Annotated in this window: 53 protein-coding genes and 1 pseudogene (2 of these 54 only partly in view); 36 read left to right on the plus strand and 18 right to left on the minus strand. The window is 38.5% G+C overall.

Annotation, left to right across the window (positions count from 1 at the left end; translation table 11 throughout):
• From QNI15_RS14255 to QNI15_RS14270, 4 genes are all read left to right on the plus strand, one after another.
• Positions 1-753 carry the 3' end of a glycoside hydrolase family 97 protein gene (locus QNI15_RS14255; protein WP_313992800.1) on the plus strand. It extends 1,302 nt beyond the left edge of the window, so 753 of the gene's 2,055 nt are visible here — the last part of the coding sequence; its start codon lies off the left edge, out of view; the stop codon is at positions 751-753.
• 223 nt (positions 754-976) lie between these two features.
• A complete protein-coding gene (locus QNI15_RS14260; protein ID WP_313992801.1) occupies positions 977-1,837 on the plus strand; it encodes a helix-turn-helix domain-containing protein in 861 nt (286 codons plus the stop codon).
• 84 nt (positions 1,838-1,921) lie between these two features.
• Positions 1,922-2,746: an MBL fold metallo-hydrolase gene (locus QNI15_RS14265; protein WP_314032250.1), complete on the plus strand. Its 825-nt coding sequence runs from the start codon at positions 1,922-1,924 to the stop codon at positions 2,744-2,746.
• A gap of 149 nt (positions 2,747-2,895) precedes the next feature.
• On the plus strand, positions 2,896-3,780 hold the full coding sequence (locus QNI15_RS14270) for a hypothetical protein (protein WP_314032252.1): 885 nt from the start codon (positions 2,896-2,898) through the stop codon (positions 3,778-3,780).
• 82 nt (positions 3,781-3,862) lie between these two features.
• On the opposite strand, the gene QNI15_RS14275 is transcribed toward QNI15_RS14270, so the two are convergent.
• Positions 3,863-4,837: a ThuA domain-containing protein gene (locus tag QNI15_RS14275; RefSeq protein WP_314032253.1), complete on the minus strand. Its 975-nt coding sequence runs from the start codon at positions 4,835-4,837 to the stop codon at positions 3,863-3,865.
• A 239-nt stretch (positions 4,838-5,076) separates the two neighbouring features.
• On the opposite strand from QNI15_RS14275, the gene QNI15_RS14280 reads away from it, so the two are divergent.
• Positions 5,077-5,445, plus strand: a complete 369-nt coding sequence (locus tag QNI15_RS14280) for a hypothetical protein (protein ID WP_314032254.1) — start codon at positions 5,077-5,079, stop codon at positions 5,443-5,445.
• Positions 5,446-5,507: 62 nt separating this feature from the next.
• On the opposite strand, the gene QNI15_RS14285 is transcribed toward QNI15_RS14280, so the two are convergent.
• Together QNI15_RS14285 and QNI15_RS14290 are read right to left on the minus strand one after the other, a co-directional pair.
• Entirely contained in the window at positions 5,508-6,515 is a 1,008-nt protein-coding gene (locus QNI15_RS14285; RefSeq protein ID WP_314032255.1) for a carboxypeptidase-like regulatory domain-containing protein, read from the minus strand.
• Positions 6,516-6,648: 133 nt separating this feature from the next.
• Positions 6,649-8,751, minus strand: coding sequence for an IPT/TIG domain-containing protein (locus tag QNI15_RS14290; RefSeq protein WP_314032256.1), 2,103 nt, complete (start codon positions 8,749-8,751; stop codon positions 6,649-6,651).
• A gap of 357 nt (positions 8,752-9,108) precedes the next feature.
• On the opposite strand from QNI15_RS14290, the gene QNI15_RS14295 reads away from it, so the two are divergent.
• Together QNI15_RS14295 and QNI15_RS14300 are read left to right on the plus strand one after the other, a co-directional pair.
• A complete protein-coding gene (locus QNI15_RS14295; protein WP_313992814.1) occupies positions 9,109-10,212 on the plus strand; it encodes a sensor histidine kinase in 1,104 nt (367 codons plus the stop codon).
• A gap of 51 nt (positions 10,213-10,263) precedes the next feature.
• Positions 10,264-11,031, plus strand: a complete 768-nt coding sequence (locus tag QNI15_RS14300; RefSeq protein ID WP_313992816.1) for a LytR/AlgR family response regulator transcription factor — start codon at positions 10,264-10,266, stop codon at positions 11,029-11,031.
• A 258-nt stretch (positions 11,032-11,289) separates the two neighbouring features.
• Here the strand turns inward: QNI15_RS14300 and QNI15_RS14305 are convergent, their stop codons facing one another.
• Positions 11,290-11,787 (minus strand): GyrI-like domain-containing protein, encoded by a 498-nt coding sequence (locus QNI15_RS14305; protein WP_313992817.1) that lies wholly within the window; start codon positions 11,785-11,787, stop codon positions 11,290-11,292.
• 362 nt (positions 11,788-12,149) lie between these two features.
• Here QNI15_RS14305 and QNI15_RS14310 point away from each other — a divergent pair, with 362 nt between their 5' ends.
• From QNI15_RS14310 to QNI15_RS14335, 6 genes are all read left to right on the plus strand, one after another.
• Positions 12,150-12,377, plus strand: a complete 228-nt coding sequence (locus QNI15_RS14310) for a hypothetical protein (protein ID WP_314032257.1) — start codon at positions 12,150-12,152, stop codon at positions 12,375-12,377.
• A gap of 439 nt (positions 12,378-12,816) precedes the next feature.
• Positions 12,817-13,431, plus strand: a complete 615-nt coding sequence (locus QNI15_RS14315) for a hypothetical protein (protein ID WP_314032258.1) — start codon at positions 12,817-12,819, stop codon at positions 13,429-13,431.
• Between the two features lie 165 nt (positions 13,432-13,596).
• Positions 13,597-14,448 (plus strand): AraC family transcriptional regulator, encoded by an 852-nt coding sequence (locus tag QNI15_RS14320; protein ID WP_313980414.1) that lies wholly within the window; start codon positions 13,597-13,599, stop codon positions 14,446-14,448.
• A gap of 682 nt (positions 14,449-15,130) precedes the next feature.
• Positions 15,131-18,337: a SusC/RagA family TonB-linked outer membrane protein gene (locus QNI15_RS14325; RefSeq protein WP_314032259.1), complete on the plus strand. Its 3,207-nt coding sequence runs from the start codon at positions 15,131-15,133 to the stop codon at positions 18,335-18,337.
• 33 nt (positions 18,338-18,370) lie between these two features.
• Positions 18,371-19,924 carry a SusD/RagB family nutrient-binding outer membrane lipoprotein gene (locus tag QNI15_RS14330; protein WP_390902191.1) on the plus strand — a complete coding sequence of 518 codons (1,554 nt, stop codon included), beginning with the start codon at positions 18,371-18,373 and terminating at the stop codon, positions 19,922-19,924.
• Between the two features lie 188 nt (positions 19,925-20,112).
• Positions 20,113-20,823 carry a hypothetical protein gene (locus QNI15_RS14335; RefSeq protein ID WP_314032260.1) on the plus strand — a complete coding sequence of 237 codons (711 nt, stop codon included), beginning with the start codon at positions 20,113-20,115 and terminating at the stop codon, positions 20,821-20,823.
• Positions 20,824-21,043: 220 nt separating this feature from the next.
• Here QNI15_RS14335 and QNI15_RS14340 read toward each other — a convergent pair whose 3' ends face one another.
• Entirely contained in the window at positions 21,044-21,508 is a 465-nt protein-coding gene (locus QNI15_RS14340; protein WP_314032261.1) for a VOC family protein, read from the minus strand.
• Positions 21,509-21,621: 113 nt separating this feature from the next.
• Between QNI15_RS14340 and QNI15_RS14345 the strand changes: the two genes are divergently transcribed.
• On the plus strand, positions 21,622-21,762 hold the full coding sequence (locus QNI15_RS14345) for a hypothetical protein (RefSeq protein ID WP_314032262.1): 141 nt from the start codon (positions 21,622-21,624) through the stop codon (positions 21,760-21,762).
• Between the two features lie 141 nt (positions 21,763-21,903).
• Here the strand turns inward: QNI15_RS14345 and QNI15_RS14350 are convergent, their stop codons facing one another.
• A complete protein-coding gene (locus QNI15_RS14350; protein WP_314032263.1) occupies positions 21,904-22,869 on the minus strand; it encodes a helix-turn-helix transcriptional regulator in 966 nt (321 codons plus the stop codon).
• A gap of 96 nt (positions 22,870-22,965) precedes the next feature.
• Here QNI15_RS14350 and QNI15_RS14355 point away from each other — a divergent pair, with 96 nt between their 5' ends.
• Both QNI15_RS14355 and QNI15_RS14360 read left to right on the plus strand, forming a co-directional pair.
• Positions 22,966-23,157: an FAD-dependent oxidoreductase gene (locus tag QNI15_RS14355; protein ID WP_314032264.1), complete on the plus strand. Its 192-nt coding sequence runs from the start codon at positions 22,966-22,968 to the stop codon at positions 23,155-23,157.
• A 54-nt stretch (positions 23,158-23,211) separates the two neighbouring features.
• A complete protein-coding gene (locus QNI15_RS14360) occupies positions 23,212-24,129 on the plus strand; it encodes an FAD-dependent oxidoreductase (protein ID WP_314032265.1) in 918 nt (305 codons plus the stop codon).
• A gap of 704 nt (positions 24,130-24,833) precedes the next feature.
• Here QNI15_RS14360 and QNI15_RS14365 read toward each other — a convergent pair.
• Both QNI15_RS14365 and QNI15_RS14370 read right to left on the minus strand, forming a co-directional pair.
• On the minus strand, positions 24,834-25,985 hold the full coding sequence (locus QNI15_RS14365) for a hypothetical protein (protein ID WP_314032266.1): 1,152 nt from the start codon (positions 25,983-25,985) through the stop codon (positions 24,834-24,836).
• A 112-nt stretch (positions 25,986-26,097) separates the two neighbouring features.
• Entirely contained in the window at positions 26,098-26,964 is an 867-nt protein-coding gene (locus tag QNI15_RS14370; protein WP_313992832.1) for a LysR family transcriptional regulator, read from the minus strand.
• Between the two features lie 123 nt (positions 26,965-27,087).
• Here QNI15_RS14370 and QNI15_RS14375 point away from each other — a divergent pair, with 123 nt between their 5' ends.
• The 4 genes from QNI15_RS14375 to QNI15_RS14390 all read left to right on the plus strand — a co-directional run bounded on the left by QNI15_RS14375 (position 27,088) and on the right by QNI15_RS14390 (position 29,740).
• A complete protein-coding gene (locus tag QNI15_RS14375) occupies positions 27,088-27,495 on the plus strand; it encodes an EthD family reductase (protein WP_314032267.1) in 408 nt (135 codons plus the stop codon).
• Between the two features lie 584 nt (positions 27,496-28,079).
• Positions 28,080-28,418: a YciI family protein gene (locus tag QNI15_RS14380; protein ID WP_313992834.1), complete on the plus strand. Its 339-nt coding sequence runs from the start codon at positions 28,080-28,082 to the stop codon at positions 28,416-28,418.
• 108 nt (positions 28,419-28,526) lie between these two features.
• On the plus strand, positions 28,527-29,015 hold the full coding sequence (locus tag QNI15_RS14385; RefSeq protein ID WP_314032269.1) for a hypothetical protein: 489 nt from the start codon (positions 28,527-28,529) through the stop codon (positions 29,013-29,015).
• Positions 29,016-29,521: 506 nt separating this feature from the next.
• Positions 29,522-29,740, plus strand: coding sequence for a hypothetical protein (locus tag QNI15_RS14390; protein ID WP_313992838.1), 219 nt, complete (start codon positions 29,522-29,524; stop codon positions 29,738-29,740).
• 664 nt (positions 29,741-30,404) lie between these two features.
• Here the strand turns inward: QNI15_RS14390 and QNI15_RS14395 are convergent.
• The 3 genes from QNI15_RS14395 to QNI15_RS14405 all read right to left on the minus strand — a co-directional run bounded on the left by QNI15_RS14395 (position 30,405) and on the right by QNI15_RS14405 (position 33,728).
• Positions 30,405-30,938, minus strand: a complete 534-nt coding sequence (locus tag QNI15_RS14395; protein WP_313992840.1) for a DinB family protein — start codon at positions 30,936-30,938, stop codon at positions 30,405-30,407.
• A 76-nt stretch (positions 30,939-31,014) separates the two neighbouring features.
• A complete protein-coding gene (locus tag QNI15_RS14400) occupies positions 31,015-31,686 on the minus strand; it encodes a response regulator transcription factor (RefSeq protein ID WP_313992842.1) in 672 nt (223 codons plus the stop codon).
• An 89-nt stretch (positions 31,687-31,775) separates the two neighbouring features.
• Entirely contained in the window at positions 31,776-33,728 is a 1,953-nt protein-coding gene (locus QNI15_RS14405; RefSeq protein WP_314032270.1) for a sensor histidine kinase, read from the minus strand.
• Between the two features lie 168 nt (positions 33,729-33,896).
• Between QNI15_RS14405 and QNI15_RS14410 the strand changes: the two genes are divergently transcribed.
• The 3 genes and pseudogenes from QNI15_RS14410 (at position 33,897) to QNI15_RS14420 (ending at position 37,238) form a co-directional block, all read left to right on the plus strand.
• On the plus strand, positions 33,897-35,591 hold the full coding sequence (locus QNI15_RS14410) for a hypothetical protein (protein WP_314032271.1): 1,695 nt from the start codon (positions 33,897-33,899) through the stop codon (positions 35,589-35,591).
• Between the two features lie 226 nt (positions 35,592-35,817).
• Positions 35,818-36,756 (plus strand): polyketide cyclase, encoded by a 939-nt coding sequence (locus tag QNI15_RS14415; RefSeq protein WP_314032272.1) that lies wholly within the window; start codon positions 35,818-35,820, stop codon positions 36,754-36,756.
• A gap of 156 nt (positions 36,757-36,912) precedes the next feature.
• Positions 36,913-37,238: pseudogene (locus tag QNI15_RS14420) on the plus strand (DUF6157 family protein).
• Positions 37,239-37,246: 8 nt separating this feature from the next.
• Here QNI15_RS14420 and QNI15_RS14425 read toward each other — a convergent pair.
• Complete coding sequence (locus QNI15_RS14425) at positions 37,247-37,888, minus strand: DsbA family protein (protein WP_314032273.1); 642 nt, start codon at positions 37,886-37,888, stop codon at positions 37,247-37,249.
• 122 nt (positions 37,889-38,010) lie between these two features.
• On the opposite strand from QNI15_RS14425, the gene QNI15_RS14430 reads away from it, so the two are divergent.
• Positions 38,011-38,541: a hypothetical protein gene (locus QNI15_RS14430; RefSeq protein WP_313992853.1), complete on the plus strand. Its 531-nt coding sequence runs from the start codon at positions 38,011-38,013 to the stop codon at positions 38,539-38,541.
• A gap of 16 nt (positions 38,542-38,557) precedes the next feature.
• Here the strand turns inward: QNI15_RS14430 and QNI15_RS14435 are convergent, their stop codons facing one another.
• The 3 genes from QNI15_RS14435 to QNI15_RS14445 form a co-directional block, all read right to left on the minus strand.
• On the minus strand, positions 38,558-39,529 hold the full coding sequence (locus tag QNI15_RS14435; protein WP_313992854.1) for a leucine-rich repeat domain-containing protein: 972 nt from the start codon (positions 39,527-39,529) through the stop codon (positions 38,558-38,560).
• A gap of 234 nt (positions 39,530-39,763) precedes the next feature.
• Positions 39,764-41,371, minus strand: coding sequence for a peptide chain release factor 3 (locus tag QNI15_RS14440; RefSeq protein WP_313992856.1), 1,608 nt, complete (start codon positions 41,369-41,371; stop codon positions 39,764-39,766).
• A gap of 61 nt (positions 41,372-41,432) precedes the next feature.
• Entirely contained in the window at positions 41,433-41,909 is a 477-nt protein-coding gene (locus tag QNI15_RS14445; RefSeq protein ID WP_313992858.1) for a hypothetical protein, read from the minus strand.
• A gap of 246 nt (positions 41,910-42,155) precedes the next feature.
• Here QNI15_RS14445 and QNI15_RS14450 point away from each other — a divergent pair, with 246 nt between their 5' ends.
• The 12 genes from QNI15_RS14450 (at position 42,156) to QNI15_RS14505 (ending at position 54,850) form a co-directional block, all read left to right on the plus strand.
• Complete coding sequence (locus QNI15_RS14450) at positions 42,156-43,157, plus strand: AAA family ATPase (protein ID WP_313992860.1); 1,002 nt, start codon at positions 42,156-42,158, stop codon at positions 43,155-43,157.
• Positions 43,158-43,222: 65 nt separating this feature from the next.
• Positions 43,223-43,825, plus strand: a complete 603-nt coding sequence (locus QNI15_RS14455) for a hypothetical protein (RefSeq protein ID WP_313992862.1) — start codon at positions 43,223-43,225, stop codon at positions 43,823-43,825.
• Between the two features lie 37 nt (positions 43,826-43,862).
• A complete protein-coding gene (locus QNI15_RS14460; RefSeq protein WP_313992864.1) occupies positions 43,863-44,726 on the plus strand; it encodes a DUF58 domain-containing protein in 864 nt (287 codons plus the stop codon).
• Positions 44,723-45,652: a BatD family protein gene (locus QNI15_RS14465; protein WP_314032274.1), complete on the plus strand. Its 930-nt coding sequence runs from the start codon at positions 44,723-44,725 to the stop codon at positions 45,650-45,652. Before QNI15_RS14460 ends, QNI15_RS14465 begins: the two co-directional genes overlap by 4 nt.
• Positions 45,649-46,665 (plus strand): vWA domain-containing protein, encoded by a 1,017-nt coding sequence (locus QNI15_RS14470; protein WP_313992868.1) that lies wholly within the window; start codon positions 45,649-45,651, stop codon positions 46,663-46,665. Before QNI15_RS14465 ends, QNI15_RS14470 begins: the two co-directional genes overlap by 4 nt.
• A gap of 265 nt (positions 46,666-46,930) precedes the next feature.
• Positions 46,931-48,157 carry an OmpP1/FadL family transporter gene (locus QNI15_RS14475; RefSeq protein WP_313992870.1) on the plus strand — a complete coding sequence of 409 codons (1,227 nt, stop codon included), beginning with the start codon at positions 46,931-46,933 and terminating at the stop codon, positions 48,155-48,157.
• A gap of 61 nt (positions 48,158-48,218) precedes the next feature.
• A complete protein-coding gene (locus QNI15_RS14480) occupies positions 48,219-49,691 on the plus strand; it encodes a hypothetical protein (RefSeq protein WP_313992872.1) in 1,473 nt (490 codons plus the stop codon).
• A gap of 76 nt (positions 49,692-49,767) precedes the next feature.
• Positions 49,768-50,799, plus strand: a complete 1,032-nt coding sequence (locus QNI15_RS14485; protein ID WP_314032275.1) for a vWA domain-containing protein — start codon at positions 49,768-49,770, stop codon at positions 50,797-50,799.
• Positions 50,796-51,545: a tetratricopeptide repeat protein gene (locus tag QNI15_RS14490; protein WP_314032276.1), complete on the plus strand. Its 750-nt coding sequence runs from the start codon at positions 50,796-50,798 to the stop codon at positions 51,543-51,545. Before QNI15_RS14485 ends, QNI15_RS14490 begins: the two co-directional genes overlap by 4 nt.
• Positions 51,546-51,560: 15 nt before the next feature.
• Positions 51,561-53,726, plus strand: coding sequence for a BatD family protein (locus tag QNI15_RS14495; RefSeq protein WP_314032277.1), 2,166 nt, complete (start codon positions 51,561-51,563; stop codon positions 53,724-53,726).
• 17 nt (positions 53,727-53,743) lie between these two features.
• Positions 53,744-54,301 carry a Crp/Fnr family transcriptional regulator gene (locus QNI15_RS14500; protein ID WP_313992879.1) on the plus strand — a complete coding sequence of 186 codons (558 nt, stop codon included), beginning with the start codon at positions 53,744-53,746 and terminating at the stop codon, positions 54,299-54,301.
• 99 nt (positions 54,302-54,400) lie between these two features.
• Positions 54,401-54,850 (plus strand): DoxX family protein, encoded by a 450-nt coding sequence (locus tag QNI15_RS14505; RefSeq protein WP_314032278.1) that lies wholly within the window; start codon positions 54,401-54,403, stop codon positions 54,848-54,850.
• Between the two features lie 5 nt (positions 54,851-54,855).
• On the opposite strand, the gene QNI15_RS14510 is transcribed toward QNI15_RS14505, so the two are convergent.
• From QNI15_RS14510 to QNI15_RS14520, 3 genes are all read right to left on the minus strand, one after another.
• A complete protein-coding gene (locus QNI15_RS14510; protein ID WP_313992883.1) occupies positions 54,856-55,644 on the minus strand; it encodes a hypothetical protein in 789 nt (262 codons plus the stop codon).
• Entirely contained in the window at positions 55,613-56,980 is a 1,368-nt protein-coding gene (locus QNI15_RS14515; RefSeq protein ID WP_314032280.1) for a GH1 family beta-glucosidase, read from the minus strand. The genes QNI15_RS14510 and QNI15_RS14515 overlap by 32 nt, the downstream gene beginning before the upstream one ends.
• A 102-nt stretch (positions 56,981-57,082) precedes the next feature.
• Positions 57,083-57,671: the 3' portion of a glycosyltransferase family protein gene (locus QNI15_RS14520; RefSeq protein ID WP_314032281.1), read on the minus strand. 401 nt of this gene lie beyond the right edge of the window; the window shows 589 of its 990 coding nt (coding positions 402-990); its start codon lies off the right edge, out of view; its stop codon occupies positions 57,083-57,085.

Here is a 57,671-nt window from a genome sequence, read left to right on the forward strand (position 1 = left end):
AAAAGCCTAGGTGTAAAAGGCCTGAAAGTGGACTTTTTCGGTGGTGACAAGCAGGAAACCATACAACTGTATGAAGACATTTTGAGTGATGCCAATGACTATGGATTAATGGTTATCTTTCATGGTTGTACACTTCCCAGAGGATGGGAACGTATGTATCCCAATTATGTAAGTAGTGAAGCAGTCCTTGCTTCTGAAAACCTGATCTTTAATCAGCATTTTGATGATAACGAGGCTTTCAATGCCTGTCTGCATCCCTTTATTCGGAATACAGTGGGAAGTATGGATTTTGGAGGAACTTTACTGAATAAACGCCTCAACCGTACTAATAATGGCGGAACGACCCGAAAAACAACTGATATTTTCCAGTTAGCAACGGCAGTACTATTTCAAAGTCCAATCCAGAATTTTGCGTTAGCGCCAAATAACCTTACAGATGTACCAGGATTTGAGATAGACTTCATGAGGCAAGTACCCACATCCTGGGATGAAACCCTTTATATTGATGGCTATCCTGGTAAATATTGTGTACTGGCGCGTCGTTACGGAGCAAAATGGTATGTGGTAGGTGTAAATGCAGGAAAGGACGCCTTGAAATTAAAACTAAATCTACCCATGTTAAAGAATTTAGAAGTATCCTGTTACTCTGATAAGAAAGATGGAAAGTCCGGTATGGAAAAGATTCAGATAAAGCAAGCTGGAACTGTATCAGTCGAAATTCAGCCTCAAGGTGGTATCATTCTGACTAACTAAGATAGCTAGGTTAATAACGAAAGTAGGAAAACCTGAAAATGCTTTTTGTTAAAAGTCAGGGTTTTTACCTAAGAAATGGAAAAATCAGTTGGCTGCTGGTCTACTACTATTTCAGCAGCTAATTGATTTTTTTAGAAGACATAGAATGGTAGCAACTTCCTGTACTAAACATAATCATAGTTCTTTTATTTTATCTCAAGTTAAATTCCGGTACTCTATTCTTATGTTCCATTTCAATTTTCATAAATATAAATATGGAAAGGAGTTGTTGGTAGATTGTTTTATGCTTTCTGAAGTAGCAGGGCTCAGTATGTCAATGAGGGAAGTGCATGCTACCTCCTTTTATGAGATTTTCTTTTTTATAGAAGGGGAAGGATCTGTGATAGTAGAAGGAAATAAACTTGATTTTAGCAGTCCAGTCGTATTACTTTTACCTCCTGCACAACCCAGGCAATGGGAAATAAAAATACGACCAGAGTGTATAATGGTAATCTTCGAAGGCGAATTTATGGAGATATTCCTGAAAGATTACCTGTTTTTGCATCGACTCTATTATTTTGGTAATTCGGATTGTCCTCCTTTGCTTCCAATAGAAAAACAAGATATTCAACGCTTTCAGGATTTGTTGTTGCAGATAAAAGAGGAAACACAAAACCTGTCTGCAGATAGTCAGCACTTACTACGTGCCTATCTGTATCAATTGCTGATCCTTCTTAATCGTAGTTATACTGCCTATTATGGACTGGAAGGAAATCTATATAAAAATACAGAACTGCTGAAATTTAAAGGCCTGTTGAAACAATACATTCGAGAAAAGCAGACTGTCAAAGAGTATGCAGAACTGTTGCAGATAAACCGCAACAGACTGAATCAACTTTGTCATGAGGTGTTTGGTAAGGATGCCAATATCATCATTCGAAATGAACTGCTTCAGTCATGTAAAAACGAATTACTGGCAAGTACCAAAACCATTGCGGAGATAAGCCATGAACACAATTTTTCGGCACCATCCAACTTTATTCGTTTCTTTAAATCAATGACTGCTATTTCTCCTTCTGCTTACCGGGCTCAATATGCAAATTGATACTATCTAATGCATATTGATAGCATTGAGCAGTAGAGCTAGCAGTAGCTTTGCATCATACAATTTCATTAACTGAAACTAACTATGATGTTAAAACAACTGCCCCCCGCTGTAACCTATCTTGTCAAAGACAATGGGAAAGTGAGAGTACATACCCTGGTATCTTCAGCACCTTTTTTCGCCAATGCTACTCATATTATAGAGCTACCTACCCAACTTATTCTTATTGACGGTCATTTCTTTGCCCAATATGGATATGAGTTTCGCCAACTGGCAGATAGCCTCAACAAGCCAATAACTCGTTTCTATGTAACACATGCCCACCCAGACCACTACCTGGGTATGGGAGATGCTTTTGCAGATGTAATAGTCTATGCGCTAGAAGAAATTACAAAATTAATTTTGCAGGCCGGTCCACATGAGTTAAAAGAAAAACAGCAACACTTTGGTAACCTGATTGCTACCCACCTTACCTATCCTTCCCAGATAGTAGAGCCAGGCGAGGAAGAGATCGATGGCGTCCGTTTCATTTTTGAAAAGGCGATTGATACAGAATCACCAGAGACACTTGTAATTAAACTACCAGACCTGAGAATTGCCATTGTGCAGGATATTCTGTATCACAATTCACATGCATTTATTACTCGGCCTGTTGCTGGATGGAAAGCTGCCTTACAAGAACTTAGGGATGATACTGCCTATGATACAATATTGGCTGGTCATGGCACGCCTGCAGATAAAGCAGATATAGATAATGCGATTCTGTATCTGGACAAAGTTGGCGAAATTCTCAGTCATGTGAACGATGCTATTGAGTATAAGCAACAGTTGTTAGCTGCATATCCCAATTATGCGGCAGCCAAACTAATAGATATTTATTTACCCATCTTGTTTGCCAATAAAGTTTAACCCTAGTCATATATACAGACCCCAGCTACCTTCTATAACAGAAATGTCCATATAGGTATTTGTCTTCAATATGTTGATAATAGTCTTGATACAAAGCCAAAATAGTAACAGATAAACTCAATTATTTATTAAACAACCTCAATAAACCAATGAAAAAGTTAGTAATAGCTGTGATTCTTGTTCTTGCTGTATTTACCCATGCCATGTCACAGGATTTGCCTAAAGCCTCTATTGTGATGGCAGCCAAAACCAGAAATGTAACCATTTATTCAGTAGTTGCTCCTCCTGAAATGTTTTCCAATACCACTCATATTATAGAACTACCACATCAGCTAATCCTTGTTGACGGACAATTTTTTGCCCCCTATGCATGGCAGGCTAAGGCATTGGCAGATAGCTTGAAAAAACCAATAACCCATTTTTATATATCCCACGATCATCCGGATCATTACATAGGTTTTGGTGATGCATTTCCAGATGCACCGGTCTATGCATTGGAAGAAACTAAAAAAGGAATTGAAAAAGAGGGGTTGGCGACTTTAAAAAAGAGGCAGGAACAGTTTAAGGGTGTTATTGCTAAATCGTTGAATGTGCCAACTCATGTACAGAAAGCAGGAAAAGAAGTGATAGATGGGGTGACTTTCATTTTTGAAAAGTCATTGAACAATGAAGCTGCTGTATCTTTGGTTATTAAAATTCCGGAGGCAAAGGCATATATCGCACAGGATATTGTGTATAACAAAACTCATTTATTTATTTCAGGCAATATGGATGGATGGCGTAACGCCTTGAAAAAAGTTGAGAGTGAAAGTAACTATACACTAATACTTTCAGGGCATGGAATTCCTTGCGATCGTTCTGTGCTAAAAGAAGATTTAAAGTACCTTGATTTTGTAGATAAGACATTAGCAGAATCTACCTCCAAAGAAGAATATAAGTCTAAGTTGTTAGCCACTTATCCCACTTATGGGGGAGATCATCTGATAGATATTTATCTGGCGTATTATTTGAAAAAGGACTGGGCGATCAAATGATAGAAAAACGAGTGTGTTATGAGACACGCTCGTTTTTCTTGTTTGTGAAAATTCTATGCTGCCTCTTATAAGTGTGCTTTGTTTATTTATCAAACTTCCGCTGGCGTTTTTCCGTTTCTGTGGGGAAGTCATCTGGAATAGGAATGTCTACTTTTCCAGTAGCAGCCCATTGACTACCCCGTTGAAGGCAGGAGATAAAACCTACACATTCTACAGAATAGTCAGCATGCCCCAGTGTCATATGGAAGATGCGTCCTTTTCCATAGTGAATGGTTATCAACGTGGGTTCGTTACAATCCGTACCATTGTTGCTTTTGGGTGAAAATGCCGTAGCCAGTATCTGCATGTTTTTAGCCGGGCCCCGTAACCGGTCATAGAGTTCATCCTTGTTGTGTAACCATTTTTTGGGCATTCCTTTGGTAATGGGATGGGTTGTATCACGAAGTGTAATCAGAAAGTCAAACTGAGAACCATGTGAACCGGCTTTGCCTGGTTGTGTATCCTTAACCAGCTTATTATTCTGATCATAATAAACATACGGACCATCTTTTTCAGTACGATCTCCCCAGCCTCCCAGACCAATCATCTGGTTATAGGCAGGCCATTCCGGAAAGGAGTTATCAGCTGCATGAATGACTACCAAACCACCTCCGTTTTTCATGTACTTTTCAAAGTCGGCCTGAGTTTTGGCTGTCCATGGAGCTGCATTCCAACCGAAATTACAGATGACAAGGTCATACTTTGAAAATTCTGGATGAAACGTTGAATCTACTTTTGACTGAGCCAGTGCCTGTGTTTGTCGCAGACCTTTGATGGGATAGGCTTCAATATATTTATCTCCCTGCCAGGTAAACTGTGTGCGTTGTAAATCTACAGAAAACTTTCCGGTTTGTTCCAGATACTGTTTCATCATGGCTGTAATCTTGGGCCATTGTTCATGGTTATTTTGACCATCCACAATAAGAGCACGTATTCGGGAAGATTGTGCAAATGCTGGCACGAAACAAATAGCCAGACACAATATGATCAGAAATGAAAAATCTTTTTTGGTAAGCATGATGATTTCAATATAGATTCAGGTGTTTTTGACCTTAGTGGTAGTCTGGATTATTTTTAAAGAATAAAAAGATAGGGGTATTTACTCTGAAATACCAATTTTCGGAATAGTTTGACTAACATAAAGCTACCTATCTTAAAAGAGACTGATATGATTTTACATCCAGATTCTTTTTCGGATATGCATTGTTCGTTGGCACGTTCTTTTTTCAATTAAACTTTCACTAATGTATGAAAATTATGAGACGCTCAGAAGAATATTTAACACCACAGCAAGTAGAACGTATCTTTCATAAAGAAGATATAAAGTTAGCATTGCGTAACTATCTGACTTATCTGATAGAATATAAGCAGCTTCCGAGACAGGAAAATTCACTTGAGGTGATACGTAAACAGTTTTTTCTCGAAAATAGGGTGGACGTAGCCAAAACTCTGTTTTCCACAACTCTGATGACGCATCACTCGCTGCATTTACAAAATGTACATGGGGAAGACTCGCAGGAACAGCATGCAGACCAAAAACTTATCTCGACTTTGGAAAACCTATCCATCTCAAATCTGGAGCGTTTACTATTTATGGTTGATAATACAGAAGAAGTTAATCGTTAAGGCTGAATAGAATCCAGACTATTAACGATTAACTTCTGTCTTGTAAAACTGTAATAATAGCTCTAGGGCAACTCGAGCTGAATTTGTGTACTCTCCCAATTGCCACCATGAGCTGGCACCATTTGTGGAGTTCTACCAACAACTGGTGTAAAAAGGATACCGGCAGAGCCTTTGGCTTCGGCAGGCTTCAAACCAAATGCAGGATAGTAGCCTGCATAGGTACCCACTTCACGCATTTTTAGCTCTCTACCATCAGTGAGTTTAGCCTTGATGATATACTTTCCTACTGGTATGTTGACAATGATTAACTTAGTATAGCCAATCTTTTTATAGATCTTGAATGACTTGGTTTCTCCATATAATCCTGGTTCTTGAGGGATAAGCTGTAATTCAATTTCTCCATCCGCAGGTAAGTAGTTAGGAACATTGTGATCCCAGTCTACCTGATAATCCAGACTAATAGAGCCTCCATAATAGTTGTTGGAATTGCTAGGTTGCTGGAGAACCTCCTCTTTATCACCTACACCATAAGACTCAAGAACAAAATTTTCTACACTCCCTGTTTCTGAGGAAAACCCTGATATATTGTCATCTGCCGGATGTAAGCCTACTACTGCTCTTCCATCTCCATAATCGATGGTATAGCCTGTTGCATAATAGTGAACAGCTCCAATAGGAAGGTTTATTTCATAATATCCTTTTTCATTAGTTTCGGCAGAAGCCCCACTGTAAGAGCCACCAATTACAGTCACCCGCACTCCTATATAGGCTCCCTTTATCGGTTTTCCACTCAAATCTGCTACATACCCCCGGAGTACCCCTTTTTTAACAGATAGTGAAGGGAAATTTGGAGTTCGGGGCTGAACATTGCCCATTACATTTACATAAAATTCGTTCCCACTCAGACGAAAAGTAGCTTCTCCATTGACGACAGGAAGTGGAGGCTGGCTACTCCAGTCAGGATTTGCAGAATCACCAGGACTTGTCGTGTCAGAGTCTTTTTTGCAGCTACATGCAAATAAGGTGAAGACTAAGGAAGTTGCAAGTAATACTTTGGTTGTCATAGTCATAGTATTTAATATAAGTTGATAATAGATGTTTGCGACAATGCAGATTCGTCTGGTAGGTAACCAGTATTGAAAAGATCTATATATCTAATACAAGTGCTTACTTTAAGCGAATACACTATCCCTGTCAGACCATTTACAAGGCATATTCAGGTTTAGGTGGAAAATTAGGTTTGATAGCCTTCCACTCAAGCGTGACTCCAAACTCAGGAATGTTGCCATCCGTATATTCTATTCCAGATCGGTCCAATCCTTTCCCTTCTACTTTTCCGGCTTTAATTGTAAAGTCCTGGTCAAACTGAAAATTGAATAGCAGAAAACTCTTTCCGGGGTTTTCCAGTGTCATATTATCGTAGGCTTGATCAGAGGTGCCACTGGATGAACTACAGGCCCAATCATTGTATACTGAATTCTGGGAGGACTTTACAGCAATAAAGTTCAATCCACTTAGTTCGAATCCGTTTGTTTTTTCTGTACTAATGAGTAAAACCCCTTCCTGATTAGGTTTATTTATATCATAAAGTCCAATCTCTCCCTGTTGGGATATCCAGTTGGCATAATAAGTATAGGTACAATTTTCATCCTTGTTTACATACTTTGCAGACCCACCAAACTTATAGATTGCTTTACTATCTCTGGCAGGACCCGTAAAAGGGGAGGCGTCTATTTTCACAGGTGTAAGTCCTGCCGCTTTTCTGTATTGTGCAATGTCTCTTCTCAAATGAACCTTCAGCGTTATTTCTTCCATATAGGACCCTGCAGAAGGTCGTTTGTATATCAATTCTCCTCTCCACTCAGTGAGTATTCTTGGTCGACTTTCATTGCCTTTAACTTTCACGATTACATCTCCTGCAGACCCTTTACGTGAAGATTTGATCTTACATTTGATCATCTGGGGTGTCCACTCCAGTATTTCTGTTGTTTCCCCATCAATGGTTATAGATCGTTCGCCAGCTCCAGGATCTTCACCAAAAAGGCCATAAATAAACAGCCAGTCGAAATACTCATATACCTGCATATAGGAAATGGAAGGTCTGAGTACAATATCTTTATTGGGACCTTCCTGGTATTTTAGAAAGGCTACCTGATAAGGCCTTGATGAATAGGGTGTTGATTCGACAAGGTTTCTCTTGACCATATCCTTATATACAGAAGGAAAGTCGAAAGACCTTTGTTTGGGTGTTTCATGAGGGATCACAGGATATCCTTGTAAATTCACTCCCAGTAATCGGTCAAATACAAAGGAAGTTGCTTTGTGTGCATCATCATCTCCCACGTTATCAGACCATCCGATCACAGTACCTGTTCCCTGTGACTTGCTATGAAATGCCCACCAGTAATCTTTTACTCTAAAGCTCTGACACAAATCAAGGTAGATCAGGCTGTTTTTAGGGAAAGACATGTATTTATCAATGAACTTAGCTGTAATCGCAAAATGGGTTTCAGCTACTTTTTTCCCATTTTCATGTCTGTCATAGGCATCCATATACACCAGTTCCCCTGCTTTGATTTCCTTCCTGTACTTTTTCTCTAAGTCTACTGTCACCTTTTCTGTGGTCCATGATCCATAAATAGAATCGTTTGGATTGTCTTTAAATCTTCCCATTCCCCCATGTGAACAGTAATAAAATACCCCTGCATCTTTGATTTCTTTCAGATTTTTGATGGTTGCATCAACAATAGTGGCTTTGTACCCTGTCTTTTGTTTTTCAAAGTCGAAAAGGAATTTATAAAAAGGAGTTCCGATATACGAACTCTTAAAATAGTTGCCAACTCCTTTGAAAATGTAGACATTATTACTTTCAGGAATAGCCGGATATTCATAGGCTGTAGTTCTTTGGCTAGAGGAGGTTTGTTTCAGCTTTCCATAATCAGGTATAGGAATATCTTTATCTGTGTTGCGGTTATTGACCATCATATAGATAGCTCCATCAGTGAATTGAGCTATTATGTTATCGGACGTTTCATCATACTCTACCTTTTTGAATTCGGGAATCTTTTTCAGTTGAGCAACAATAGCATTTTGTGCCTTGGCTCTATCATTCCAGGAGAGGTCATTAAGAAAGATATTGATAGATTCAAAGATTTCTACCCTTCGTTCTGCCACAATGGTATCTCCATGGGTAGTATCTGGTTCTTCATCAGAAGGTGGATTATTTTTTAGTACATCATCCTTTTTGCAGTTCATCAGGCAGAACAACAAAAGGAGTAAGCTTAATAGGGATACATAGTTTTTCATAGTAGTCATAGAAATCCAGTAAGTGGATTGTAAAATGTGGATGGATTGTATAAGAGGAATGAGTTTCTGCAAAATCCTCTTCTGTTTTTACATAATAATGCTGCAATGTAGAGTAGAAATGTATATGATTATTGGTGCAAAGCCTTCTGTAGACAGATAACCGGATTAATCGTTGAACTACAGAAAGTGAGGTTGAATGACCAGAAAAGAATGATGCATTTGGTAGAATAAGTAGTAATTTGTTGTCTGTCGACTGAAACTGTTTTATGTCTGTTTAGATTGTCTGGAAAGATTGTACACTGTAAATTTGGAAAAGGCGTATTGTCCCCAGTTATCTTTTCGCGTTATTGACGTGCTATGCGTTCTCTTCTTCATCATTTCAAATGGAGGCAAGTACTTCCGGATATTATATTCTGGTTGGCGGCAACTTTAATCCTAACCCTGTTTTACAGGCCTACTTTGCCCAGCTACGGATTTGCTTTTAGACTTGTATTGCTGGTTATGCCTATCAATATCCTGTATTATTATGTAGTAGTGAAATGGTTACTTCCTCAATTTCTGTATAAGAAGAGGTATGTGTGGCTTAATGTAAGTATACTAGGCATGGGGCTGATAGCTGCGTTATTCTTTCGTCTCAATGAGATTTTGTTATTATATCCACTGATCAGTGATGCCTATATAAAAGCTGGATGGACCTTATCCTACAAAATTCATGAACCCTTTCTGAAACAGTTAACAGATCCGGTATATATAGTTAATGCCATTGAACAAAGCAATATCATAGTCTGGATTGCCCTCGGTATTACATTTTTCCGGATGTGGTTTGAGAGGCGACAGGCTGCTATGGAGGCAGAACTCAATTTGCTAAAAGCACAGGTGCATCCTCATTTTTTGTTCAATACACTCAATAACTTGTATTCACTCACACTACAAAATTCACCGCAGTCGCCTGCTATTGTATTAGGGCTATCGGCCATTTTGCGCTATATGTTGTATGAGTGCAATGCCGAGTTCATATCGCTTGCCAAAGAAGTACGGATTCTGGAAAGTTATATGGAGCTTGAGAACATTCGTTATAAAGAGAGATTAGATCTGAACTTTACCCGTAAAGGAGATTTATCCAACCAGGAAATTGCCCCTCTGCTGTTGATGCCATTAGTTGAAAACGCCTTTAAACACGGTGCCAGTCAGGAAATGACACAAGCCTGGATTAATATCGATCTTCAGGTAAAAAGTAACAAGCTAAAGTTTAAGGTGTCTAACAGTATACCTGACAAAGACCTGATGAGAAGTGTTGAATCAAACGATATACTTGTTGAGAAGGATGGAATAGGCTTAGCCAATATCCAAAAAAGACTAGAGATAATTTATCCATCTGCACATAGACTTCGCGTATTTGAGGAGGAAGATATGTTTCTGGCTATTCTGGAAGTGGACCTGGATAAACGAGTGGGTATATAATGGCAGACGATGCCTGTTGAATAAGAGTAATTTGTGTAAATTTACTATTTTGTGAATTCACTACTACAAGAAGAGTTAATGAATGAGGCAACTATAAAATTAAAGGTGCTATTGGTAGATGATGAACCTTATGCCCTGGACATTCTTGAAACCTATCTTCAAGGACTTACAGAAATGGAAATAATAGGGAAATGTTCCAATGCTCTTGAGGCCTTTCAGATTTTACAAAAAACTTCTGTGGACTTGTTATTTTTGGATATACGGATGCCAGGATTACAAGGGACTGAGTTAATCAGAAGCCTTAAAAATCCTCCTAAAGTTATTTTTACTACTGCTTTTGAAAACTATGCACTGGAAGGGTTTGAATTAAATGCAGTAGATTATCTGTTAAAACCTATTTCCTTTTCGCGTTTTTTAAAAGCAATAGACAAAGTATTTGCTTTGTTGCATACTAGAAACACCCATACTATCAACCAGATAACAGAGCCTTCCCTTTCTGTTCAGGAAGTTTTTATTTACCTGAAAGTAGAAAGAAAAACGATGAAAATTAATGTGGTTGATATTTTATGGATAGAGAGTGAGGGTGATTATGTAAAAGTAAAGCTGAAAGAGAAGGTAGTAGTTTCAAAACATAAGATCAGTTTACTGGAAGAACTTTTGCCAGAAGATCAGTTTATACGAATACACAGATCCTATATGGTCTCTATTGTAAAGATTAATAGCTTTCATGCAAATTTTGTAGAAATTGGAGGAGCAAAATTGCCGATTGGAAGAAGCTATAAGGAAGAATGTAGGAAGCGGTTTAAGACCAGTTTCTAATAAAAAACAGGGGCCACTCCTGTATTGGTGCAAAGAAAAAATGTAATCTGTTGTGGGGATTAATTGTAGTTTGTGCCTTTGAACATGTGAGCGCTAGTACTCGATATTTAGTTCCCATAAAGATTAATAATGAAATTATTTTGCATTTTTTTTCTGATCAGAAGTTTATGCCTTACTAAAAATTTAATAGTAAGAGAGAATATTAAATTTGATGTATGGTAATAATAAAGGAGCTTCTTAACTCCTTTTGGCTGTAAACTATTCCTCAAGCTGAAACATGATTTTTGTTTGCCATTTAGCAGGATTAGGTTCAAATTCTGGGTCAATCAGATAAAATTCAGTGCGGCCACCCCATCGGGTAACGCCTTGAGATGACTGTATTTTTTCTTTCAACCCTTTTTGCCTAATCCAATTTTCCAAGGCCATATGCCCTTCCATCATGTCTTTGAAATCACCCGAGTAAATGAGGCTTGCATATTTCCCTTCAGGAAAGCTACCTAAGTGGATATGGGAATTACCTTCAATGGGTACATCAATAGTAAAACCGGCCTCACATTCAAGCTCATTATTCTCATTGATTGACTTGTATAAGAAAAAGTCAGGACCATTGGGTTCAATCTTATTTGTGTGCATCCATTGTCTGACTTCTGAAATCAATGGGGGTAGGACTTGGGAAATCTTGTTCATATACACAGTCTTTGCAATGGCTAGATAATAGCGAAGTGTCTGATATTCGATCTTAGGTTCTGAAAGCATATAATGGTTTGTTGTTTGGCAAGTTTACGTAATCGGAAAGTAACTTAAAGGGTGTAGCTCCGGCAAAATAAGTGGTGGATTACGACATAGCTTCTGTACGGTTGAGTTCTATAGATTGAGTAAGTTGTTTATGATCAGTTAGATAGGCGTGAAATAGTGGGATTGTGAACCCTGCTCCATTCTTCCAATGTATCTGTGATAGTATTAAAATTTTACATTGCCTTACTTTACCAGCATAGAAAATTTATAAGGCATTCATAAATTTCTGCTCTATTGCATGTTTAAATTATATAAACGAATATTGTATAAAACTCACTGTATTCTATCACCGCACAAAAATGGCAAATAAAAAACCAAACGAAATGAGTGACGAAGAATTGCTCAAAACTGAGAAGACTCTGAAACTATTCATCACGATGGGGATTAGTGCGGCTGTGTTGATGTTGGCAGTTGGCATATGGCTCTCCATAGTAAAACACAAATTTAGTGCTTTGACTGCCATTCCGATGTCAATGGGAGTGATTGTGATAGTGAATGCAAATAGCTTAAAAACAATACAAAAGGAGAAAAAGTCCAGAGGCTTATTGTAAAGGCTTAGAAAATCAGTCATTTATATTGATTTAACTATTGCATTAGTGAATAGATTGACTGGTATTCGAATATTTTTTCAACCTGACCAGAATTCCAGTCAAAGTTGAAAGCGACCGGAAGTATGGTCAAAAACAAAAGTGAACAGAGTTCCAGTCATTTTGTAAAGTGATTCTAAGTATGGTCAATTACTTTGCTAAACAATTGCTTGATCACTCAGCCTTCAATTGTCATTTTGACCATACTTTAAATATTTTTACTGAGTGACCACAATTACTGTCATTCTTCAGCGACCATAAGCATGGTTTTGGAGGGAAAAGATAGGTGGGTGTTGCTAATTTACAGAATCTAAAACTTCTTCATCTAAAGCGAGTATATTTGTATTTTAAGTACCATAACTACCTTATCTGTCTATAATACATATAAAATACGATTGAGTGTGTGAAGTCATCTGTAAAGTTCATCTATTATTTCTTTGCCTTTTTATGGTTAGTAAGTCTACTCGCTGGCCCTTTTTTTACTTTTTTTCCCTCTGCTATAAGCTGTGAACTTCCCTGGTTTGATATCTCTAATGTCATAGTAGATCAGAAGGGAAATACATATATAGGTCTTCCTTTTTATGGAAGAGTACAATTGTATGACAAAGAAGGAAATTTTCGGAAGCAGTGGCACATTGGTCATGGTAATGGAGGATCTTTTAGATTAATTCTGAGTCCTAACCAATATATTGAAGTTGCTACTGCACAGGGAAGATCTTTGAATACATTTGACTCAAAAGGAAAGCTAATCAAAGTCAAACACAATACAGATCTATTTCATAGATTAGATGATAAAAGAACTCATCCCTTTGTTGATAGGAATAAAAACGAATATGGTATCAAGGATAAGGTTCTGTTTCCTGAAATTATTCGGAAGTCTCCTTCTGGAAAAGAAGACCTGGTAGCTAAAATGCCATGGTATTTGTTTTTTATACATCCATTCTATACAGTTTGCTGCCTGGTCGTGAGTGGTTTGATGCAATGGGTAACTAATAAGAGAAAAAATATTAATTATTGACAAAGCCATATAAAAGGAAACATACGTTCACTTTATTGAGTGTTAGTCTGTTATCGGAACAAGTAAATATCCAATTCTCTGCTATTATTTTCATTTTTCTTGCCATTAGTTGAACTATTCTAGCAAAATAGATCAGAGTATGACATATTCTGTTAAATTGAAGACATGAATTTGTCGTTTCGGCTAATCACCCCACAAGCTAACCGTTCCTATAGCTTTCGTAGAGAGCTACTGGGTTTTACTACACTCTGGCATTACCATCCGGAGCTGGAGCTGGTGTATTTTATGAAAGGGAAAGTGAATGCCCTTGTTGGTGATACATTTCGAGACTTCGCAGAAGGAGATTTGGTTTTACTAGGTTCCAACTTTCCGCACATATTCAAAGAACAACCAGAATATCAGGCAGCTAACCCTACGGTAAATCCGTATGGCCTAATGCTTCAGTTTCAGGAAAATTTTCTCGGAAAAGAGTTTCTCGAAAAGCCTGAAACTATCAGATTGCGCCATCTGTTTGAGCGTGCCCGTCGTGGACTGTTATTTAAACCCAATGTGGTAGAGTCGTTACAACCTGTATTGGAAACGCTGCATACCCAGGGAGAAACGCGCCAGTTGTTGATGTTGCTGGATATTCTCTTCACCATGGCTGAAACTCAGGACTATGATTACCTAACCAATCAGGATTACTTTTTTCATATCAACGACGATGATGAGCATAGGCTGGCTCGTGTACGGCAGTATGTATATGAAAACTTTAAGTCCAAGATTACGGTAGCTAAAGTAGCTTCTATTGCCAATATGAGTGAAACAGCCTTTTGTCGTTACTTTAAAAGTCGTACCTCCAAAAACTTTACCCGTTTTCTGAATGAAGTCCGGGTGGCATATGCCTGTAAGGTTCTGCACAAACCAGATACTACAGTTTCAGATGCCTGCTTTCGGTCGGGCTTTAATAGCCTTTCCTACTTCAACCGGCAATTTAAAGCTATTATGCAAGTTTCACCTCAGCGATATCTACGCTAAGTCAACCAGATAGTTAATTAAGTTAGTAATTGAATGGTAATCCTTAGCTGCAAGTAATGAGTATACATAATTGAAAATATAAATATTAAAAGAAAAAGTAATATTAAGTAATGGGAGAGTATATGGTAGGTTCTGATTGTCAATGAGTTAAAAATAAATAGGTGTGTGTATAAACAGGCACTACTAAATCAGCAGCAGATTGTTATTTTCTTTGATTCGTCTTTATTTCTGGTCCATCTTCACTTTGAAAATGTATATGGTTATTGTCTTAACAGTAGTAATTCGTCTTGAAAGCATGTTTAAATTCTATTCCCTGAGGTAAAAAAATAGGTAAGGAGTCTATTAGTAAAACCTGTTCGCTTGACTCTTCCAACAAGGCTTTCTTTTGTTTAATGAAAATTGTGTTGTAAAGACACCTCTCGTGCATTTCTATTTTTTGGGAAGAAGCTACTGAATTGAAGCATCCCGTTGACAGCCATACAAGCAAAAGTTTTACACTTTTCAAATCATACTATTTACTTATCAGCAATTTACATCTGTAATCCAACATCTGACAAGTAGCCTAAGATCCTATAAAAGATTTACCTGGATCTGCTACCTGTGATTAGTGGGTTCGCTATGCTTTTGCCTGAAAGTATCTAGATAATAATTCACTTTCACACCTTTTAAAGCAAAATCTTTTATGAAAAAACAATTACCAGATGGCTTGCCATCCATTTTGCTACCAACTAATGCCAGGTTGCTGGTGTTAAACATACTTATCTTCTTTGTATGCTCTACAAGAATACTCGCTCAAAATACCTCCATCAGGGGAAAAGTACTGGAAGGTACCAGTAAGGAACCACTGATAGGAGCCAGCGTAACTGTTAAAGGCGAAAGAATAGGAACAATTACAGATGCTAAAGGGGAATTTAGTTTGTCTGTACCTCCCAATGCTGTACTTGAAATTTCCTCAATTGGCTATGTAACTCAAAGCGTGACTGTGGGTAACCAGACAATGCTTACAATTACACTGGCTGAAGATTTAACCAATCTGGGTGAGGTGGTAGTTACAGCATTAGGTATCAAGAAAGAACAGAAAAAACTGGGCTATGCAACTTCCACAGTTTCAGCCGAACAAATCAGCGAGAATCGGTCTCCTAACTTTATCAATACACTTTCTGGCAAAATTGCCGGAGTAAATATTTCATCGCTGGGTACAGGGCCTGGGGGGACGGCCAAAGTCCGGATTCGTGGCCAATCCTCCATTGGTGGTCAGAACGGACCTCTCATTGTTATAAATGGCGTTCCCATCAACAATACCAACTTCGGCTCTAATCAGGGGAATAGTGGTGCTGATAACTCCATTGCCAGTCGCATTGCCACCAACACATCAGACGGTGGAGACGGCCTGTCCAGCATTAACCCAGATGATATCGAAAGTATGACTGTGTTGAAAGGAGCAACTGCGGCTGCGCTGTATGGATCACGAGCCAAAGATGGGGTGATAATGATTACCACTAAGTCCAAAGGGGAGAAAAAGGGGATTGGTCTTTCGTATAATCTCAACTATACCAATGATACTCCGTTAGATTTTACTGACTATCAATACGAGTATGGACAAGGGGAAAATGGTGTTCGACCCACAACAGCTAACCCTACATCCGGACAATGGTCGTTCGGTGAAAAGTTTGCCCCAGGCATGACTCAGGTTTTATTTAACAACATTACTGTACCATATGTCCCTGTACGCAACCGCATTCGCGATTTTTATCGAAACGGACAAAATGTCTCGCATACAGTTTCCCTATCAACCAATGGTGAGAAAGGCGGACTGAATTTATCCATTGCCAATATTGATAACAAGGGCATTGTACCTAACAATTCGTTTAACCGGAAGATTATAAATCTTGGCTTTTCCTATAATCTGAGTCCAAAGCTGAGCTTTGCAGGTAATATCAACTACTCAAATGAGAAAACCAGAAACGCACCCAATATTTCACAGCAAGACCTGACGATTCCTACTTCTCTAATGAATCTGGCTAATTCCATGCCACTAGATTTGTTAGAGGCTAATAAGTTTAATGCAGATGGAAATGAAACCGTATACTCACGGTTTACCAATCGGACTAATCCGTATTTTACTTTGTCTGAACGATTTCAGAATGTAACACGAGACCGTGTGTTTGGCAATGTCTCAGTCAAATATAACATTCTGTCCTGGTTGTCTGTACAGGCTCGTGTAGGTCAAGATTACTGGTCACGGGATCAGGATTACAACACGCCCACAGGTACCGCGTTCCTATCTCCTGCACCAGCAGGATTTGTCAATGGTAACTATGTACAGGAAACCCGCCGGTTCCGTGAAATCAACAAAGACATCCTGATTTCTGCTTCTAAAACATTTGGAAAATTTGGTATAGATCTTAATGTTGGTGGAAATCAGCTGTATGTACGTCAGGATTACAACTCTGTATATGTACAGGATTTTGTTGTGCGGGGACTGTATACTGTCATGAACAGCCGTCAGAAAGAACCCCTTTACGTTCTGACAGAACGAGCTGTTAATTCTCTTTACGGATCAGGTGAGTTTTCGTTTAAGAATTTTTTGTTTTTAAACGTGACTGCACGTAATGACTGGTTCTCTACTCTTTCCCCAGCCAATCGAAGCATTCTCTATCCATCCGTTTCACTGAGTTATGTATTGTCTGACTCGTTTGATGGTTTACCACAATGGGTCAATTTTGTCAAACTCAGAGCCGCTTATGCTCAGGTAGGTAGCGACACCGATGTCCCTGCTTACTCAAACAACTTATTTTATAACATCAACCCTGCCTTGTTTGCCAATCCTTCAGGCTCTATGCAGCCAGTGGGGACCATATCTGGTAACACAGTTCCTAATCCCAATCTGAAACCCATGCGTGTAGACGAAAAAGAAGCGGGTTTTGAAGTAAAGTTGTTTAATAACCGTGTCAATATTGACTTTGCTATATATAAAAAGGTAACTAACGACCAGATAGTAACAGCTCAGGTTTCAGATGCTTCGGGTTACATAAATACCTTAGTAAACAGTGGTAAAAGCCAAAATATAGGCCAGGAGATGTTACTAAATCTGGTTCCTGTTCAGTCATCGGCGTTCAAATGGGATATTACTTTCAATGCCTCTCACAACAAAACCAAAGTGTTGAGTTTACTTACTGACAATCCCGGTGAAAAAATTACTGTGGGGACTGGTTTCTTTGGAGGAGAATTGCGTCAGGTTGTAGGTCAGGAAATGGGCCAAATCTATGCCTTCGGTTTCAGACGAGATGACCAGGGACGACAGGTATTTGGTTCCAGTGGACTTCCTCTTCGCACTGCCAACCTGATTAGTTTTGGGAGTGCATTACCTGAATGGGTAGGGGGTATTACCAATAGTTTTAATTACAAGGGTATTGCACTTTCGTTTCTGATTGACTTTAAGTTGGGTAATACCATGATTTCCAACACCAATATGAATGCCTATCGTCATGGACTGCACAAGGCAACATTGGTAGGCAGAGAGGGTGGTGTAGTAGGAGTAGGAGTAAATGAACAAGGAGAAACCAATACGGCAAAAGCCAATGCACAGGATTATTATTCCATTCTTCGTACACAATCCATTCTTGAATGGGTAGTATACAATGGAGGCTTCTGGAAACTTCGCCAGATCAGTGTAGGATACGATTTTTCAAAATTCTTACCCAAAAATTCACCCATTTCTGGAGTTAAGCTAAGTTTTGTTGCTAATAATGTACTTATGCTGAAAAAATGGATAGACAATATTGATCCTGAATCGTTTGGCAATTCATCTGATAACCTTTCCGGTATTGAAATGACAGGTTTGCCTACTACCCGTAGTCTGGGTTTTAACCTCAATGTTAAATTCTAACGTGTGTTTTTAACCTGCTTAAAAATCAAAACAATGAATACTCTATTACTAAAAATATCCAGCATATTTGGTGCAATGCGCTTGTTGTTGGTTCTGATAGTGTCAATCAGTACACTTGTTTCGTGTGAGAATGGTTTTGACCAGCTCAATATAAACAAAACCAATCCAACAGCTATCAATCCAGTATTTAGTCTCAACAACGCACTAATTAATTCGTCCTTCAATCAATCCTCTATACTTTACGAAATGGGTATTGTACAGCAGTTGGTTACACCTAATTCGGGGTTTGTAACAGGGGCTAACTTTAATCAGGACAACCGGGACCAGACGAATGGAAACTGGGTTAAGTTTTTCCAATCGGCGATTAGACACACTCAAGATGTTTTGAACCAAAAGGCAACCTTGGAAAACCGTCCAAACCTGATTCAGATGGCCCGCATCCTGCAAGCCTACAATTTTATGGTACTTACAGATACCTATGGGGATATTCCTTATTCTGAGGCAGGCAAAGGTTATTCAGAACTGATACTTTATCCCAAGTATGACACACAACAATCTATTTATACAGATATCATCAAAGAGTTAAATGAAGCCTCAACAGCACTGGATGCTAGCCAACCCATCGAAACGGCAGATGTATTGTATGGGGGAAATGTGACTCAGTGGAAAAAGTTCGCTAACTCCCTACTTTTACGGGCTGGTATGCGATTAGTGAAGGCCGATGTAGCACTGGCAATGCAAACTGCCGTAAAGGCGATTGAGGGAGGTCTCATTGATGCAAATGCAGATAATGCAATCATCCGGCATGATGCTAACTATACAAATCCTATTGGTGTTACACTTAACAGTACTGAGGCTGCAAACCTGTATCTGACTGCTCCGTTTGTCAATCAGTTGAAAAGCACCAATGACCCCCGCCTGAGAGCCATTGCCGTCCGGTATGTGGGAGCTAAATCCGGACCCGAACAGAAAGCGGCCATTGCCTCTACAGATCCTGCTGTTCAGGTAGGTATGCCAATAGGTTACGATAATGCTACCATTGGTACTAAAGTAACAGAACTGAATTTAGCTAGTTTTTATGATTTTAGTCAGGTTGACAGAACACGTATGGCTAAGATATTAGCTCCTACTTTTTTGGTAACAGCGTCACAAACCCAACTTCTACTGGCTGAAGCTGTACAAAGAGGTTGGACTACAGGTGATGTAGCAGAACTATACAACAAAGGGGTAAGATTGCATATGGAACAGATGGCTTTGTTTGATGCGAATTCCACAGTTACTACTCAGCAGGCAGATGCATACCTGAATGCTAACCCTTTTGATGAAAGCAAAGCTCTCGAACAGATCAATACACAATACTGGATCAGTTCGTTTTTGAATGGGCCAGAGACGTGGGCAAATTTTCGCCGAAGTGGCTTTCCTGCGTTGACTCCTAATCCGTATCCTGGAAAAACAATCAAAGGGAATTTCATCAATCGGCTGACTTATCCAAATTCTGAAATTTCTGTCAATAAAACCAATGTTGATGCAGCCATTTCACGACAGGGAGCCGATGATCTGGATTCTAAAGTGTGGTGGGATAAGTAATTTTGTTTTTACAGACCAGACATTAGTTATAACCAGAAATAGAAAACTGACAATCAGTCAATTGTTTCTGAGTTATAGCTGGTGTTTTTTTTGACTATTAATATGCCGTTAGTAAAGTTGCTGTAACATCTGAAAATGCGTAAATTCGTAGGAAAATCATCTACTATCTTTTGCTGAAGTAACACTCAATGAAAACATTCTCTACCCGGAATTTACTATCAACAACACTACGTTATTGTCACATTTTGGTTATTGTTCTATTAATTTGGTCTTGTAAGAAAGACAACGAACCTATCTTTCCTTATCCCTCTATATATCATGCTACACGTTCAGAGATTACTTCCGATGTACGTCTTTTTACCAAACAAGGAGAAATAAAGGATCAGATGGTTATTACAGATTTCATGAAGCGTTACAATACCGCTTGGACTACTATTATAGCGCCAAAGTCAGAAACTGTAACATATCAGGATACTGTGAAGATTCTGACAAAAGATAATGTTCAGGGTCCATTTTATCTAAAAGATGCCTATCTCCAATTTAATGAAAATATAATTTATATTATTTCTCGGGATACAGGATACTCTGATTTAAACGAATTCTATGAATCAAATGTCGTTTTTGGTAAATACAAGCCCATATATGAAAAGAAAGTATATTATTCACCCTCAACAGGAGTTAATCCTCGAGTCTTTACTATACCAATCAATTATGCTGAATATACTTCCGAGCAATTAAAGTTCTTGACTCTCTCTTATATGGTCAAACGAGGCACTGGTGCATATTATTCAACATATGGATCTAGGTATAATAATTCATTTGACCCTACGAGTTATAAAGCATTGCTCGCAGATGATACACTTGTCGTTCAGGAATCTAATATAGTCTATGAAAAGTAAAGTAGTGCCTAACGATGTTTTAGGATGTTAATGTATACTAAGAAAGTAGAAATTTCTATGCTACTAGTAAATTTTGAAGTCGCTTTTTCGTGTAAGTAGAAGAATTCATGTATGTGCAATTAGTCAACGCATATCTGATCAGACTTTAGATACAAACCCACTTTCATGCAGGAAAGTGGGTTTGTATGTTATCTTCTCTTACATAATATGTAACCTCTTATTATAATCTGGATGCCAGCTCAATAAGGTTACCGTAAGGATCAGCAAAAAAAGCCATTCGTTTACTAATGGTAGGAAAATCGAACGGTTCACCGAGCACATTTACCCCTCTTCGACGCAAATCAGCAACTGTTTGGTCAATGTTGAGTACTTCAAGACAAAAGTGATGGTAACCAGCAGGTTGTAAGCTTTCATTCAAGTCAGTATAGTCGGGTTGTGGTAAGGGTTGCCCTCCGCCAAGTATTTCTACACAAAAGTTATCGTCGTTTGGCGGTGCGAGAAACGCTAGTTGCAAGTCACCCAAAAGCCATTCCTGTATGATACGAAAGTCTAACTTTTCCTGATACCATTTAACTATACCTGCATAATCTGCTGCACGTAGAGCGACATGTCCTCCTCTCATTGTACTAAATTCACTAGCTTCATTCCTTAAAGGATGCTGGATTGTGATGGTTGTCTCTTCCATGATGTTGTTTTTTGTATGATTAAAGTTATATTGTCCGTTCCATGCACCTTGATCAATAGAAAAGCATCTACAGTGATTTTGAAGGATTTGTGATGATTCTGGAAAAATATCCTATGAGTAGCCGCAATGTTGATCTCAATGGCATTGGAAATGGACTCGATGATACAAAATTGACGTATCTCAAAAAGAGAACCTATCTGCTTGTGTGTGAACTGTTGAAAATCCAAGCTCTGACTACACAAATTATTCCTTAACAATGCATTAGAAAGGGTCTGTAAAATAGGGAAACTTAAATTAAAATTTGATTGATGTGCTTTATACTATTATACTGATATAAAGCGGCTTGCGACAAAATCCAGTTTTTTCGCTGCTTTATAACTAATTTTGGCAAATTCTTATTGTTCGCTGGAATACCTTTTGGGTTTGACGCCTATATATTCTTCGAAAACTCTTGAAAAATGACTAAGATTGGTAAATCCTAACAGGTAACCTACCTCAGAAACACTTAGCCGCTTTTCTCTAAGCAATCTGGCAGCTTCCTGCATTCGTACTGATTGGTAATAGTCGAAGACCCCTTTTCCAAAAGTTTGTTTGAAAAGCTTTCTCAGTTTGGGCTGACTCATACCTGCTTCCCTTGCTAGAGTTGCAATGTGTGGAGGTTCATTCAGATGGGATTGTAAATGAGTTTTAACAGCATAAATAGCTTTGATATCTTCAATATGCATAACACTTGTAGATACAGCCTCACGTTGCATCAGTATCGCAAAGATATAGCATAACAATTCTTCACATTTCAACTTGTAGTAACGACTTTCAAGAGCTTCCGGAACGGATTGGTGCAACATATCACTGGTGGTATGTATGATCTGGGAGGATAGGGTGGTTTCATAAACGAAGTTGTCTTTGGCTTCCAAAACACTGGCTACTACCGGATGATCTAGTTGTTCAAAAAGCTGATTCAGGTATTGTCGGGAAACCCGGATTGTCACACTTCCAAATAGGGTGTTCGAAGGCATAGTCATAACGGCAGCAACACCCTGCCTGCAGATTAGGATGTTTGCTTGTTCAGTTGATAATTGTTCGTCAGACTGTATGAGTGAGGGAAAAACACCACTCAGCAAAAAAATAACATTTTCTTGCCCTTCAGCGAATTCATTTGTCCGTTCAATCAAAATATCCTCTTTCAGGTGATAATTGCGAATCATTACACTCATATCATTTCCCCACGAAAAGCCGGTGATATAACCTGACCCTTTACTTTCCGGAATGTATATAAAACGTCCGCTGATAGTTGCCCCAATAGCTTTGGCAAGTTGCAGTGCGATGCCTGAACCTTGCTTATCAATAACTGATATTTTCATTTACGACTATTTTAGTAGCAAACACGGTTATTTTAATCCTAAAGATATATAGAATTTTGTGAGCAGTTAAAAATTACTTATTCAGAAAACAAAGAAATGCTGTTAGAAAATAAACAAGTAGCCATCATCGGCGGTGGTCCTGGTGGCTTGACGCTCGCAAAAGTTTTACAGTTGAAAGGAGTAAATGTAAAAGTGTATGAAAGAGATCTTACCAAAGATGTACGTGTACAAGGTGCTACTCTGGATTTGCATTATGATTCAGGCTTAAAAGCGATTGAAAACGCATGATTATCTGAAGCATTCAAAAAAGCTTACCGACCTGGTGCCGAAAAAGGGCGTGTAGTGGATCAATGTGGCAATATAGTTTATGACGAACATATCAATGCGTCAGATAAAAGCTTTGACAATGAATTGTTTAGGCCAGAAATTGACAGAGGAGATCTACGGGATATTTTACTGGAGTCTCTCAAACCTGATACGGTTGTCTGGAACTGTCATTTAGTGACTCTATCACAAACTGGTAACCGTTGGAAACTGGAATTCAAAAACGGATCAATGGCTGTTGCTGATATTGTAATTGGAGCAGATGGGGCTAATTCTAAAGTTCGTTCCGTTATTACATCTGTTAAGCCTTTTTACGCAGGTATTACAATTTTTCAGGGAAATGTGGAAGATGCAGAGGCAAAAGCCCCAACTATACACAGATTACTGAAGGGTGGAAAAATCTATGTGCACAGTGGCGGAAAGTATTTACATGTATCTTCAAAAGGGGATGGAAGCATTGATTTTTATATGAGCAGTCAACTAGACGAAAACTGGGTGAAAAACAGTGGAATCGATTTTACAGACAGATCCCAACTGATGGAACGGTGCCAGAAAGCGCTTGCCGGATGGGCAGATATATGGTTCGAACTGTTCGAAAATGTAAGCTTACCACTATTGATCCGTCCGCAATATTGTGTGCCATTGGATCAGACGTGGGAAGCACACTCAACTATAACTCTGCTGGGAGATGCAGCCCACATTATGCCACCTTCTGGTGAAGGAGTAAACTTAGCCATGCTGGATGCGTTGGAATTAAGCGAATGTCTTACCTCTGGGGACTTTAAAAATGTACAAGTTGCTATCGCTGCCTATGAAAAACAGATGCAGGTAAGAGGACTGGCAGAGGCTCAAGCATCACTAGAGATGGTACAATGGATGCATGGTGAAGGTGCAATGGAGAAAATGATCCAGCTATTCAGCGAAATGCCAAGTTGATAAATTTTGTTTGTATGTGAGGAAAAAGGTAAACATTTCCCTGAATCCTCCTGGTGTTACTGTACTCACCAACTTATACGTTGATCCGAGGGCATTATTTGTGATAATTATACTACTCACTAATAAAAATAGTTTTGGTATGTAATTCTAGCCCAAAGCAGTCTAAGTTCTTCGGTCAGGTTGTTTTAGGCTAGTACAATTTATGACATTTTGCCCCTAAAAATAAGTCCTATAAAAGACGAGTTCCTATGAAGGGATGATCCAGATAAAAACGAGCTAGTCACATTACTAACGGCAAGTTTGATATAAACTCTATTAACTAAAAGATTCGGCAAACGCATTTTATTATGCCTTTGTGAGGTCTATAACGTATATTTCTGCTCGCAGGATAGCCATACCTTATCCAATCTATTCTTTCAACTACAACAATGCGACTTTTGGCTAATTCAGTTATATGGCCTCTGTTTACCTTTGCTTAAACAAAATAATTAAAGCTTGAATAGGAGGGATCATTTCTTTATAAAACTTCTAAAAATAAAGAGTTTTCTTAAACCATGGATGTACAAAATGTAGAAGTGATCTGAATAGCACAACTACAGGTTGAAAAACCTCAGGTATAGGTAATATAGGCCACTTCAATTTCTTACTAATTTAACGATACAGGAGATTTTAATTTGGTAAAGCTTATGTGTCCGATCCTTGCCTTATATCCCAAGCAATTGTTTCCATACATCTTTTTTATCTTCCAGGCCAATGCAGTTCTGCAAAGCCAGGCTAACTCTGACGATAGGAGTACCTAGGATAGCAGAATTGGCATAGATAGTTCGTAAAATCGTTCTTTCTGATGCGCTAAGCCCGGCGAGTCCCTTAGATAGATCTACTTTCCGACCCTGAAATACATACCTTAGAATAGGAATGATCTCTAGTTCAGTAGTGTTGGCACTGGCCGCTTTAATTGATTGGAGGAATGCTGGTAAAATCTGATCCAGATACACAAACGGAAAACTGCTCAGCGAATAGACAAGTTGGAAACGTAACCAGCCTGAAAACCAGGGAAGTTCGTTGAAGAAAAGTCTATCTGTTACAGCACAATTTTTCAAGGCAGTAGTGAGTGGCTCCAATGCGTCTTCATACTGTTGATGCATGGCCAGATTGAGCGCTGTGCAAATTCGAACCCTTTCATCGCGGGTCTGTTGCAATAGCTGTCGTAAAATTTTCAGACTATCAGGGTAATTGAAGGCTGTGTGGCCTAATGAATACACAAAACTGCACCTGACAAAAGAATCAGGTTCTGTCGGCAACAATTCCTGACTGATCCTGAGGGCGAATGCCATATCCAGACTTCTGTTCCGGTACGCAACTGGTCTGAAGTCTTCTGACTTGCCTAGAAGATTGGTAACCAGATACGGAGCCTGAATCCTGACTTCATTTATAGGATCTGTTAGTAGAAATGTCAGCGAATCAAATCCTTTCCACAATGCTTCAATGCCTTCATTCACCCACGCCAGTTGTGCGTCAAAGTGTGTGTAGACATCCTCATGCTGAGCCAGATAAGCCATACCTTGTGAAATACTTCCCAACAGTCTGACCAGAGTTGGTTTGCAAGACGAGGGGCAGTGATCCAGAGCTGCTATCAGAAAAGGAATTGCCGCAGTGGTAGAGTCGTAGATAATGCCCTGATGGGAGATGCTGTTGTAAAGCTCCGAAAGAGCCTGCTCGAATACTTCTTCCCCAGATGAGAGAGTTAGCAGAATTTCCAGATTGTATGCAACATCTTCGGCAGAGGCGTCATACGCTTGACTAAGTGTAGACCAATCAATTTGTTTTAAATCTTGTAAGGAAACGTGCTTACCCATATATCAATAGTTTATTCGAAAACGCCGTTTTATAGCTACTTATTTAATAGGGCTATCTATCGCAGTTGTGGTAAAAACGACCCCAGGGGAAACTAGCGATGACATAAAGATGTTAAGTTTTAGTCAGCATCTCATACAATTTTTTCACAGCTTTCTTTTCATAGGCATCTCTGAGAGAAACGATCATGATAGTCCGCCTCATATTTTTTCCATCAATAGGGATACCTACAACATCGGGATCATTTACACTGGTATCACTTAATATGGTATGCCAATTCCCAGTTTTTACGATTTCAAACAAGGTAGGTATATCATTTATTTCCATACAAATATTCGGGGCCAGATTTTTTTGACTGAACGATTCCTCAAAAAATTGTATAGTATTGTAACCACTGAAAGGCAAAGCCAATGGAAGCTCGGCTACTTCATTAAGCGATATAGTGGTTTTGTGAGCCAATGATGATTTTTTAGCAGTCACCAGCACCATAGTTGACTTCAAAAGTGTCTTATATTTCAAATGAGCTTCGTCGGATTTTTCATGGAATGTCAGAACAAAGTCAAAATGATGCGAGTTGAGTTTTTCAAGAAGATCTTTTGTGGTGCCAAATACCACCTGAATTTTGATATTTGGATACTCACTGGCAAACTGTATTAATGTTTTGGCAAATAAAATTCGCATGGAGTAAATTACACCAATAGTGATTTTTCCTGTATTCAGATTTTTCAAATCCTGTAAAAGCAATAACCCTTCATTTGCTTTATTTATACTCTGCAACGCATATTCACTAAACAGATTACCAGCTTCAGTGAGTTTAATTCTTTTTCCGATACGGTCAAATAAAGGAACATTTAGTTCATCCTCGAGTTGCTTGATTTGCTGTGACAAGGTACTTTGACTGATATTTAAAGCTTTTGCAGCTTCCGTAAAGTTTAATAACTCTTTGGCTTTTAAAAAATAGTTGAGCTGTCTTAATTCCATAGTTCTAAATCGGTTTTTTCGATTGTTTTCATCGAATAATAACGTTTTGCTAATAAAGGCAATATTTTAATATTTACATAACAATACTCATATCTACCATTTTACCACTTAAATAAACAACTTATGAAAGTAAAACTAATTGTATCGCTTCTACTTTTAACTACTTATTTTACTGCCTTTAGCCAAAAAAAGCAGAACATGGCTGTTGTTGAAAAAGGTCTCATTAAAATATCCATCATGTACCCGTATGCTGAAGGTAAAACCTTTAATATGGAGTATTATGAAACTAAACACATGCCGATGGTAGCTGGGTTTTTAGGATCAAATCTGATTAAGTACACTATTGAAAAAGGAGTTGCCAGTGGTATTCCTAACCAGCCACTGCCTTATATAGCTATTGGCACCTTTTATGTAAAAAGCCTAAGCGACTATCAAGCGGCTATTGGACCGAATAGAGATGCTATTCGTGCAGATTTTGCAAATTACACCAATATCAGTCCTGTCATTTTGGTAAGTGAGGTGGTAAAATAAACATTCATCTTCACTAAATGGTAGCACAGCAAAACCGTTGACTGCCGCACTTTCAACACAAAACATGCACAGTGTGTTTTGTGTTGTTACAAGGTATTTACCAAGCCTCCAAAAACATACGCCAGTGCTACACTTTCCGGAAATGGAATTGAGGAATAAATGTCACTACATACTTTCTCCCCAACAGCGCCTTTTAAGCTCTCCTAGAATAATTTGACAATTATTCTATTCGCTCACAATTGTAGTTAAGAACATTTTTATCTAACTCTACTTTTACTGTTTATCCAGGCAAAAATCTGGAAAAACTTGAGAAGTTGGTATGCGATGCATTTTTTCCAACAGACAATATCTGCTTAATCGTGCAGCTGTCATCGATGGCTCCGATTACTTAGGGCGAAAATTTTGGGTAAATGTTTATGTGTCTCTTGAAGAAAGACATTACAACAAGCAAAGAAAAGACGCTTTCTTTCTCAAATGGCTTGCAGGAGGATGAGTGTCTGAAATCTGTTATTTTTTATTTGATGTGGTTGTCCGGATTCTGACTAGTAAATCGTCTTTATGCAGAAAGCTAATTTATCTCTGCTATGAACGAATTCGTATTAATTTTCAGAAGCAATGGTGATCCACATGCCAATCCATCCCCTGAACAGATTCAGGAAAGGATGAAATGGATGAATACTGTAACCGCTCAAAATAAGCTGGCTGACAGCGGAAAACGATTGTCTGGCAGTCATGCCACATTGGTGGAATCTGGAAAGAAGGTGACAGCAGTGGATGATCTGACTACTCATTCTTATGTCAATGGTTATATAGTGGTTAAAACTGCTACTATTGAAGAGGCCATTGAACTGGCTAAAACCAATCCTATACTAGAAATGGGAGGGAGCATTGAGGTTAGAGCTGTTATACCTCCAGTGAGATAGCTTTTATTCTGTAAGTAATTGTTATTGAGTGGTGTGTGTAGTAAAGGTTACTTTTAAAAGTATCGTTCATTAACTGAGGATTTATCAGCCACTCTGATCCTCAATTCTATGAATCATAATCTACTTTTTACAGTATTGTTGGTTGTATCTCCTATAGTCTCTGCTTTTCTGGCCAGTGTCTTTACCTACAGATACCTGGCCAGATCTCAAAAGAGAGACTATCTGTATCAACAAAGGTATGCTGCTTACAAGGAACTATCATCTCAACTGATAGGGCTTAGAAAATATTGCCTGGATAAAATATCAGAAGGCGAGTTAAATACTTTTTATCATTCCTATACACTGGATATTGGTTCTGCTCAATATCAGAATGAAATCGTTCATGTAGTAGAAGCCAATGCAATGTTTTTGAGTAATGGCATTCAAACAATAGTACAATCTGTTGTAGACAAACTTTCACTTTTATGTAAAGCAGAAACGGTAATTTTAGGGATAGCTAATGAAAACGAAAAGCGAACTTATTATTCGTTTTACCCTATTGTACTCACAGAAATTGAGAAATGTCTGCAGGAGTTATCTGCAGAAACAGAGTTGTGATGTCTGTAAATCAGAATATTAGGCATTGTTTTTTTGCGAGTGGTACTACCACCTCACTGTGGTAAATTGGTTTCGCTGTAGTTGCGAATAAAACCCTGTGTTCGCTGGATGCAGGGTTTTGCTTTTCTACCTTATCATTCAAAGTTAATCTCGTTGCTATGTGCTTGTTCTGAATATGTCCTTACCTTACTGTGTTTTCTAAAATATACCTACTATACTTTCTGAGGTGGATTTTAAACTACATATTCGCAAATCGATATAAGGTAATTAGTACCATAACGGAATTTGTTACACATTATAATGTGTTTGTATTTCTCAAATTGGTCATATAAGATGGTTTTATGATAACTAAGCCAAATGAAATTTTGTTTTGCAATGGATTGGTACAATAGACTTTGTACAATTACTACAAATGCCTCATAAAAACGGGAAAAATACCCTTTTATATGAGTATGTAAAGTGGTTACTTTGTTGTGTTAATGTACTATACGTTGTTATATACACATATGCACCCAACTATTAAATCATTTGTATTTCTTGGGGGATTGGTATTGCTGCTGGCATGTGATGGAAGATTTGCTGACCAACAAATTAATAAAAGCAATTTATCTACGCTGACTGACTCTATTAAAGATAAGTTCAGCATACTGCCCAAACAGGATCTAATGGCTAACGCCAAAAATGTATCTGCAAAAGCAAGACCTACTGTCATGCGACCACGATAAGTCATGCCATAGTTTGTCTGATTACGATTGAGGAAATATTGTTATCAAGTATAGCAAATCCAATCGATTAGTTCCCTATCCTCCGAGTTTTGCCAGCTCTTTTAACCAGCTTTCACTGTTCTTTGTGATTCAAAGTTTCTGTTTATTGAAACAGATCTACTTTTTCTGGTAGTCAAGTCATCACTTTTGTATTCTATTTTAACGGGTAAATATATTGTAGCTGGTTCTGCATGCTTTGGTTTGTATTCTGGTTGCTATAGAAATCGCAAGTCCTATTGGTACAAAACAAAAATTCTCCGAAAGATGCTTCCGGAGAATTTCAGTAACAAACCACTTACAACCTAAATTCGTATTTTTATATTTTAATCAGACGTTGCGTCTGAGGATATATCTGCTTGACTTACAATACAAAGATACTACATTCATACCCCTCTTGTAAAGTCATAATTTACTCATTATCATACATATATACCTTCCTTCCGGATTTTTGGAGAAAACAAGGGTTTTACAGGTGTAATACATTGTAATAGAGCTATATAGAACCTTTTGAGGATGCAGATAATTGATTGTTTTTTACAACCGTATAGTGAGATGTACAAAAAGTTACCAAATATGTACACCGGATTGTACGGGTTTGTAAAGGGAAACTCAGAAAATGAGAGTTTCATTTTTGCTCTGATACTGTAACTACCAGCACTTTAGCTGTTACAAGCAGTTGCCCTACATGACGCTGAGTATGTTCGGCTGCATGAAAAAGCAAACCTAGTACTGTAGAGGGAACCTGACCTCTGCCGACTCCGCGCACTTCGGTAAGGGTATTTTCCTTTGTTGTGCGCAATTGATCTAAAGCCACTGTTAACTGTGTATCAAAAGCTTGTAATAGTGATTGTGTCGTTGTGGATGGAGTAGGGGACTTGCCTTCCAAAGAAAGCGACTGTAATTGTTGTTCAGTCAGTGCTTGTCCTCTGGCATACGTAAACAATCTGTCAAGTACACCTGCCAGATGCTGAAGATGGAATCCAACAGATGCTACACCACCAGGACGTTCCCAAAGCAAGGTATCTGGAAAATCTTTTAGATAGGTGTGTATTTCTTCTTGAGCTTGTAAAAGAGCATGAGCCACAGGTTGAAGTAAAGGAGGCACATCGGGTAGCGGTCCTCTAAGCCATACTTCCAGCTTTTGTATTTTATTGTTCATAAACAGCAATCAAAGATAAAGGGCTTAATGTAAGTATTTTTACTTTATCTACAATGGATAATTAACCTGCCTTTGATCAGATGTTTCCTAACCAGTTATGTTTATTAGCGAGCTGAATTGCCTCTACTTTGGAATGGACGTGAAGTTTCTGGTAAATATTCTCTGTGTGTTTGCGTACTGTTTTGGAGCTTATAAATAGTTTATCACCAATCTGCTGATAGGTAAGTCCTATAGCTATGTGTTCCAGAATTTCCAGTTCCCGTTTAGTTAGATCAAAACTTTGCGGTGTCAGAGTGGCTGCGGTTGATGCCGGAGGAGGGGCGTTTCTGAGCCATTGCAGGGTTTTCTGTGCAATGGAGGGTGACATAGGTGCTCCTCCTTCTACTACTTGTTCAATGGCATCTACAATCCGTGCACTTTTTTCATCTTTTAGCAAATAACCCGAAGCACCTGCCCGTATCGCTTCAAATATTTTATCATCGTCTGTAAATACAGATAAGATGATAATTTTAATATCAGGAAAATATTTGCGTATCAAGGCAGTTGCTGTAATGCCATCCATTGGCTCCATTTCAATATCCATCAGGATCACCTGTGGTAGTTCTGCTATATTTTTTAGCTTTTCAAGTACTTCACCACCTTCATAGGCTGTAAACAAAATCTCAATTTCTTCAAAACATGCCAGGTTTTGACTAATGGAACGGATCAGATACCTGTTATCATCTACTATTGCTATGCTTGTCCTCACAGGGTAATAAGTTAATGAAGCTAAATGACAAAAATACACCAGACAATAGTAGGATAAAATACGGCATTTATCGTATTTTATTCGCTTGCTTATACGGTCATCGTTACCGAAACGGTAGTTCCTTGGTTAAAGGCAGACTGGAGTTCAAATCGTGCTCCAATACTTTCTGCACGCTTCTGCATATTTTGTAAGCCAAATTTTTCCTGAGCAACAGCTGATGCGTGTATGGAAAAACCAACACCATTGTCACCTATTTGCAAGATAAGCTCATTAGTTGTTGAAATAGAGACATAGATCTGAATAACAGAAGCTTGGGCATGTTTGAGTATGTTATTGAGTGCTTCCTGTACAATACGAAATAGATTTAAGGCATCCCCTGGCTTCAGGAGTGGATTTTTATGCAATAAGAAGGTAAGCTGACAGACAGGTTTTTCATTGTAGCGAAATCGCTGATTGATATAATATTGTAGCCTTTTTACTAATTCTTCGGCAGTAATACTTTCTTTGTGAACGGCCCACATAGTATCTCTTAACAAATGCATGGTTTCGCGGGCTTGGTTTCCAACCTCTTCCAGAGAGGGTTTCAGTGAGTCTTTTTCGTGTATATATTCAGAATGGTGGGCTATATAATCAAGATTGGAGATGATGAAGGTAAGCTGTGAGCCTACATTATCATGCAGATCTCTTGCGATTCGCTCTCTCTCTGACTGATACAATGTCTGTATTTCCAATGCCCGAAGTTCTTCCTGCATTCGTTTGCCTTCTTCTTCCTTACCCTTTAGTATAGCTTCATAAGTACGTTGTTGTTCCTTATTTATTTCATGAAGTAGGTTTTCGTTTTTATTCTTATATATTTTAAAGCGATAAATCAACCCCATACATAGTACGAAGACTTTACACACTACAGCAAATGGCAATCCTTCAAAAAAGAGGGTGCTATGACTGATCATATTATAGCTGAGTAATGTTTGACCAATTCCAATAACGACAAAAGGAAGAATTGCAACCAGATAAAAAAGGGCTGGTTTATACCCTTGTATAATACGCCAGATAACCAACAGTACTATACTTAACACGATCAGTATAATTAATGTATTCCCAATTTGTAAGAGCAAATGATTGGAAATATGGTAAAACAGATAAAAATAAATACTGATTAATAAAGCCAGTGTGGCATACATTGCATAGTGGATAAGTACATATACACGAGGATGGGTTTGTGAGCCAATAGAGAGATATAACTGGGAGAACTTAAGTAAGGCTGCTACTGTCAGAATAGAAAATAATGGACGAGCTTCGCTACCTGTAAGCCAGTCTGGCCCTATAGGAAAAAAATAACGGACGATTCCTTCCATCAGATACATAAGGTACATAAATCCTAGTGTATAAAGAGCAAAGTAAAGATACGTCGGGTCCTGAAATGTTAGATATAAAAATAGGCCGAATAAGCTCATAAAGAACATAATACCACCAAACCATCCCCACGCTATCATACGTTGATCATCTGCCTGATAAAATCTTTGTTCATCCCATAAAGTCATAGGGAGCTTTAGTAATCCTACTTTATTGCTTGCCCGAATATATATGGTGTAGTTAATATTGGCTTGTAATTCCAGCGCAGTTATATAGTTACGATGATTGATATGTCGCTTGTCTGATGACAATTGCCAGCCCATAGGTCCCCACTGATCCACCAATTGTGTCTGATCTTTTACCAGAAATAGCTGAAGGTTATCAATATAGGGAAAGTCTATTTCGAGAATCCATCGCTTGGTGGATGGGCTTCTGACATTGAAACGTGCCCAGTGAACACCTCCTGCCCGTCCAAAATTTGGTACAATAGAAGAACTTGGAATAAAGGAGAAAGCTTTTTCGGTAAGCAGGCTGTTGATAGTAGCTGAACTACAAGTATTTGCACAGATGTAAACATTTTTATTCAGGAATATCTCATCGCTGGTGGGAGAAAGTTCAATATATGATTGCTGGCCATAAATAGAAAACAGGGCAAAGAAGAAGAAGAGAAAAGGTAAATAATGTCTCATGCACAGTACGTTATCTTTGGAGGAGCTTTGCTGAAAAATACGACAAATGCCGTATTGATATACGTATCGAAACTATATTTTTTTGTAGCAGATCTTCAAACGATCCCACCACTTACCTGATATAGTCTCTCAAGCAAATTTTAGTCTCTTAACTAACTTCCAATCGTTATGTTCTTATCATTACCTTTCAGAGTAGTGTGTGTTATTTGTGTGTTTTGTATTCAGAATGCCTTTGCCCAGCAACTGGAAAAAGAAGTCAAACAGGATGTATCCCGAAAGGCGGCCAGAGGGAAACTGAATGAAATTGTTAATCATGCCGATACCAAACAGATTGAACTTTCATTTGTGACTAAGTCAACCAACAAAAAAATTAAGTATGAAAGTTATTTTTTTGACTATGACCTCAACTTTATTAAGGAAGAGAATTCTGAAGATGAATTGGTAAAAGTGAAGAGAGGAAAGTTAAAGAGATACAAAGGGGACTCATACTCTGTTATTGGACTGGAAGCGAAGGCAGATATGTTCGGTAATGCTGTATTCAAACGCAAGGAAATTACCTATGGCTGGAACTGGATGAAGATGGGTTATAGTAAGAATGTAAAAACCCTGGATAAAATAAAGCCTAAAACAGATGATGGAAGTAAAATGTGGTTTTTTAATGCCTATGAAATGGATACCAAAGGGGAAGTGCTGGCATTGGTAGGAGAAAAGGATAAAAAAGATGCGGCTGCTCGCCTGAAAAACTTTAGTGTACTGCATGTAAACAAAGAGCTGGACATCTTGCATAAAATCGAGCTTCCGTTTGAGTACCTGCAATACCCGATCTATTTTGGTAGTGTGCAGTCTGATGAGAGCCATGATGCGGAAGATGTATTGACTGACTATGTGATTGTATTTGCACCAGCAGAAGGAGCAGGAATGAATAAAAGCAAAGGGGGAGCAGCCAACAGCTATACACTGGTTCGCATTAATCCTGATGGTGTATTGGTGGATCGCATTGCATTCAACAGTAAAGGAAACGCCTGGAAAATCGAAGGTGTTTACCAGATTGGACAAAGTCTGGTAGCCTATGGACCTTGTAAGGCCAAAGATGTAACCGAATCATATTTTGACGCTTACAAAGACCCGGCCAAAATGGCTGAGATGGATAAATTCACCCATTTCCAGATGGTAGGATTAAAATCTAAAAGTGTTGGTTTTGTAAGCCTGTCTTCCATTGAAGATTTTGAGAAGAAAACCAAGACGCCGTCAAATCAGAAAGGACTAAGTTCCTACAATGGCAAACGGGTAGAGATTGCTGAGATGCGTACTGCTCCCAATGGAGACATGTTTGTACTGGCACAGGATTATAAACTGGAGCTACGGGATAAAGAACGGTTGTATGAAGATGCTTATATTTTTCATTTTAGTCCAGGAGGAGAGTTGAAAGCGAGTTATAGCATAGATCCTGAATCGAAAAAAGGTGGTTTGACAGGTGGAGGATTAACAGATGCACGACATTATCACTGTACATTGGGATTGGTTGCAAACTCTAATGGAGATGTGGTTTTATTATTAAAGTCTCCTCGAGTCATTCAATCTGAGTCGAATAGTTCTACATTCTTATCTACTGTCACTACCACTTCTTACTACTGGCCACGGTACCAAATCCGTGCTGCCCGGATCAATATGGTGAATGCATCTATCAGTGATGTAAAGATATTTGGCAATGACGACTATTATCTGTTTGATGAATATGGCGATTCTGAAGTAGTAATCAGAGAAGGAGGTACTGAAAACGGAGCCGCTAAACTCATTGTGGTTTGTGAAGGTAGAAAGGAAAAGAAGATATGGTTAGGGAAACTGAACCCTGATAGGTTCTAATGAATAGAAAAAATACGACAAATGCCGTATGGACTTGCAAAAGAAAAGTATGGTTCTTTGTTGGAAAGAAGGAATAATTATCTTCTGCTCAGTTAAATGCAAAATGCCCGTTGTTCTTGCGACAGGCATTTTTTATTTTGCAGGAAATAGTAGCTGCCAAAAGTAACTACCAATAACTTGTTTTGTCAAAAACAGGTTTGAGGCAATACAGAAATTGTTCAAAACAATGAAAGCAATATTAAAAGACAAAAGCTTCCAACTATCTATTATCCTGACAACTATTTTTATCGGGACAGGAATTGGATTTCTATTTTTAGGACTTGTAGATTATAGTTGGATTCTTTTTGGACTCCTACCGGTTGTTTTGGGAGTAGCAATAGGAACAATGCATGTTCGAAAATATGCACTTTGGGGAGCAATCATTACAACAATTCTTTTACTTATCGCGATTTATATTCCAGGACTTTCTGGGATAATTTGTATTATTATGGCGATTGGCTTGGTTGTTCCATTTATCTTTTTGGGGTATGTTATTGTCAGACTTGCCGATCGATACAAGGTTATCAAAGAAACAAATAAGCTATCAGTTTTAATTTTGCCATTACTGCCATTTCTAATTGCAGCACCAACAGAACATTTTCTTAAAAAAGAGAAGGAAACTGTTATTGAAGTACGAACGGAGAAAGTATTCAACTATACAGCTGATGAAGTATATGATGCAATCAAATCGGTGGATACTCTTGATGCTGAAAAACCTTTTTTGCTGAAGCTTGACCTCCCTATTCCTACCAAATGCGTTTTAGAAAAAGAAGAAGTGGGGGCTATACGAACTTGCTATTTCAAAGGTGGACGACTAAGCAATGCTGATTTTGGTGGTGGCACAATTACCGAAAGAGTTACACAATTAGAGCGTGGTAAGGTTTTAAAAATGGATGTTATTGACTATAACCTAATTGGGCGAAGATGGTTGGGTTTTAAAGAAGCTATTTATTACTTTGAGCCAGTTGAAAGCAATAAATGCAAATTGATACGTATAACCACTTACACGTCTGTTTTAACGCCTCGCTTTTATTGGGAACCAATGGAGAAATTAGGTGTAAGCCAAGAACACGATTATGTGTTTAATAATTTGGAAAAAGACTTAAAAACAAAATACAGAAAGTAATAGCAGTTAGGTGATAGATTACAAATTGTTTGCTGGTTTCAAGCGAAACAGCAATTAAACGATAAGGATATGAGCAAAGACAAAATTCATACAACGAATTATTTTGACACTTTTATATAAGTCGCGGAAGACACAAAAGTTAGTTGTGGAACCATCATAAAATCAAAAGGTGATAACAAAACAGTAGCTGAGTTGCAATATGAGTTACTTGTAAAGAATCCTTATAACTTTACTTCTGACGATCTGTTTTTTAAGTTTTTGCAGACAGAAATAACTTGATAGAGCATGAATATAAAGATGCAAGAAAAAACTTCTTCTCAAAGGGGCAACCTTGTTTTTGTTCCTCTCCTTTGACTAAGACATACGGATTTGGGGTACACTCAGATAGTGAAGGCAAAGTTGCTATTGTTGGAATGGAAACAGAACGATACCAGAAACTTCAAAGTGACCCCAAAATCATAAAAGGCAATGCGAACAACTAGAATATAAGTCAGCTGACAGGAGAAAGCAGTTGGTTTATCGTAAGATAGAGCGGTTCGAATTCTATATAGCCTCTGGTAAGTAAATAATTTTGCTTTTCTGTCAGTAAGAGAATAGTAGGAAATCCAGAAGCACCTAATTCATTTACTATCTTAAATTCTTCTTTTGTCTTTCGGGTATAGTCCGGATGGTGCATTTTTTTGACAAACTCTTCTCCATCAATGCCAAAAAGTTTTGCCAGAGGGATATACGTTGCATCGTCAGTCAGATCTTTCCCATCATAAAAAAACGCTTCCTGCAAATGATGAGCAAATTTGACAATATTTTCAGGTTGATAACTCTTAAATGTCGTGAGTGCGATAGATGGTTTTTCTGAGTTCAGTATAGCTTTTCCTGGCTCTAAAATATGCTTAACAAATTTCTCCCCGAAGGGAACTCCCGTCTGGCGTTCTATTTCTTTGTAGGCAGTTTTAAGATAGGGAGATACCTGATTGACTGTGCCTGCCTGATTCCCAATATACATGCCTCCGGACAAAATCTCAAAGTGTACTTTATCGTGAAGGGATTCGAAGAGTTTGTGCAGGGTTGGTCCAAAACCATAACACCAGAAGCAGAGCGGATCGTATATGTATAAAATGGAAGGAAGTTTCATAAGACAATAAACTGGTATAGGTAATACAATAAAAAGAATAGCGTCAACAGTATTCAATTATTTGCTGGAAAATGAAATAAAATACTCATTTTTACTTGCTTAAAAATAATTTTTGACTCCTCATGAAACCCCATATTTTTAGAAGTAGTTCCAAGTGGCAACTGATCTGCCTGATTGGATTGTTCTGTTTCTATAGTTGCAACTCAAAGCAATCCTCTGATTCACAGATACAAACGGAGCATTTAGATTCGGCTGTTGTTTCTCGGGATACTGTTTCCAGAGATACTGCTACATTGATACCAGGCGAGGCTATAAAAGCCGATACAGTACCACAGGATGTTGTTAGTGCTCCAGACATAGCATGGGAAAAGAAATTTACAGGAAAGATTCAGGGATTTAAGTCACAGGCATTTGAGTTTGCCTTAGAATCTGAGTCAAGAGTTCAGATTCAGGTTACAAATAAAAAGCAGGCTGTTTTTAAACTGTATCGTAAAACCTCAGATCTAAACGAGACTGTTGTAAAAGATGATACACATACATGGAAGGGAGAATTAGAAGAAGGAGACTATCAGCTAAAGGTTTTTCTTCCTCTGAAATTAGCAGCAAAGAAGAAAAGTGCAGATTTTGAGGTAGCAGTAAAAGTACTGAAATAGGAGAGACCCTTCTGGGTTAAAATTCAAGATGTACTTTGGGTAATAATTCTGCCAGTCGGCTTTGATTGGTTTGACTGATTGGATTCTCTGATAAGAAAATAACAATCAATTGTGACAGATCTTGTAGTGAAGCAGGAAGGTAGATAAGTTCATTTTTATCCAGTCCCAATGCCTGTAACCCTGTCAACTGGTTAATCTCTCCAGGTATGTTTTTTAATTGATTGCCATTCAAATATAATTCTTTCAATTGGCTAAGCTGAAATACTTCTTTCGGAAAATTGGTAAACCGATTGTTTGACAACATCAGTGATTGAAGTTCCCGAAGTTGAGAGATTTCAGCAGGAAGTTTTGATAATTGGTTGTCACCCAGATATAATTCGCGTAACTGAGTAAGAGCCAGAATTTCTTTTGGAAATACTTTGAACTGATTATGAGATAGCATCAACGATCTTAACTGTGTTAAGGCAGACAGATTGGCTGGTAGCTTTGGTATTTGATTATCTGCCAGGTCCAGCACTTCCAGATTGGCCAGATTTAATACTGATTCAGGAAAAATAGTAAAATCATTATGTGGTATTTCCAGACGTTTTAACGTAAAAACAGTTCCTAGTTCTGCTGGTAGTTCCCTAAGCTGGTTTTGTCCTATATTCAATTGTTCCAGTTTGGGAAGTGAAAGCAATACATCCGGAAAAACCGAAAACCTGTTCTCATTGAGATTGATTTCCCGTAATAATTGTAACTTGGCAAGCTCGGTAGGTAGTGTACTTAACTGATTGCTATGTAAAATTAGTTTTTTAAGATTCAGAATCTTACCAATTTCTTTGGGTAAAGTTGAGAGTTGTTGTCCTGACAAATAGAGTTCTTCTACTTCCAGCGGATGTTTTAATGCTTCTTCCAGAGAATGTGCCTCCTTATTGGGATTAGCTGCTATGGTTAGTCCACAGATCAGAAAGAAACTGATTACCAGAAAGAGAGAAAAACTTTTCATGCAGGTACTACATTTTGCCGCCAAAGTAATATAAAAACAGATTCATAAAAGTGGCTTTTTTTAGTATTACCTACCTAGTAAGTTTTTACCAAATAAAGAGTTGCTTGCTGTTGAGGAATGGAGGATAATGCAAAACCAGAAAAGATTTTGGAGCTGAATGGGCACTACAAAGACGTAGTATACTAACAACTTCAGTTACAAAATCCTTTCCAGTATGGCTACTTATAGAGGAAATTACTTACGTTCCATATGTTCCGTAGTGGTGAACTCAGAGATAAAATGGAACTGGATTTCGGGATTGTTACGAATAGTCATATTCAGCTGCCATTCTGTTTCTGCCATATACACACGGTTATTGTCTTTATCAAAGGCAATATCTTTGGCTTTGATACGACAGAACGCATCCAGTATCTCCTGATTTTCGGAAGTTAGCCAGCATGCCTTATAAACATTCATCGGGATAAACCGACAGGATGCTCCATATTCGTTTTCCAGACGATACTGAATCACATCAAACTGGAGTTCACCTACTGTGCCAATAATTTTACGGTTACCAGGTTGTTGAATGAACAACTGGGCAACTCCCTCATCTGTTAGTTGTTGCACACCTTTCTCCAATTGCTTGGTTTTCATCGGATCAGTATTGATAACTTCCCGGAATATTTCTGGAGAAAAGCTAGGAATTCCTTTGAAGATCAGATCTTCACCTTCTGTTAGTGTATCTCCGATTTTAAAGTTACCTGTATCATACAAACCGATTACATCTCCAGGGAAGGCTTCTTCGATTACTTCCTTGTCCTGAGCCAGAAAGGCATATGGGTTTGAGAAGCGGAAGTTTTTATCCAGACGTACATGGTGGAAAAACTTGTTTCGTTCAAACTTTCCAGAACATACCCGTAAAAACGCAATCCGATCACGGTGACGAGGGTCCAGGTTAGCGTGGATTTTAAAGATAAAACCACTGAACTTGTTCTCTTCCGGAGCGACAACTCGATTTACAGACTCTCTGTCATGCGGATGAGGGGCTATGCGGGTAAATGCGTCTAATAGTTCTTTTACTCCAAAGTTATTAAGCGCACTTCCAAAAAACACAGGAGCTAGCAAACCTGATTGATACATTTCCAGATTAAAAGGTTCATATACACCTTCTACCAGTTCTACATCTTCACGTAGTTGATTGGCTGCACGTTCACCTACTGTCTTGTCTAGTTCCGGGTCATTTAAATCCTGAATGGCTACAATGTCGTCTGAAATTTTTGTTTTGTTGGCACTGAATAAGTACAGACTCTTTTCATATAAGTTATACACTCCCTGAAAGTCACTACCCATGCCAATCGGCCATGCCAGAGGTCGAGTGCTGATGTGTAGCTTTTGTTCCAGTTCGTCCAGCAAATCAAACGGAGGACGTCCTTCCCGATCCATTTTATTGATAAATATAATTACTGGCGTATCTCTCATTCTGCATACTTCCATCAGACGTTCGGTTTGTTCCTCAACGCCTTTTACACAGTCAATAACCAGAATTACACTATCCACAGCAGTAAGGGTACGATAAGTATCTTCAGCAAAGTCCTTGTGACCAGGTGTATCCAGCAGATTTACTTTACAGTTGTTATAATCAAACGACATCACGGAAGTTGCTACTGAGATACCCCGTTGCCGTTCAATTTCCATAAAGTCGGACGCAGCTCCTTTTTTGATTTTATTCGATTTTACAGCCCCAGCAGTCTGAATAGCTCCCCCAAATAATAGACATTTTTCTGTCAATGTTGTTTTTCCGGCATCCGGGTGACTGATAATGGCAAATGTTCTTCGCTTTTGTACTTCTTCTTTTAAAGACATGTATATTCGTATTTATAATTACTAGTTAAAAATTTTAGTAAGAAAAGGCATGAAAATCAACCTATAGGTTTTCTAAAACTTCCAGTTCTTTTTGAAGTATTCTTTTCTGTTGCTCAATCAAATGAAGGTCTCCATAAGACCAATATTCTAATACATAATTGCTTAACTGACGTTTGATAACAATTTGTGTAAGCCTTTTTGTTTCACAATCGATAGTGGCAGTCAATAGTATTTGTCCAAAGCATATAGCAATCAATTCAAAATCAATTTCTTCAATAATAACTGACCGAACTTCTTCAGGTATGGAATTCGCATCAATATATTCCAAATCTGAAGAATCAATTCCTATATCTTTTATCAATAATTCTCGGATATATTCTATTGCATCTATATCTGGATGCTCTTTTTTCCACTCATAAAAATGACTAAATGCATCACTTCCTTCATCACTTCCAAAAGGCGCAAACTCATCTGACGTATCCCAGAAAAAATCCTCCTTTAATACTTGTAAAGCATTTGGATGAGCAATTTCTTTCATATAAAAAAAGTATCGTGAAAGACGTTAGGTACTTGAGATTAACCAATGTTATTGAAATAGAAACTTATTATTTTTGGATAAGTAGTACTTCAAATTTGAAAATCAGCACCTGTCACCAAATGATTTGCAAAATTACGTCTATTCTATTGATTTGCTGCAATTATTTTTCCTGTATCTTGCAAAGATGATTGTTGGTAACTTTAAAAAAGGTGTTAATCTTTTACTTTTGATTCTGATACACTACAGATGTCTATATCTTCATCAACTACTCCCAACGCACTAACCGAAAAAGTACAGGAGCAAAGCCTCTGGCTGGCTACTCTTACCTCAGAAGTAAATAAAGTGATTGTAGGACAGGCTAATATGGTGGAAAAGCTTTTGATTGGTTTGTTGAGTGGGGGGCATATTTTGCTGGAAGGAGTACCTGGTCTGGCTAAAACACTGGCTATTAAAACACTATCATCGGCTATTCATGCCAAGTTTAGTCGTATACAGTTTACTCCTGACCTGTTACCGGCAGATGTGGTAGGAACTATGATTTATAATCTGGCACAAAACGAATTCTTGCCTAAAAAGGGACCAGTATTTGCTAATTTCGTACTAGCAGATGAAATCAACCGAGCTCCTGAGAAGGTGCAATCTGCTTTGCTGGAGGCAATGGCTGAAAAGCAGGTAACTATAGGAGATCAGACTTTTAAGCTAGATGAACCTTTTCTGGTACTGGCTACACAGAATCCAATTGAGCAAGGAGGAACCTATCCACTACCCGAAGCTCAGGCAGACCGCTTTTTACTGAAAGTTCTAATAAGCTATCCAGGTAAAGAAGACGAACGATTGATTATACGCCAGCACCAATTAGCTGAGCAACAGAAAATTCAGGTTGTATTGAAACCTGAGCAATTACTGGAAGCTCGCCAAACTGTTAAAAGCATTTATATGGATGAGAAAGTAGAAGATTATATTCTGAATCTCATCTTTGCTACCCGTCAACCGGAATCAGTGAAATTGGAAAAATTAAAGCCTTTATTAAGCTTTGGGGCTTCCCCACGTGGAAGTATAGGCCTTACAATGGCTGCCAAGGCACATGCTTTTTTACAGCAACGAGCTTATGTAACTCCAGACGATGTACGGGCTGTTGTAGCGGAAGTGCTACGTCACCGTATTGGTTTGAGTTATGAAGCACAGGCTGAAAATATACAGCCTGATGATGTAATTCGGGAAATTTTAAATGCTGTTCCAATGCCTTAACTAATAACAGCTAAACTGAAGAAGTTATTACCTTTGTTGGGTAGTTTTTAATTTTATTATTTAATATGACCTTTACTGCTGAAGAAATACGTAAGAATTACGAAGGTTTTTCGAATGAGAAGCTAATGCGGATTGCAACCGAAAATGCTGGTACTTTATCACCAGAAGTTGTGTCTATCCTGAAAGAGGAATTGAGAAAACGCCAACTTATAGATGAAGATATTGAGAGAAGTATTGCGATACAGGCAAAAGAATTGACAGAACAGGAATTGGAAGCTTTTATTAATTTAATAGAAACATTGCCTTGTCCAATCTGCTCAACAACATCACAAAGACTGAATCTGAGTTCCGTATTTTCTGTCACTAGCTTTATCATTATAACCCAATTCAAAGGTAAAAATGTAATTGCATGTCCTGATTGCCTTGTTAAATCGTTAAGGCGTGCTGATACATCAACTTTTCTATTAGGATTGTGGGGTATTCCCTGGGGTGTGATCCGATCAGTAAAAGCATTGGTAAACAACTCTATTTCCAGAAAAAGAGTCCATCAGCGTAGTCCATTAATGAAGGAATTTGTAAAGTTGAAGAAGGGTGAGATTGAAAGATGGAAGAATGATTCTACCAACTTATTGAATTTGGTAAAGAGGAATAACGAGTATGTGGGATAATGATACAGTAATCATTAATTCAAAAATATAATCTGTTTTGATTACTACTGATCTTCTTAAAAAGGTTCAGAAACTGGCTTTTCGGGCCAGATATATTTCTGAACACCTGCTGGCTGGTCAGTACCACAGCCATTTTCGTGGTAAAGGAATGACATTCAGTGAACTGAGAAAATATCAGTTTGGGGATGATGTGCGATCCATTGACTGGAATGTCACAGCCCGGTATCAAGAACCCTATCTGAAAGTGTTTCAGGAAGAGCGGGCACTAAATCTATTGCTGCTGGTTGATGTAAGTGCCTCAATGAACTTTGGTACATCTTCTCAATCCAAACGGGAGTTGGCGCAAGAACTAGCTGCTGTACTGGCACTGGCTGCACACCAGAATAATGATCAGGTAGGGCTGGTTTTGTTCAGCGACCAAGTAGAGCATCTTGTTCGTCCTCAAAAAGGGTATCAGCATATGTTGCGTCTGATTCGAGATATGCTGGAACATAAACCTGTGGAGAAGAAAACCAATATAGCGGTGGCTTTGCAATTGGCAATGAGTCTGGTAAAGCAGAAAAGTATTGTTTGTATTATTTCCGATTTTGCTTCATCTGATTACCAGTCTTTATTACAACTGGCATCTGCACGACATGAGGTAATTGGACTCCATGTCTCAGATGTACGGGAAACGGAGTTACCCAATGTTGGGTGGCTGCCTGTACAAGAAGCAGAGACAGGTGCTAAAGCCTGGTTACCTACTTTTCTGAAAGGGACCCGAAATCAATACAACAATTTAGGTTTGCAACATATAAGAGATACTCAAGCTTTATTTAAAAGTAGCAAAGCTGATTTGTTGCAGATTCATACCGGAGAAGATTATGTCGACAAGCTTCGAACTTTTTTTGTAACGAGATGAGTGAGTTAGTTTCCTCAATAGTAAAGCGTTTGGTATGTTTAACTGTATTGTTTCTGTGCGTATCAGGAATAAGAGGGGCTTTCACAAACCTTAGAGCACAGAGCATTCAAACAAATATCTCTGCCAGACAAGTGTCTATAGGGCAGGTATTTTATGTTTCGTTTAGTATAAAGGATGCAAAAAAGGAAGTTATAAATTTTCCTGTTATTGACTGGAAAGGAATATCAGTGCTGAAAAAAGTGACTAAAGACTCAATTAACACCAAAGGGGAAGTAATTGTAGTCGGTATATACCAGATGATAAGTCTTCAAGCTGGGGATTTTACATTACCTCCACAAACCGTTGTAATCTCAAATAAGACCCTTACATCCTCTGAAGTTTCAATACATGTAGAGTTACTTCCTGTAAATCAACCTGATTTTCGAATTGAACCGATTGAAAAGGCTTCATCTGATTTCTCTGTCTGGATGCCTTCTGTTGTTTCAGGAGTAATTGTGGTGGTGTTGGGATTATTATGGATAGGCGGAAAAAAGATAAAAGATGCCTGGCCTTCAAAGAAATTAAATCCAAAGAGGGAAGCTCTAAGACAATTGCAGAAGCTTCCACAAGTATATTCAGGAACTGATAAACAATATTATGTACAACTTAATCGGATTTTGCATACATATTTGAGTAGTCAATTAGGTTTACAGACACCCTCTGTTTCAGTTAATGAATTAAAAAATAAACTAAAACATTACTCCATAGATTCAACAAAACTAACACAGTTGGAGAATTTATTGGAAAGACTGCAATATATACTCTATTCTTCTGACCCCATTTCTTTTTCTGACGCAAATTCTTTGCAGAAAGAAATACAGGATATGATTCAACAGCTTACATTGCATTTTAAACATTCAACATCTTTTTTGTCTGCAGTCTCTTGAATCCATTTGTTATCCCTTCTTTCGATCGTTTTGCGAATCCTGAAGCATTTGGGATTTTACTGATATTGCCATTGATATGGTTGATACAGGTATGGATTTACCGGAAACGGCAACCTGTCATGATCGTTTCCGGGGTGAAATCTCTAAAAACATTGGACTCTTTGATAGGTAAAACGTTCCGTCTTATTCCTGGATTGATACAAGTTATAGGGGCAGTATTTGTTAGTATTGCATTGGCCCGACCCCAGATACAGGAAAAGAGTCAGGAGAAACTTCCTCAGGAAGGAGTAGACATAATGATAGCCATGGATGTTTCCAGAAGTATGGAAGCTGAGGATCTGAAACCTAACCGCTTAGAGGCCGCAAAAAAGGCTGCCCAAGTTTTTGTGGCAGCTCGATCGCGTGATCGTGTAGGCCTTGTTATCTATTCTGGAGAATGTATAACTGCCTGTCCACCTACTACTCAGCATGCACTGCTGCAAAATGTAATTCAACAAGTTGATTATCAGAATCTGGAGGATGGTACCGCTATTGGGTTGGGATTGGCCAATGCAGTAAATCGGTTGAAAGATAGTAAGGCTAAAAGTAAAGTTATTATTCTATTAACAGATGGGGAAAATAATGCTGGTTTTATTGCTCCGCAGACAGCCGCAGAAATGGCCCGGCAAAAGAAAATAAAAGTATATACTATAGGTGTTGGAAAAAACGGGCTGGCTCCTTTTCCTATGCATACCTTTGATGGTTCCAAAGCCTATCAGCAGGTTCCGTTTAGCATCAATGAAGATCTCCTACGCCAGATTGCATCACAGACAGGAGGAATGTTTTATAGAGCTGATAGTCGGGAAAGCCTGCAACAGATATATTCCGAAATCGACAGACTCGAAAAAAGTACTGTAGAAGAAAGGGTACAATATCGTTATACAGAAGTTTTTACTCCTTTTTTAGTATGGGCATTGATGTGCCTGACTATATCCTTTCTATTTCGCTTTGTCATCCTGCGAAGTGTATTATAGCTGTATTACTAACATCCAAATAGCTAAATAATTCTCTATCAACTCTTTTTGCCTTATTTTTTGCTAAAGAACATTATTCCCTACCTTCTGCTGTATCGAAAAATAGTATGCATGCATATTTTTTTTGATGAATTTGTATAATTTAATGTTTTTATTGTGTTATTTGTAAAAGAAAAGATCATACTGACGTAATGGAAATACCCATAACGGCATTTATTTTTTATGTAATCACTTTTTATACACCCAAAACAACTAAGCTAAGAACATGAAGAAAGTTTTCATGAGTATTTTTTTGATGGCTTCTTCTTCGTTTGCTTTTGCTCAGGGATTTCAAATTAATCTGCTGGGAACAAAGCAAACTGGAATGGCACATGCTGGAGCAGCATTGAAAACCGATGCATCAACGTTGGTATTTAATCCTGGAGCCTCTGTTTTTCTGGAGGGAAACCAGGTATATGTATCAGGAAACGCCGCAATTATCAACAATTCCTTTCTTCGTGAAGGAGCTTCCAAAACAGAATATGCGGACAATGGGATTGCACCACCCTTCAGTGCCGGTGTGATGTTTGGTCCAAAAGCAGGAAAGTGGAAAGCCGGACTTGCTGCATACACGCCATTTGGTGGCCAAACAGACTGGGGGAAAAGCTGGAGCGGACAGATGGCACTGACTTCATTGGAATTACAGGCTATTTATCTGCAGCCTACCTTCAGTTATAAGATAAGTGATAAATTAGGCATTGGAGCAGGGTTCATTATCAACTTTGGACATGTTGATTTACAAAGAAATTTGCCAGTAACAGGATCTGCAGGTGGCACAGGATCAGCCCAGTTAAAAGGCAATGGAATGGGATATGGGTTTAACGTAGGACTGTATTATCAGGCAACAGACGCTTTCTCTTTGGCACTGACTCATCGGTCAACAGTGAAAACAACAGTGGATGATGGGGATGCTATTTTTGATGTTTCTACTGCTTTATCAACCAGTTTTCCAAAGCCTAATACCTTTAAGTCAACTCTAAATCTACCTTCTACTACAACATTAGGTTTGGGTTATAAGGCAACAGATAAGCTTACGCTGGCTCTGGATGTAAACTATGTACACTGGAGTGTATATGATACATTGGCATTTGATTACAAACAAAATACCCCACAACTTCAGGATACCAAATCGCCAAGAAATTACAAAGATTCGTGGGCATTTAGATTAGGTGGACAGTATGGTGTAACCGAAAAACTAGCCGTGCGTGGTGGGGTAGGGTATGTATTAACTCCTATTAAAGATGGATATGTAACACCAGAAATTCCAGACGCAAACCGAATTATTTTAACGTTGGGGCTGGGATACCAGATTACAGATAAATTCAGTATAGATGCTGCATTTATGTTTGAGGATTTGGAGAAACGTACTCAAACTAATATAGAAACTGGTCTGCAGGGTACTTATAAGACCTATGCATATATTCCAAGTTTGGCAATAGGTTACAAGTTCTGATCACATATAGTTTTATTGTTGGTAAATCTGGATCAAAATCGTTCAATTCTGACTAATATCTATGAAAAATATAGTTAATTATTCTCTACTCACATTAACTACAGCCTTTTTGTTTCAGGGATGTAAACCTGATCTGGATGTAGATGTTGCTGCTGCCAAAGGCAGCGCTGATTTTTCCAAATATGTAGCTGTAGGTAATTCATTGACAGCCGGCTACTCAAATGATGGATTGTATCTTGCAGGACAGGAAGCTTCCTACCCTAGTTTGATGGCTGCACAAATGCAAGAGGTTGGTGGTGGTACTTTTACACAGCCTTTATTTACCTCAAAGCCCAATGGAACAGGTTATTTGACGTTAACAGGCTTTTCTTCTACAGGTTTGCCTGTATTGGAAACTGTAAGTACAGACCTTGCTGTAAGAGGAGTTACAACTCCTGACCCTGTATTGAATCCAAGTGGTGTTTTACTGGATAAATATACAGACCCTATTAATAACTATGGAGTGCCAGGTATACGTTTATCTGATATTGCAGATGCTAATTATTCCAAACGTAATCCTTTGTATGAAAGAATATTGACAGATGGTGAGGTAGGAGTAAAGCCCTATCTGACAAAAGTAGCCGAGAGCCAGCCTACCTTTTTTTCCTGCTGGCTGGGAAATAATGATGTTTTGCAATATGCAGGTTCAGGTGGATTGGTTCCCTTAACTCCCGTTCCTGCTTTTCAGCAATTGTATGGAGTATTGATAAATACATTGACACAAAATGGTGCCAAAGGGGTTGTTGCCAATCTTCCTTCTGTTACCAGTGTGCCTTTGTTCAATACTGTCTTGGCTACGGTTTCTTCTACAGCTAAAGCGCAGCTAAAATTAGCCCTTCAGCAGAATTCAGGTCTGCCTAACTTTGTGGTGTGTCAAAGTGGAACACCTGACCGTGTAGGTCAGACATCTCGCCCTGCGGATACTTTACGTATTATACAGTTGCCAATAGATAGTTTATACGGAGGTGGACAAGGACGTTCCTTACTGACTCTTTCTGTACGCAATAATCCAACCCTGCTTACATTACTTGGAAAACCAACTGGGGCTTACTGGAGATCTTTTGCTGCACAGAATGGGACAACTGTACAAAATATTATTGCGGCTTATCAACTGGATACAACTCAAGCTTTTGGGTTTTCTCCAAAGAATCCTTTTCCAACAGGTTTGGTATTGGATGGGCGTGAGCAGGATGTAATCAATAGTTATACAACTCAATACAATAGTATTATTAAGGCAGCTGCTGAAAGTAAAGATCTGGCTTTTGTAGATGCCAATTCCTTTATGAAGGAGGTAAACGCTGGTTTGCTGGTTGATGGAATGAATGTGAGTGGAGCATTTATAAGTGGAGGGTTTTTCTCGCTGGATGGAGTACACCTGACACCTCGTGGATATGCGATTGCTGCCAATAAATTTATTCAAACTATTAATGCTAAGTACAACAGTAAGATTCCACTTGTGTCAGTTGTAAAATATGCAGGTGTTAAATTTCCATAAATAGCACCAAATTAGTACTTTACCGACGGGTTCAGAATCACATTCTGAACCCGTATTTATTTTAGAACATATTTCTATGAATCTAGACTGGGAACATAGTGAGTATATCTATCTCTTACTAGGAATACCGCTCTTGTTTGGTATATTTTTGGGTTATTCATTGTGGCGAAAAAGGAGTTTGAAGAAATTGGGGAATCCACAGCAGCTACAATACCTGATGCCAGATACCTCACATAAACAGTGGATACATATGGGATTGTATCTAATAGCTATTTTATGCTGTATACTGGCTATTGTAAGTCCACGTTATCCAGAGACAGTTACAGCACCTGACGTACCTGTTGCAGATGTTGTATTTATGGTAGATATATCTACCAGTATGCTTGCTTCTGATATGGCTCCCAGTCGGTTAGAGAAGGTTAAGCAAGTTCTTTCTCAATCTATTGCTAATCTGGATAAAAGCAGAGTAGGAGTTGTGTTGTATGCGGCTCAGGCCTATCCCTTTTTGCCATTTACAGAAGATATGAATGTGGCGGTTTCCTTTATTCCTGCAATCCAACCCTCATTGATCTCTCAGCAGGGAACACAGCTAACAAAAGCTATGGAGATGGCAGGATATTATTTTAGTGATACAGCCCGGAATAACCAGGTGATTTTTTTGTTTTCGGATGGTGAAAACCATGATAGTGAGTTTCTGAAATCGGTTGAGAAACAGGCAGCGAGAGGTATCGTAATACATACAATCGGCGTAGGAACAGAAACTGGAAGTCAGATTACAGTGTCTGATGCACATGGGAAGAGTAGTGTGAAAAAGGATGCCGCTGGTTTACCTGTCCTTACCCGTATGGAGCCAAACAATCTTCGTCAAATTGCAGAAGCTGGGAAAGGACAATTCCATCCGATATCCTTCACTCAAGAAACCACCCAATTCATTCAGCAACAGATTGAAGCGGCCAGATTATCTATCGGAAAACCTCCACAAATTACCGGATATACCTATCTGTTTCAGTGGCTTGCAGGAATCTCACTTGTTTGTATATTTCTAGATATGATACTTGGTGTTTTTTATAAATATCGCATACCTTCACCATTTTCTTCATACAAATGATACGAACGTTGGTGTTTTTTCTGGGAATTGCTGTAGCTGCACCCTGGATAATTTGTTTTTTCACAGGAAGGCCTGTTGGTGTATCCAGTGAGGAAAAACTTTTAGGACAAGGAAATGCTTTTTACCAGCAAGGAGAATATGGAGAGGCAGAAGTGAGTTTTCGTAAAGTATTAGCCAGTAACCCTGAAATTTCAGAAGCGAAATTTTATCTGGGATTAAGTTTGTATCAGCAACAACGATACACAGAGGCTCTCCCTTATGTAAATAAAAGTAGCCAGCTTTCTACTAAATTCAAACCACAAGCTTTACAGATCCAGGGTAATATTTTGTTAAAGATGAATCGATGGGCAGAAGCTGCTTTGTGTTATCGGAATGAATTGCTTTTGAGACCGGGTTATCTGCCTGCTCAAAAGAATTTATCTTATGTACTGCAGAAAATGGCAGAAAAATCCCAAAAGAAAGATCCTATTCGGAATATAAATCAGCTACAAAAACAACTGGATCAGTCCAAGAATAAAAGCGAAGAAGAGAAAGAGAATAATTCGTCTGACGATTCACAAAATCAGGATGCAAGCCAGTCTGAAAGTAGTTCGAAAAATAATATCCAATCTTCTCAACAGCAATTAAATGCTTCAGATATGGAAAGTATGCTGAAACAATTGGATCAGGCCGAAAAGCAGATCAGAGGCAGAAACTCAAGAGCCAGAGCAGAGAAAACGGTACCATCTGATCAGAAAGACTGGTAAGCTGAGTAAACATCTATGATTCAGAAAGAGATATTTTCTATGTATATATACCGTTTTGCCTTCTTATTATGGATGGTGGTCTTGTGTACTTTCTCTGCGATAGGGCAGAATGGGGGAGGAAAGGCTTTTTTACGTTGGGTACCTTCTCAAAAGTCTGTTTATCAGGGAGAGGTCTTTGTTGTGAAACTGCAGTTATATTATGAAGGTAATGTCTCATCACCTGAGATCTTTCCGAAACTATCTGTGGCGAATAGCTGGGTGGAGGAGATCAAACAAAGTCAGAAGCCTGTACCCTTTCAGGAACAGATAAATGGGAAAACATATGGAGTTGTAGTATTGAAGAAATACCTGGTTATACCTCAGAAATCAGGTACACTTACACTGCCAGCTTATCCTGTTACCATTAAAGTGACTGTAGCTCCGAAGCCAGATGATTTTTTTCAGGTAGAACAAACGGTAGATCAGTTGTTAACTACTTCTGAGTTATCTTTTTCTGTAAAATCATTGCCCGAGCCAAAACCTGCAACATTTTCCGGGGCAGTAGGAAAATTTTCATGGAATGTCTTATCTGATAAGGATTCCTTGATTCTACAAAATCCAGTCTTGATTACATACAAAATAGCAGGGGTGGGGAACATTCCTTTTGTCTCTCTGCCTCTATATACATTACCAACAGGTTTGGAAGGATTTGAGATAAAAAGTACAGAAGAGCAATTCCTGACAGAAAAGGGACTCTCAGGAGGTAAAATCTTTACACAAACGATAGTCGGTGAACAAGCAGGTATATATCCGTTGTCTTTGGGATTTACTTATTTTGATCCCAGTCAGGAAAAATATGTTTCTCTGACAGATTCTCTTCTTATTACAGTGAGAGATACAACGCAGAAGGCCAGGAGTCAAACCTCAACCGAATTACCAGATAGAAAAATTTCAGACAAAGGATTGCCCTGGGATACTCAACAACCCAATTTAAGCCATACCCTCCCATTCTGGAGATCAGATCTATATTGGCTTCTTTGTGTATTACCCTTTGGCGTTGTGATACTTGTGTGGGGATATAGTCAGTGGGATGCATACCAAAAACGTTCCATACACTATCCTCTTCAAAAAGCTGTTAAGGCTCTGCAACACTTGAAAAAGAAGGGAAACTCTCTATCTACTGAAACGGCTAAAGAGATTGAGACTATAGTATTTAGTTATTTTTCAGGACGTTATCAGCTTGAAGTGGCTGACTGGCATCCGGAATATATAAATCAGTTACTGGAAAGTTATAAGGTGTCAAAAACTGTCAGAGAAGAACTTTCGTTTTTATTGAAAACATGTACTCAATTACGGTTTGCAAAACCTGTAACTGGACAAGTTGTAGGTTCGTCAGAAATAACAGTTGAGCAGATTATGCAAATACTAAAGCAGATCGAAAAACAAAGTAAACCTGACAATCGAAAGGAATTAGCAATAGGATTTGTATTAATGCTATGGGTAATAGGAAGTAGTTTACTGGCTGCAATTCCTGAATCGCAATACAGACAAGCTGAAACCTATTATCAGAAGCAACAGTTTGATAGTTCCATCACCATTCTAAACCACATAGTAAAGCAGGGTAATAAAGATAAAGTAGTTTATAGTAATCTGGCCAACTGTTATGTTCAAACAGGCAAAACAGGATTAGCAATAGCCAATTATGAAAAAGCCAAAGGAATTGAGCCTATGTATTCTGCAGCGATTCATAATCTGGATCAGCTGCGAAAAAAGAAAAACCTGATCCCACCTGTAGAATCGCCCTGGCAACAAGCTGTAGCTTTAGTGAACTTGAATCTAATGGCTGGTGTATCACTTGGATTGATCTGGCTAGGAGCTGGGATTATACTACTATACATTCTTAGCAACATACGCAGGCAATGGCGTATAATAGGTTATGTATGTGTTATCTTGGGAATACTATCTGTTGTCTTTTTACGGCAAGTGGAGGTTTCGAGGCTCCGAAAAGATATGTACATTGTAATCGCTTCTACAAAAGGATATTATGCCCCGAATATAAAAGCAAGAGAACTGGTACAGTTACCTGAAGGAGCCGCAGTCTCTAGAGAAGATTTATTTTCAGGATGGGCTAAGGTTCGAATTCCGGATGGGCGAAAAGTTTGGGTAAATCAACAATATATCACAGGTGTAACTCCTTATTGAAAGCCGAGAAAACTTTTATGTTTGAAAAGCTACGACAACTTACTGGAATAACTACAAATGAATTATCTTTTGATTGGCAAACTGAACAGGTTAATTATAAGAAAGGGGCTATGATAACACGGCAGGGTGAGGTAGAACAATATATTTATTGGATAAAAGAAGGAAGTGTTAAGGTATCTGCCTTTGTTGACATAAAAGAGTTTATACTGGACTTCTGGTTTGCTGATGATCTGTTTACCTCGTTTGCATCCCTAATTGAACAAATTCCTTCTCAAACACAGATAACTGCCCTGACAAATGTAATCGCAGAACGTGTATCCTATACACAGTTACAGCAGGTCTACAAACAATCTCATCAGGGAAGCGAAATCGGGCGGAAGATGGCCGAACGTATGTATGTTCATAAGACCCGAAAGGAAATAGAACTACTTACCCTGACTGCTGAGCAGCGGTATGAAAAGTTGTTGGAACAATCCAGACGCCTTATCCTTGAAATTCCTGTTAAAGATGTTGCTTCCTATCTGGGCATATTGCCAGAAAGTCTGAGCCGTATACGGAGAAAGGTGATCTCATAAAAGTTCAGCTTTGAGATCTGCTTTTTCCTAACATAGGTTAGGTGATCCTTTTTGTGCATAGAACTACCTTTGTAAGGTAAACTAAAAACGCTAATTAAAATGAAACCTTTGATCGTTCTCTTTGTTGTTTTTGCTCTTAGTATAGGAATTATGTGGCTGGCGTTTGCCTCAATAAATTATATGCTGGCAGGAAGAATTGCGTTGGCTGCTATGTTAGTACTTACAGCTTTTGGGCACTTTAAATTTGTTGAGGGAATGGAGATGATGATACCGGATTTTGTTCCATTTAAACGCTTTTTTGTATACAGCACAGGGATATTGGAATTTCTTGCTGCTTTGGGATTACTGTTTGATTCTACTTTTGAGATTACAGGTTTATTGCTGATTATCTTCTTTGTATTAATCCTTCCATCCAATATTCAGGCAAGCATGCGTCATATTAATATTGAAAAGGGAACATTAGATGGGCCGGGATTGTCATATTTATGGTTTCGGGTGCCATTACAGATCTTATTTATCGGATGGACCTATTTTGTTACACTACGATAGTTAACTTACTTTTTCTCTGCTAATCCATAGGTTATTCCTATTTCCCGAAAAAAGTTTTTCAATAGATCCCATTTTTCAGAACAGAGATCGCCAAGCTGAACTTTAGGAGAATGTTCTTCATTTTGACATTCAAAACAGAGTTCTATAAAGGCAAATGCTTTATTTTGAACATTATAGAAAACAATCTTATGTCTTGGGGTATAGCATAGACTTATGGTTTGCATTACTCGTCCATTGTGATAAGAATAGTTGTAAAGGATATCTGTTAATTTATTAATCTGTGAATCAGATAAAATCAGACTGTCTCTTGTTCTATTGACTTTAACAGGTAGAGAATCAGTTTTGATTTTATAAATAGGTTCAGTTCTAATTTCGATAACCGAATCATTTTCAATATCCGGTTTGGCAGGTATGTACTCTATTTCGGGTAATGACTGTTCAGTTTCTTCTGAGATCTCATTTTCTTCGTTCTCAAAAGAAATTATCTCAATTCGTTTCGCTTTATTGAAAGGATAAAACCTCCTACGTTCTTTTATGGAGTATTCATGAGTATATTGACAATGAGAATTCTCTGATTGGGGATTATTGGTGGAAAATGGAATAGAGTCGATGTGAGGTAAAGGCATTTCAGGAGAACCTTTATCAACCAGCTCAACTTTTACAGAAGAAACAGCTAGTTTGTCATCTTCTTTTGTATGATTTGAAGGATAACAAGCCGTTAACCATACACTAACTAAGGATATCTGACAGAAAACTAATGATTTATTTTTGAACAGTTTGTACCAGTGATGCATTCAGGATGGTGGTTTGTTGCGAAATCCAGTCCCGATACCAGTAGCCAGAATCTTTGATAATACGCTGTTGGGTGTCAAAGTCTATATGTACTAATCCAAACCGGGGGCGATATCCTTCTGCCCATTCAAAGTTATCCATAAAAGTCCAGACAAAATAACCATCAACCCGGATTCCTTCTTCTCTGGCTCGCAATACCTGTGCTATGTGGTCTTTAAGATACTGTGTTCGTTTGGTATCATGTACACGATTATTTTCAACTTTATCTGGAAACGCTGCCCCATTTTCGGTGACAAATATCTTCTTTACCCCTGGATAAGACGCAAATTTATGGAGCATTTGATAAATACATTCCGGATACACTTCCCAGCCCATAAGAGTAGGTTCAATACCGCGATTAGCGGCCTTTACCAGATCTGCATTGACAAAAGGCATCCACCAGGAATATTTGGCTACTTCGCGTGTGTAGTTCTGAATGCCAATAAAGTCATATTCGAAGGAAAGTAATTTCTCATCGCCATTTCGAAAATACTTTTCGACCCTGTTTAAAAACGGCAGATCTTTTACAGGGTATCCCATTCCCAATGATGGCTCTATATACAATCGGTTGAGCAAAGCATCTACACGTTGGGCTGCCTGTACATCACGAGGGGAGTTACTGAATGGCGTTACATAGGAACAGGAAAATGTAGTGCCGACCTGTGCCTGTGGCTGATAATGCTTTACGATACGTGCTCCTTCTGCCTGACATAAAGCCGCATGATGCATAGCAGGAATAAAGTTTTTTAACCAGCGTTTGCCAGGAGCATGAATGCCCAGAAAATATCCGGCTCCTGTAAATACCATTGGCTCGTTAAGAATCATCCAGTATTTTACACGATCTCCGAAGTGTTTCAGACAGATTTCGCTATAATCCTTAAACCAGTCTACCACATGTCGGTTAGTCCAGCCACCTTTTTGTTCCAGCACGTGTGGCAAATCCCAGTGATACAGAGTAACCCAGGGTTCAATCCCTCTTTTAATACAACTATCAATCAGACGATTGTAGAAATCAATACCTTTTTGATTTACGTGTCCTGTTCCCTGAGGCATAATACGTGACCAGGCAAGTGAGAATCGAAAATGCCTGATGCCCAAAGATTGCATAATATCCAGATCGGCTTCGTATCTATGATAGAAATCACAGCTTACATTGGCTGTCTGGTTCAGATAGGTATTTCCTTTCTTATTGGAAAACGCATCCCATATAGATAATCCTTTACCATCTTCCTGCCAGGCACCTTCAATCTGATAGGCAGCTACTGAGGTTCCCCAATAAAAATCGTTCGATTGACTCACTATTTATACTGTTAATGGAGAAAATACTCCCTCTGAAACAGAAAGCGTATTTTCTCAGATGCTATTCATTCTATTTGTACCAAGATTCACCTCTATTACCTATTATTTTACATGGTTGGCAATTACCTGATCTATAATCCTTTCAGTGATATCAGGATAGCTAACAGGAATTGTTTGACCATATTTGAGCCACTCAGCTATTTTGGGTAAGTGTTTTTTCTTGAATTTCTTTATAACAGGTACACCCATTTTTTCCAGAGCCGCTGCATTGCAGTGCTGCTCATATTGATTTTTCATAGGAATAACCAATACTTTCTTCTTCAAAAACAATGCCTCCGCTGGAGTTTCGAAACCCGCACCACACAAAATACCTGTACTGGAAGTCATACTTTTTATAAAACCATCATTGTTGACAGGTTGTATACTCACATTGTTGGTAACAACTGGGGTTTTGCAATGCTTGGAGAAGACTTCCCAGCGAGCATCAGGCAAACGGGTTAGCATATCCTGCAGGTGTTCGTCATCATAGGAGGGAAGGTATACTGTATAATGTCCATTGTCTGTAGGCTTCAGTTCCCGTATCTGCTGACGGATAACAGGGGTAAACGTATGATCATCATACGACTGAAAATGGAAGCCATACGCACTGGTAGTCGGTGCATAGGATTGTAACACTAGCTTACCAATAGGG

Source organism: Xanthocytophaga flava (assembly GCF_030068545.1).
Lineage (GTDB): Bacteria > Bacteroidota > Bacteroidia > Cytophagales > 172606-1 > Xanthocytophaga > Xanthocytophaga flava.

Coding starts and splice junctions, on each gene's coding strand:
- QNI15_RS14450 (WP_313992860.1), top strand. CDS start 42,156: ATGTCTATATCTTCATCAACTACTCCCAACGCACTAACCGAAAAAGTA.
- QNI15_RS14265 (WP_314032250.1), top strand. CDS start 1,922: ATGATGTTAAAACAACTGCCCCCCGCTGTAACCTATCTTGTCAAAGAC.
- QNI15_RS14355 (WP_314032264.1), top strand. CDS start 22,966: ATGCTGTTAGAAAATAAACAAGTAGCCATCATCGGCGGTGGTCCTGGT.
- QNI15_RS14415 (WP_314032272.1), top strand. CDS start 35,818: ATGAAAGCAATATTAAAAGACAAAAGCTTCCAACTATCTATTATCCTG.
- QNI15_RS14275 (WP_314032253.1), bottom strand. CDS start 4,837: ATGCTTACCAAAAAAGATTTTTCATTTCTGATCATATTGTGTCTGGCT.
- QNI15_RS14490 (WP_314032276.1), top strand. CDS start 50,796: ATGATACGAACGTTGGTGTTTTTTCTGGGAATTGCTGTAGCTGCACCC.
- QNI15_RS14390 (WP_313992838.1), top strand. CDS start 29,522: ATGCACCCAACTATTAAATCATTTGTATTTCTTGGGGGATTGGTATTG.
- QNI15_RS14365 (WP_314032266.1), bottom strand. CDS start 25,985: ATGGGTAAGCACGTTTCCTTACAAGATTTAAAACAAATTGATTGGTCT.
- QNI15_RS14320 (WP_313980414.1), top strand. CDS start 13,597: ATGAATTTGTCGTTTCGGCTAATCACCCCACAAGCTAACCGTTCCTAT.
- QNI15_RS14380 (WP_313992834.1), top strand. CDS start 28,080: ATGAACGAATTCGTATTAATTTTCAGAAGCAATGGTGATCCACATGCC.
- QNI15_RS14410 (WP_314032271.1), top strand. CDS start 33,897: ATGTTCTTATCATTACCTTTCAGAGTAGTGTGTGTTATTTGTGTGTTT.
- QNI15_RS14350 (WP_314032263.1), bottom strand. CDS start 22,869: ATGAAAATATCAGTTATTGATAAGCAAGGTTCAGGCATCGCACTGCAA.
- QNI15_RS14480 (WP_313992872.1), top strand. CDS start 48,219: ATGAAAAATATAGTTAATTATTCTCTACTCACATTAACTACAGCCTTT.
- QNI15_RS14375 (WP_314032267.1), top strand. CDS start 27,088: ATGAAAGTAAAACTAATTGTATCGCTTCTACTTTTAACTACTTATTTT.
- QNI15_RS14345 (WP_314032262.1), top strand. CDS start 21,622: ATGAGTAGCCGCAATGTTGATCTCAATGGCATTGGAAATGGACTCGAT.
- QNI15_RS14510 (WP_313992883.1), bottom strand. CDS start 55,644: ATGCATCACTGGTACAAACTGTTCAAAAATAAATCATTAGTTTTCTGT.
- QNI15_RS14305 (WP_313992817.1), bottom strand. CDS start 11,787: ATGCTTTCAGAACCTAAGATCGAATATCAGACACTTCGCTATTATCTA.
- QNI15_RS14425 (WP_314032273.1), bottom strand. CDS start 37,888: ATGAAACTTCCTTCCATTTTATACATATACGATCCGCTCTGCTTCTGG.
- QNI15_RS14295 (WP_313992814.1), top strand. CDS start 9,109: ATGCGTTCTCTTCTTCATCATTTCAAATGGAGGCAAGTACTTCCGGAT.
- QNI15_RS14385 (WP_314032269.1), top strand. CDS start 28,527: ATGAATCATAATCTACTTTTTACAGTATTGTTGGTTGTATCTCCTATA.
- QNI15_RS14485 (WP_314032275.1), top strand. CDS start 49,768: ATGAATCTAGACTGGGAACATAGTGAGTATATCTATCTCTTACTAGGA.
- QNI15_RS14270 (WP_314032252.1), top strand. CDS start 2,896: ATGAAAAAGTTAGTAATAGCTGTGATTCTTGTTCTTGCTGTATTTACC.
- QNI15_RS14395 (WP_313992840.1), bottom strand. CDS start 30,938: ATGAACAATAAAATACAAAAGCTGGAAGTATGGCTTAGAGGACCGCTA.
- QNI15_RS14335 (WP_314032260.1), top strand. CDS start 20,113: ATGAAAACATTCTCTACCCGGAATTTACTATCAACAACACTACGTTAT.
- QNI15_RS14405 (WP_314032270.1), bottom strand. CDS start 33,728: ATGAGACATTATTTACCTTTTCTCTTCTTCTTCTTTGCCCTGTTTTCT.
- QNI15_RS14430 (WP_313992853.1), top strand. CDS start 38,011: ATGAAACCCCATATTTTTAGAAGTAGTTCCAAGTGGCAACTGATCTGC.
- QNI15_RS14440 (WP_313992856.1), bottom strand. CDS start 41,371: ATGTCTTTAAAAGAAGAAGTACAAAAGCGAAGAACATTTGCCATTATC.
- QNI15_RS14325 (WP_314032259.1), top strand. CDS start 15,131: ATGAAAAAACAATTACCAGATGGCTTGCCATCCATTTTGCTACCAACT.
- QNI15_RS14500 (WP_313992879.1), top strand. CDS start 53,744: ATGTTTGAAAAGCTACGACAACTTACTGGAATAACTACAAATGAATTA.
- QNI15_RS14340 (WP_314032261.1), bottom strand. CDS start 21,508: ATGGAAGAGACAACCATCACAATCCAGCATCCTTTAAGGAATGAAGCT.
- QNI15_RS14280 (WP_314032254.1), top strand. CDS start 5,077: ATGAGACGCTCAGAAGAATATTTAACACCACAGCAAGTAGAACGTATC.
- QNI15_RS14290 (WP_314032256.1), bottom strand. CDS start 8,751: ATGAAAAACTATGTATCCCTATTAAGCTTACTCCTTTTGTTGTTCTGC.
- QNI15_RS14260 (WP_313992801.1), top strand. CDS start 977: ATGTTCCATTTCAATTTTCATAAATATAAATATGGAAAGGAGTTGTTG.
- QNI15_RS14370 (WP_313992832.1), bottom strand. CDS start 26,964: ATGGAATTAAGACAGCTCAACTATTTTTTAAAAGCCAAAGAGTTATTA.
- QNI15_RS14455 (WP_313992862.1), top strand. CDS start 43,223: ATGACCTTTACTGCTGAAGAAATACGTAAGAATTACGAAGGTTTTTCG.
- QNI15_RS14495 (WP_314032277.1), top strand. CDS start 51,561: ATGATTCAGAAAGAGATATTTTCTATGTATATATACCGTTTTGCCTTC.
- QNI15_RS14445 (WP_313992858.1), bottom strand. CDS start 41,909: ATGAAAGAAATTGCTCATCCAAATGCTTTACAAGTATTAAAGGAGGAT.
- QNI15_RS14435 (WP_313992854.1), bottom strand. CDS start 39,529: ATGAAAAGTTTTTCTCTCTTTCTGGTAATCAGTTTCTTTCTGATCTGT.
- QNI15_RS14330 (WP_390902191.1), top strand. CDS start 18,371: ATGAATACTCTATTACTAAAAATATCCAGCATATTTGGTGCAATGCGC.
- QNI15_RS14475 (WP_313992870.1), top strand. CDS start 46,931: ATGAAGAAAGTTTTCATGAGTATTTTTTTGATGGCTTCTTCTTCGTTT.
- QNI15_RS14310 (WP_314032257.1), top strand. CDS start 12,150: ATGAGTGACGAAGAATTGCTCAAAACTGAGAAGACTCTGAAACTATTC.
- QNI15_RS14285 (WP_314032255.1), bottom strand. CDS start 6,515: ATGACTATGACAACCAAAGTATTACTTGCAACTTCCTTAGTCTTCACC.
- QNI15_RS14505 (WP_314032278.1), top strand. CDS start 54,401: ATGAAACCTTTGATCGTTCTCTTTGTTGTTTTTGCTCTTAGTATAGGA.
- QNI15_RS14465 (WP_314032274.1), top strand. CDS start 44,723: ATGAGTGAGTTAGTTTCCTCAATAGTAAAGCGTTTGGTATGTTTAACT.